This window comes from Pseudonocardia sulfidoxydans NBRC 16205 (genome assembly GCF_007989085.1).
GTDB lineage: Bacteria > Actinomycetota > Actinomycetes > Mycobacteriales > Pseudonocardiaceae > Pseudonocardia > Pseudonocardia sulfidoxydans.
The window spans coordinates 1-55593 of sequence record NZ_BJVJ01000008.1; the positions used below are offsets into that span (position 1 = coordinate 1).

Consider the following 55593-nt stretch of genomic DNA (forward strand, 5'->3'; position numbering starts at 1 on the left):
GGACGCCCCCGGACCACACGGTCCGGGGGCGTTCTGCGGTCCGGGCGCCGCAGTCCGGGTGTTGTGTGGTCCGGGGTGCACCGCCCCCCGGGATCGAGCGTGTCGTCAGCGCTGTCCGGCGGCGCTCAGCACACGTTCGCCGGCGGGTTCCGCACCGGGCGTGTCGTCAGCGCGGGCACACAGCACTGACGACACGCCCGGTTCCCGGCGACGCGCGCCGTCAGCACCCCGACCTTCGTGTGTGGGGGTCGTCGGCGAACTCGCCGCGTCGATCTACAGGCCGGCGGTGATCACTACTGTCATCTCCCGCGACCCGTGCACACTGAGCGCGTGACCGACGCAGAGCCCTCCGCCGTCGCGGAGGCCGGGGCACCCGGGCCCGTCGAACCGCCGCCGTCCGCACCGCGGCCGGCCATCGGGAACCCGGACCATCCCGCGGCGCACGGCGGCGGCCTCGCCGGGCTCGCGCTCGGGGCGTTGGGGATCGTGTTCGGCGACATCGGCACCAGCCCGCTGTACGCGATGCAGACGGTGTTCTCCATCGACGGCGGCGCCGTGAAACCGACGCCGTCGGACGTCTACGGGATCGTCTCGCTGATCTTCTGGTCGGTGACGATCGTCGTGACGATCAAGTACGTGTCGTTCATCCTGCGCGCCGACAACGACGGCGAGGGCGGGATCATGGCGCTCGCCGCGCTGGTGCGCGAGGTGACGAGGTCGCATCCGCGGCGGGCGGCGCTGGCGTTGCTGCTCGGGGTGCTGGGGGCGTCGCTGTTCTACGGCGACTCGCTGATCACCCCGGCCATCTCGGTGCTGTCGGCGGTCGAGGGCCTGGAGGTCGCCGAACCCGGGCTCGCGGAGCTGGTGCTGCCCATCGGGATCGGCATCCTGGCGCTGCTGTTCGTGGCGCAGCGCTTCGGCACGCACCGCGTCGGACGGCTGTTCGGGCCGGTCATGGTGCTGTGGTTCGTCGCCCTGGCCGTGCTGGGCGTCCCGCACATTCTCACGCACCCGACGGTGCTCGCGGGCCTGTCGCCGACCTACATCGTGTCGTTCGTCGTCGACCACCCGTTCACGGCGTTCGTCGCGATGGGCGCGGTCGTCCTGTCGATCACCGGGGCCGAGGCCCTGTACGCCGACATGGGGCATTTCGGGAAGCGGCCGATCCGGGTGTCGTGGTTCGCGGTCGTGTGGCCCGCGCTGATCCTCAACTACCTGGGTCAGGCGGCGCTGATCCTCGACGACCCGAAGGCCGTCGACAACCCGTTCTACCTGCTCGCCCCGGACTGGGCGCGGTGGCCGCTGGTCGTCCTCGCGACCTTCGCGACGGTCATCGCCTCGCAGGCCGTCATCTCCGGCGCGTTCTCGGTGTCGCGGCAGGCCGTGCGGCTCGGCTACCTGCCGACGCTCACCGTCAAGCACACGTCGACGCAGGAGAGCGGCCAGATCTACGTGCCCGCGGTGAACTGGCTGCTGTTCGCCGGGGTACTGGTGCTGATGGTGACGTTCCGGTCGTCGGACAAGCTGGCCACCGCGTACGGCCTCGCCGTCACCGGCACCCTGATGCTGACGACGACGCTCTTCCTCACCTACGCGGCCACCCATTGGCGCTGGCCGACGTGGCAGCTCGTGCTGACCGGCGTCGTGTTCGGTGGGCTGGAGCTGCTGTACTTCGCCGCCAACGTCACCAAGATCCCGCACGGCGGCTGGCTGCCGCTGCTGATCGCGGCGATCGTCGTCACCGTGATGACGACGTGGCAGCGCGGCCGCCAGATCGTCACCGGCAGGCGGATCGACCTCGACGGTCCGCTGCGCGACTTCATCCAGGAGCTGCACGACGAGCGCGTCGCCCGGGTTCCCGGCATCGCCGTGTTCCCGCACCCCACCAACCAGACGGCGCCGCTGGCGTTGCGCGCGAACGTCGCGTTCAACAAGGTGCTGCACGAGCGGGTGGTGATCGTGTCGGTGCAGTCGCTGAACGTGCCGTACGTGCCGCTGACCGAGCGGCTCACCGTCGACGACCTGGGCCATTCCGAGGACGGGATCGTGCACGTCACGGCCCGGTTCGGGTTCCAGGACGCCTCCGACATCCCGCAGCTGCTGCGCGAGTGCCGGTCGATGGCCCAGGAGCTGGACTTCGACTCCGGCACGGCCTCGTACTTCCTGTCGCGGCTGACGATCGAGCGCGGCGGGTCGGGTGAGATGGCGTCGTGGCGGACGCGGCTGTTCATCGGGTTGTCGCACAACGCGGCGACGCCGGCGGCGTTCTTCAAGCTGCCCCTGGAGCGGACCGTCGTGATGGGCTCGCGGATCGAGATCTAACCCTGTGAGCGGTAATAGTCGCTATCGCGACTATTACCGCTCACGACCCCTGATCAGGGCGGCGGCAACGTCACTCCGAAGCCCGCGACGGACAGCCTCAGCAGCACCTGCCCGGGCGCGAGCAGGTCGGCGATCTTCGCCGCGGCCAGGACCTCCAGCTCGGCGAGCCGGGCTGTGTAGGCGTCGGGGCCGGCGAGGCGGGCGCGTTGCAGCTCGATCGCGTTGTGCCACACCTTCTGCCGGGACTCGCGCAGGAACCGTCGCGACGCCCGGCGGTTGAGCGGCGTCAGGGCGCGGTCGAGCAGCCGGCGTGCGGAGCGGGCGGCCAGTTCGCCGTCCTCGGACGCCACCCGCGCGGAGAGGATGCCATCGATGCGTTCGTGGTCGCGGCGGCGCAGGTCGAGCGACGCGGGGTCGGCGAACCCCTCGTCGGGGATCACGGCGAGGAGCGCCTGCGGCAGGTCGTAGTTGACGTGCGCGTTCACCCCGAGCAGCACGTGGATCAGCGACGGCAGCGACTCGCGCGCCCCGAACGCCAGCCGCCACGGCCGCGGCGGTGCCCCGCCTGCGAGGTCGGCATCGAGCGCAGCCAGGTAGAACCCGGCGAACGCGACGTCCCACTCGTCGACCCACGCCGGGTCCTCGAACACGCCGCGGTCGACGGCCTCGCCGACGGCCAGCGTGGTGCGCCGGTAGGTGCCGAGGAAGTCGCGTTGCGCGGCGCGGCCCGGCGGCATGGCGTCGAGCCGTTCCTGCATGGTCGCGGCGACGGCCGTGATCGCGCTGCTCACGCGGGCATCGTCCTGTGCGACGCCCCCGTGGGCCAGGGATCAGCGGTGGTCCGCCACCACCGCGTCGGCGCCCCACGGCGTCACCAGGTCGTCGCGGTCGTGGAAACGTTCGGGCAGGTCGTCGACGATGTCCCAGGTCGCCGAGAGCCGTCCGAAGCCGACGAACACGCCGATCTGCACGCCCAGCTCGACGATCTCGGGCTCGGTGAAGTACGTGCGCAGGTCGTCGAAGACGGCGTCGTCGGCGGCGAGGTGGTCGGTGGCGAACAGGTCGGCGTAGCGCAGCGCGGCCTTCTCGGCGTCGGTGAGGTCGGGTGCCTCCTGCGGCTTCTCCAGCGAACAGACGAGGCCCTCGGTGACGCCGTCGGCCGCACCGGTCGCGGTGCGCAGGGCCATGCAGCTGCGGCACTGGTTGTGGAACGCGATGCGCAGCCGGGTCAGCTCGACCAGCCTCGGCGACAGCGTCGACGTCGCGGCCATGGCGCTGCGGAACGCGAGGAAGGCCTGGGCGACGTCGGGGCGCTGGGCGAGGACCCGCAGCAGGCCGAGGCCCTGCGGGTCGTCGAGGGCGGGGCCGAGCGTCGCGCGCAGGGCGGGGTCGAACTCGTGCGGGGGGATGGCATGCAGGCGGGCCACGGGACCTCTCCTCGTCGAGGGACGTCCGAGTGTCACCGGACGAGGCCGACGTAGTCAAGGTTCTAACGACGCTCAACCGAGCGGGGGTTCTCCCCACCCGGCCCGGGGGTCGGCACGATCGAGACCGGGCCGCGGAATCGGCACGATTCTCCTCATGCGGGAGCCCCCCGCCCCCATGAAGGAGACTCCCGATGACCCCCTACGGCAACGGTCCCGCCCAGTACGGTCAGCAGCCCGGCCACGGCTACCCGCCCCCGCCGCCGCGCCCGCCGGTTCCCGGTGGCCGCAGCTACGGCGAGGCACCCGGCTACCACCCGCCGCAGGGTTACGCGCCGCCGCAGGCACCGTCCCGGGCCGGTGACACCCGGCCCGGCCCGGCCCGCTCCGGTGGTTCGGGCAGGTCGATCGCGACGATCGTCGTCGTCGTGCTCACCGTGCTCGTCGTCGGTGGGGGCGCCGCGTACTGGGCGCTCGGGGGCTCGCTGCCGTTCGGTTCGGGTACGGCCGAGCCGGCTGCGGTGTCGGCGGACGGGCCCGTCGCCGGCGGGGGCGACTCCGAGGACACCGTCTTCGCCGGTGGCGCCGGCAGCACCCCGCCGGCCTGCCCGTTCACGGCGGCGCAGATCAGCTCGCTCGTCGGCCAGCAGATGAAGGACGACGGCTCGTGCCTGTTCGGTGACGGCAAGGGCGTCGCCCAGCTGAGCATCACGATGTCGAGCGCCTCGACCGGCGAGATCATGCTCGACACCCTGCGTGAGCAGGCGAGCGGGCAGTACGACGAGGTGTCGGACCGGTCCGGCGGCAAGGGGTACGTCGCGACCAAGGAGCTCGGCGGCGAGGCCGTCGCGGTCACCGGCACGGGCGGCTACACGATCACGATGAGCAGCTTCGAGCGCTTCTCGACGACCGGCTACGGCCCGGTACTGAACAAGATCGCCGACGCGCTGCCCGCCTGACACCTCGCTGACGATCGCCGGGCTGACCGCCGCACTGCCGCCGGTCCCGCCGCCCGCTGACCGACCTCCCGGGGTCGTGAGTGGCGATAGTCGCTACAGCGACTATCGCCACTCACAGGGGAGGGGCAGCGCGCAGCAGGTCGCCGAAGGTGCGGACCGGGGCCTGGCCGTCGGCCGGTGGTGGGCTCGGGGACAGGGCCGGGACCAGCACGACGCTGCGGCCGGTGAGCAGCGCGACGCGTTCCTGCTGGCCACGGACGAGGTCGGAGTCCGCGTCGGCGAAGACGGGGACCCAGCGCACCCGCCCGCCCGTACCGGTGACGACGAGGTCCTCGCCCACCGCGTCGTCGCGCCGGACCCGCTCGACCCCGCCCGTCTGCTGCGCGAGGACCTGCGCGGCACGCTCGTGGAACACCGCTGCGCGGAACGTCGCGACGAACCGTCCACCGTCGCGCAGCAACGCCTCACGCTGCGTCTGGGCGTAGGAGCGGAACTCGTTCTCGCTGGTGGTGAGGATCGTGTCGGCGACGACGGCCTCGGCGGAACCGAGCAGGTGGTCGCGGACGAGGCCGCCGATGGTCACGTGCGTCGGCACGACGACGTCGCCGACTGCCTCCGAGAGCACGCCCGCGGCCAGGTCGGCGAGCTTACGTTCGAGCCGGAACCGCAGCTCGACGATCGAGGTCGCGTCGTCGTCGCCGTCGTCCTCCATGCCCGTCGGCGCGGCCGCCGCGGCCTTCGCACCGGCCGCGGCCAGCTCGATGCTCACCCCGCCCGCCGAGACCTGCTCCACGCGGCCGAGCAGCGCGCGCAGCTGCGCGGGACGGACCGTCATGACCAGTGCGGCGACGATCGCGAACACGAGCAGCGTGAGGAGCTGCGCAACCGGGAGCAGGCCGACGAGGTAGAGCACGAACAGGGCCACGAGTACGACGAGGACGACGATGCGGCCGCGCAGCAACCGCTGCTCAGGGGTCACGTCTGGCTGGTCGGCCCCGGGCGGTCGACCGTTACCGCGCTACTTCGCGGCGCTGCCCGTCTGCCACTGCGCCCAGGACAGCTCCCAGTCGCCGTAGGTGTCGCCGAGCGGCAGCGCCGGGCCGCCGGAGTTGGTGATCTCGACGACGTCCCCGATGCCGAAGTGGTCGAAGAACCACTGGGCGTTGGCGGGGCTGAGGTTGACGCAGCCGTGGGAGACGTTGGCCCCGCCCTGCGAGCCGACCGACCAGGGCGCGGAGTGCACGAACTCGCCGTCGTCGGAGATCCGCAGGTCGAGGTCGACCTTCTCCTTGTAGTAGCCGGGCTGGCCCTCGCAGACACCGTAGGTGCAGGAGTCCATGGTGATGGTCGGCTGCTTGTCGGAGATGACGTGCGGGCCGGTGTGGGAGGGGAAGCCGGGCGAGCCGAGGCTGATCGGCATGGTGTTGACGAGCGCGCCGTTGTGGAAGATCTGCATCTGCTCGGCCTTGCCGTCGGCCTTGGCGACCCACGAGTCGTGGACGTGGATCGTCTCGCTGCGGGAGGTCTCGCCGTAGGTGCCGTTGCCGAGGTCGACGCCGAACAGGTCGGCCTTCAGGGTGATCGTGCTGCCGGCCTGCCAGTAGACCTTCGGCCGGTAGTGGACCTCGGTGTTGGACAGCCAGTACCAGTTGCCCTCCTGCGGCGGGTCGGAGACCACGGTGAGGGCCTTCTCGGCGGTGGCGTGGTCCTTGACGGCGTGGTCGAAGCGGACGACGAGGGGCTGTCCGACGCCGACGGTGGTCTGTGCGGGCGGCGGGATGAACGACGGGTACGCGGTGTGCGTCGGCGTCAGGGTGCTGACGGTGCGGTCGTCGTGGTGCCTGCTGCCGTCGGGGCCGACGGTGTCGACGCCGACGGTGTAGGTGCTGGCGTAGCCGAGGTCGCCGGTGGAAGCCCATTCGGTGCCGGTCCGCGCGAGGTCACCGGTGACGGCTTTGCCGTCGGCCTTGTCGGTCATGGTGACCGCCGCGATGGTGCCCCCGGTGACGGTGAGGTGCAGCGGGTCGCCGGGGTTGAAGGGCCCGCCGTCGGCGCTGGTGGCGACGACCGGTGCGGCCGGTGCGGGCGGGGCCACGACGCCGCCGGTGAGCCCGGACGAGAGGGCCTCGGCCTGCCGCGGCGACACGATGACCAATGCGGACAGGACGATGCACGCGAGCACCGCCACGCCCAGCGACAGCGTCAGCCCGGTCCGGACCCGGCCCGTCGGAGTCCTCACGACAGTCCCCACCCCACCCCTCCGGCCCCGTCACGAGGCCCCCTGGGTACAGACTGCCACCGACGGGTTGGGACCCGTCGGCGAGGCGGATCCCTTGCGGCGCAATGAGAACCAACGGCACGAACCACGTCGACCGGGTTCTCGTGACAACCTGGGACCGAACGGGACGAACGGGAGCGGATCATGACGGTGTCGGCGCGGGTGGCCGCGTTCTGCGAGCGGTTCGGCACGACCGTGCCGGTACTGGAGGCCCCGATGGCGGGCGCGTGTCCGCCGGAGCTGGCAGCGGCCGTCGCGAACGCGGGCGGCATGGGCGCGAACGGCGTCGTCCTCGACGGGCCGGCGAAGATCGCCGACTGGGTCGCCCGGTTCCGCGCGGCGTCCGACGGTGCGTTGCAGCTCAACATCTGGCTGCCCGACGAGTCCGTCGACGCCCCCGACCGCGTCGCGGCGGCGACCTCGTTCCTGGAGACCTACGGCACGCCCGGCCCGGACGTCGAGGGCCCCGACTTCCACGCGCAGTGCGAGGCGATGCTGGAGGCGGCGCCGACCGTCGTCTCGTCGATCATGGGTCTGTTCCCGGCCGACTACGTCGCGCGGCTGCACGAGCGGGGTATCGCCTGGTTCGCGTGCGCCACCACGCTCGACGACGCCCTCGCCGCGCAGGAGGCGGGCGCCGACGCCGTCGTTGCGCAGGGCATGGAGGCCGGCGGGCACCGCGGCACGTTCGACCCGGCCGCGGCGGAGGCGACGACGGTCGGGCTGATGGCGCTGGTCCCGCGGTTCGCCGACGCACTCGACGTGCCCGTGGTCGCGGCGGGCGGGATCGCCGACGGCCGGGGCGTCGCGGCGGCGCTGGCGCTGGGGGCGAGCGCGGTGCAGGTGGGGACGGCGCTGCTGCGCTCGCCGGAGGCGGGGATCGACGCGGAGTGGGCGAAGTCGCTCGACGGCCTCGCCCCGGAACGGACGACCCCGACCCGCGCCTACTCCGGACGGCTGGGCCGGGCGGTCGCGACGCCGTTCGTGCAGGCCTGGGCGGCCGACGACGGCCCACGTCCGGCGCCCTACCCGCAGCAGCGCAAGCTGGTCGGCCGCTTCCGCCGCGGAGAGACGGCGGGTGTCGACCGGGTGAACATGTGGGCGGGCCAGTCGGCGGGGCTGGCCCGCGCCGAACCTGCGGGTGAGATCGTGACGCGCATGTGGGACGAGGCGCGCACCATCCTCCTGTGAGTGGCGATAGTCGCTATGGCGACTATCGCCACTCACGACCCCAGCAGCTCGTCTCCCTGCGCCACGGGTGTGTAGCGTCGCTAAGAACCCCGATCGAGGAGTGCTCGTGCCCCGCTGGAACCCCGCCCACATCGCCCTGCGCGCCACCGCCGGCGCCTTCGTCCTGAACACGGGCATCGGGAAGTGGTCCGGCGACGAGAAGCAGGCCGCCGGCGTGCACGGGATGGCCAGGGGCACGTACCCGTTCCTCGACGCCGTTGCGCCGCAACCCTTCCTGAAGGGTCTCGCCGCGGGCGAGATCGCGCTCGGCGCTGCCCTGCTCGCGCCGTTCGTGCCCGCCGCCGTCGCCGGCGCGGGTCTCACCGGTTTCGCGGCGAGCCTGCTCGGGCTCTACCTGCGCACGCCCGGGATGCACACGAAACTGCGCCCGACGCAGCAGGGCACCGCCATCGCCAAGGACGTGTGGCTGCTGGGCATGGGTGCAGCGCTCCTGGCCGACGGCCTGCGCAAGAAGAACTGACCTCGCTCGGAGGGTCAGTCGCGTTCGCCGCGCATGGTGAGGACGACTCGCAGGACGTGGTCGACGGCCGCCGCGAACAGGGTGCCGCGCAGCTCGTCGCGGACGGCGAGGGTGTGCGACGCGAACTGCAGCATCGCCTCGTCGCCGAGTCGCCGGATCACGAGTGCGGCGATCTCCTCGAGGTCGAGGCCCGGGTTGTCGAGACGCACGAGCGCGAACGCGACGATCAGCTCCTCGTCGGTCACCGCCACCTCCACGGCGCCCATCATCCCGGATCCCGGGCCGCCCCCGACAGGGTTCGTGTCTCGATCGCACCGAGAACGGCGCCCACGTCGTCGGTACCGCGCCCGGACGCGACGGCCTCGTCGAACAAGCCTGGACGCAGCGCCCGCCCGCGGCGCGGACGTCGTCGGGGAGACCGCAGGAGAACTCCGGCGCGGTGGTCCCCGTGTGGACGACGGTGGGTGGCGATCAGGCCGAGGCCGGTGAACCCGACGCTCCTCACGCCGGGATCGCGATCTCGTAGCTGAGCTCGCCGGCCTCGAACGACGCGAGCCGGACGGGCCCGAGGTGCTGGGTCCGCAGCAGGCCGATGGCGGCGCGGTTGTCGTCGCGGACCGTGGCGCGGACCGTCCAGCCGGCGCGGGCCGGGACGGCGAGCGAGTGCCGGAGCAGGGCGGTGGCGACGCCGCGGCGCTGGACGTCGTCGACGACGAGCAGGGCGAGGTCGGTGGTGCGCGGGCACACCGGGTCGTCGACGAGGTTCAGCAGCCCGACGGGCCGGTCGCCCGCCCGCCCGACGACGGCGTCCCCTGCCATGAGCCAGCGTCGGTACCGGCCGAGGACGGCGTCGGGGGTGAGTCGGTGCGCGGCGGCGAAGCGTTCGGAGAGCGACCGTACGGAGCAGGCGCGGACGATCGCCTCGACGTCGGCACGGGTGGCGGGCCCGACGCTCGTCGCGAGCCGTTCTATGACAGTCGTCATAGCGGACTGTTCTACGCTCCCCCGCGGCCGTCCGGCATCATGACGCTCGTCATAGTCGACACAGCCCGGAGGACGCATGGCCAGCACCGCACGCCGCATGTGGACCCGCTTCGAGCCGGTCCACGACGTCACCTACTTCGCCCCCGAGGCCCTCGCCGCCGCCGACGCGATCGGCATGCGCGGCTTCTGGATGGGCTACGTCGCGCTGCGCGCCGCACCGCTCGGCGCCGTCGGCCCCGCGATCGCGACGGCCGCGTTCCACGGCTTCCACCCGAGCAGGCTCGAACGCGCCCTCCCGTCGGCGTGGGACGTCGCCGACCCGACCCGCGCCCTCGCGGCCCGGCTCGAGGGCGTCGACGCCGCGCTGCGCGCCGTCTGGGGTGCCGACGTCGTCGAATCCCCGCAGGTCACCGAGGCCGCCGACCTCGCCTGGGCCGCAGCCACGGCCGCCGACACCGCGGGCCGCGTCCTCGCCGCCGCCAACCAGGCACTCCCCCGCCCCGACGCCCCGCACCTCGCGCTCTGGCAGGCGACGACGACGCTGCGCGAGCACCGCGGCGACGGACACATCGCGGTGCTCGTCGCCCGCGGCATCTCCCCGCTCGCGTCGCACCTGATCAAGGTCGCCGCCGACGAGTCCGACCCCACCGCGTTGCAGCTGGGCCGCCGCTTCACCGACGACGCCTGGCAGGCCGGCCTCGACGACCTGCGCGTCGCGGGCGTCGTCGACACCGACGGGAGACTCACCGACACCGGCCGGACGCTGCACGACGACGTCGAGGCCGCCACCGACGACGCCGCCGAGGCGCCGTGGCAGACACTCGGACCGGACGCGACGGCCCGGCTCGCGGAGCTGCTGACACCGCTGGCCGCGGCGGTCGCGCGCAGCGGGATGATCCCCGAGCCGAACCCGGTGGGGATCGTCGGGCTGACCTAACCGGTCGTGAGCAGCAGGTCGAGCTCGGCCGCGACGGCGTCGAGGGCCGACTCGTCGCGGCGTGCCCGGCTGATGACGAGCGCCCCCTCGGCCGCGCTGATCACCATGAGCGCCAAACGGTCGGCGCGGCCGGCCTCGATCCCGCCGTGACGCAGGGCCTGGGCCAGCGGGTCGAGCCAGCGGGCGAAGGCGTCGCGCGCGGCCGCGGCGACGACGTCGCCGTCCCAGGCCGCGTCGGCGACGCCGGCGACGATCGGGCAGCCGCCGGTGAAGTCGGTGAGCGCCAGGACCTCACGGAACCGGTCGACGACCCCGCGGACGATCTCGGCGGGCGGTGGCGCCGGCTCGACGTCGAGGCTGGCGCGCAGCGGGCCGGCGGCGCGCTCGGCCATCCACGTCATCGCCTCGGCCACCAGCTCCTGCTTGCCTCCCGGGAAGTAGTGCTGCAGCGACCCACGCGGCGCCGCGGCGTGCGCGACGATCTCCCGCATCCCGGTGGCGCCGACGCCCCGCTCGCGGAACAGCAGTGCGGCGCTGCGCACGATGCGCTCGCGAGGACTCCGATCGACCATGACGACCGTCATGATAGGTCGCCGCGCAACGACACGACGCTCAGCTCGGGAAACACCTCGGCGAGAACGTCGAAGTCCTGGTCCCGGTGGACGAGTGTCGCGCCGGTCCGCAGCGCGACCGCGGCGATCAGGCAGTCGAGGAGCGTGCGGACGGTGCGACCGGTGGACCGGGCTGCGCGGTAGCCGGTGGCGGCGACGTGGAAGTCGACGGTGGGAGCGGCTCGTGCCGCCGCGTACGTCGCTCGCTACGAGACGACGCGCCCACCCTGCAGCACCATGACCCGGGCGGCGTCGTCGGAGACCGCGGTGACGTCGGCGAGCGGGTCACGGCGCACTACCAGCACGTCGGCCGCCTTGCCGGGCGCGAGCGTCCCGACCTCGTCGTCGATCCGCAGCAGCCGCGCGATGTTCACGGTGATCGACTGCAGCGCAGCGCGGGTCGACATCCCGACGAGCTCGACGTAGGTCGCGGGTTCGACGGCGCAGCTGCCCTGCACGAAGTGGGTGAGCCCGGCGTCGCCTCCCGCGACGATCGGCACGCCCGCCGCCACGGCCTTCGCGATGCTGGCGACGTGGTGCTCGTGAGTGCGCTTGTGCTGGTCGACGATGACCTGCGGGATGCCCATGGCCAGCCCCTGCTCGGCGAACGCCCGGTACATCGACAGCGTCGGCGAGATCGTCAGGCCGTGCTCGACGACCGACTCGAGCGCGTCGTCGGCGAGGAAGAGCGCGTGCTCGATGCTCGCGACGCCGGCGCGGGCGGCGGTGCGCACGGAGTCCTCGGACTCGGCGTGGGCGACGACGGGCACGCCCTGGCGGACGGCCTCGTCGACGAGTGCGTGGAACTCGACGTCGGTCAGGCCGCTGCGCTCGGCGGGGCACAGCGGGTTGAAGCCGGTGCCGCTGACGCCGACCTTGATCCAGTCGACGCCGTCCTTGAGCTGGGTGCGGACGACGGCCGCGGCCTCGTAGGGCCCGACGACCTGCACGGCGAGGCTGTGCGGGTAGGGCGCGTGCTCGAACAGGTGGGAGGGCTGGAAGTCGCCGAGCCCACCGGGCGCGGAGACGATCCGGCCGGCCGCGAGGACCCGCGGGCCGGGGACGTCGCCGCGGCGGATCGCGTCGCGGACCTCGACGCCGATGTTGGCGCGGCTGCCGACGTCGCGGACCGTCGTGAAGCCCTTGCGCAGCAGCACCCCGGCGTTGTGGACGGCGTCGACGGTGGCCTGCGGGACGGATTTGCGCAGCTCGATGTCGTAGGGGTCGGCGACGTCGCGGTAGATGAGATGGCAGTGCGCGTCCATCAGGCCGGGCATCGCGAACGCACCGTCGAGGTCGACGACGTCGTCGCCGGGGCGGGGGGTCACGTCGGATCCGAGCGTCTCGATGCGGCCGTCGACGATCGCGAGTGCGCCGGTGACGGGCGTCAGATCGTCGCTGGTGAGGAAGGTGCCGTTGACCAGGACCGTGCGTTGCATGCAGTTCCCTCCTTGCGATTCGTCCGACCGGCACATCTTCTGTCATGACGGCGCATTTGTATACAAGTCTGCGCGCCGATAGACCCTTGTCCGGCCATGGCGTCATGACCAGACTCGACGGTGTGGGCTCGGGGGAGCCGTTCGTCGGGCGGACGGGTGAACTCGCCACGCTGACCGGGGAGCTCGACCGGGCGCGGGCGGGCGACCCGTCCGTCGTCGTCGTGTCCGGGGCCGCCGGGATCGGAAAGACGACGCTGCTGCGCCGGCTCTCCACGGCGGGCCCGGTCGCCGCCGTCCTGCACGCCACCGGGGCGCCCGAGGAGGTCGCGCTCCCGTTCGGGATCGTCGGCCAGCTCGTCGCCGACCTCCCCGACGACGCCCGCGGCCCCCTGCTCACGACAGCCCCGCCCGCGACGACCGACCCGCTCGCCGTCGGCGCACAGCTGCTCGCCGCGCTCGGCGAGCTGCAGGCCACCGATCCCGTCCTGTTCGTCGTCGACGACGCCCAGTGGACCGACGACGCGTCCGCCCGCGCGCTGGCCTTCACCGTCCGCAGGCTGCGCCGCGACCACGTGCTCGTCGTGCTCGGGGTGCGCGACCCGGATCCGGGCCCGGCCTGGTGGGAACGCGGCACCGTCGGCGCGCAGCCACCGCGCAGGATCACCCTGGCCGGGCTGGACTCCGACGACCTCGTCGAGCTGGGCCGCACCCTCGACCGGGAGCTGACCCCGGCCGCCGCGGACCGGCTGCGCGAGCACACCGACGGCCATCCCCTGCACGCGGCGGCGCTGCTGCGCGAGCTGCCTGCCGACGTCCTGCTCGACACCTCCACCGCGCTGCCCGCGCCCCGCTCCTTCGCGACGTTGGTGCTGGTCAGAGTGGCCGCCCTCGCCCCCGCGACGCGGGAGCTCGTGCTGGCCGCGGCGGTGCTCGGCGACCACTGCCCGCTCGCCGACGCCGTCACCGCGTCCGGTGTGGACGACCCGGTCGCCGCGCTCGACGAGGCCGTCCGCGCGGGGCTGCTCGTCGAGGCCGGCCGCGACGTCGCCTTCCCGCACCAGCTCGTGCGCGCCGCCGTGTACGGCGACCTGCCCCCGGCCCGGCGGCACGCCCTGCACCGAGCGGCGGCGGAGCTCGTCGACGGGACCGCGGCGACGGCACACCGGGTCGCGGCCGCCGTCGGCGCCGATGCGGAGCTGGCCGCGGAACTGGAGGCGCAGGCCCGCGACGACACCGCCGCCCGCAGGTGGCGCGCCGCCGCCGACCATCTGCTGTCGGCCGCCGACCTCAGCCCCGACCCGGCCGCGCGGGCGGCCCGGCTCGTCGGCGGTGTCGACGCGATGCTCGCGGGCGGCGACCTCGGCCGCGCCCTGCGCTCGGAGCCCGACGTCCGCGCGCTGCCGCCCAGTGCCGCGCGCAGCCGCGTCGTCGGCAGGCTGGAAGCGATGACGGGCCGCTTCCACGACGCCCGCGTCTCCCTCGCCGACGCCCTCGACGCCGCGGGCGACGACGACACCCGCCGCGCGGCCGCCGCGGCGCACCTGTCGTTGCTGTCGCTGATCGAGGGCGACACCGACGCCGCCGCCGAACTGGCCGGCCGGGCGCTGGCCTGGGGACCCGCGGCCGAGGACGAACCGACGGCCCGGTTCGTCCGCACCGTCGCGCTGTACGCGAGCGGCGACCACGCCGCGGCCGACGCCGAGCTCGCCCGCAACGGCGACACCGCCGAGGGTGCGGCGCTGCGCGGCGTCGTCGCGCTGTGGCGGGAGGACGCGGGCACCGCTGCCGACGCGCTGGCCGCGATCGTCCGCGACGACGCCACCGGCATGTCGATGCAGGCCCGGGTGCTGGCGCTGGCCCACCTCTCCGAGGCCACGTACCGGATCGGCGACTGGGACGGCTCGGCCGCACACGGCATGCTGGCCCTGTCGCTGGCCCGCGACGCCGGTGTCCTGCTCGGCGCCGGTATCACCAACGCCCTGAGCAGCTACGTCGCCTCCGGCCGCGGTGAGTGGGACGTCGCGCGGACGCGCGTCGACACCGCACTCGGCGCGACCCGGCTGCTGCCGTGGTGGGGTGGGTACGCCTACTCGTCGACGGCCGCCGCCGTCCTCGCGCAGGCCCGGGGCGACGCCGCGGCCATGCACGCCGCCCTCGCCCCGCGGGTCGCCGACGCCGCCGTGACCGGGCCCGGCGACCGGGTGGGGGTGCTGCCGTGGCGGGCGCTGCTGGTCGAGGCGCTGATCGGGACCGGCGACCGCCGTGCCGCCGCCGCCGAGCTCGACTCCCTCACCGCCCGCGTCGCCGACCGTCCGGGATGGACGGCCGTGGAGGTCGCGCGGCTGCGTGCCGAGCTGACCGACCGCCGGTCCGACTACGAACGGGCACTCGACGTCGCCCGGGGCTCCCGCGCCGAGCTGCCGCGCGCCCGGCTGGAGACCGCGTTCGGGCGGCACCTGATCGCCGCCGGGGAGCGCCGCCCCGGTGTCGACCTGCTGCGCACCGCCCACGAGCGGCTCACCCGGCTCGGTGCCACCCCGTTCGCCGCCCGCAGTGACGACGAGCTGCGCGGCGCCGGCCTGCATCCCCCCGCGGCGGGCGGTCCGCTGTCGCTGACGCCGCAGGAGCTCGCCGTCGCCCGGCTCGTCGCGCAGGGCCGGACCAACCGCGAGGTGGGAGCGACCTTGTTCGTCACGGGCCGCACGGTCGCGTTCCACCTGTCCAACATCTACGCGAAGCTCGGGATCTCCAGCCGCCGCGAACTGGCCTCCTGTGAGTGGCAATAGTCGCTATAGCGACTATTGCCACTCACAGGGGCCCGGCCCCGGCCCCGCCCCCGGCCCGACCCCGGACTGGAAGGTCCGCTGGAAGGTCCTGACAGCCCGCTGCCCACCCTCCGGGGCCGATGCTCGACGACGCGCGCCACCTCGGGCCGGCCACGGCCCGGAGGAGGGAGGGGCCATGCGGATACAGCTGGACCTCTTCCGGAGCGGGGACGGTCGCCTCGAAGGGACCGTCCGCGCCCCGGGTGGTGGCGGCGGCCCGTTCACCGGGGTGCTCGACCTGCTCCGCGTGCTCGAGGCGATCGACCTGCCGGCGCTCGACGACGACCCGGCAGCCGCGCGTGACCGGGGGAACGACGATGGCTGACCTGCGCGACGCCGGTGCCCGACCCGCCGTCTCGGCCGAGGCCGTGAAGTACGCCCAGCTCTCCGGGGTGCTCGCCGTGGTGTTCGCGGTGCTGATGGCGCTCGCGCTGGTGTTCGTGAACCGGTCCCCCGGATTCGCCACCAGCGACCAGGCCTACGACGCCTTCTACGCGCCGGGCGGCAAGACGGTGCTGATCACCGTCGGGCTCTACCTCGTCCCGTTCGCGGGCATCGCGTTCCTCTGGCACATGATCACGGTGCGGCTGCTGGTCCGCGAGCTGGCCCCTGACGTGCCCAAGATGCCCATGTCGCTGCAGGTCCTCGCGGGTGTCCTGTTCGTCGCGCTGCTGTGGACCGGCACGGCGGCGGCCGGGGCGGTGGCGCTCGTCGTCGACATCGGGACCGGCCCGGTGCCGGGTCCCGACGTCGGCCGGGCGCTGTCGGGCATCGGGTACGCGGTCGTGTTCGTGTACGCGGTCCGCGCGGCCGGCATGTACGTCATGACCACGACGACGCTGCTCATGAAGGCCGGCCTGCTCCCACGCTGGCTCGGCTTCCTCAGCTACCTGCTCGCCCTGGCGATGTTGGTCGCCACCACGTTCAACCCCGCCGTCCTGCTGGTGCTGCCCGGGTGGGCCGTGCTCGTCGGCGTCATCGTCCTCGTCCGCGCCGGACGTCCCGGCGCCCGCGCGATTCCGGAGGCTGCCTCATGACCACCACCCCGATCGGGATCCGTGACGCGAGCGAGATTCCCGGCCCGCCGCCGAAGCCGATCATCGGCAACGCCCTCGACATCCCCGGCGACCGGACGATCCAGGCGCTGATGGACCTGACCCGCACCTACGGGCCGATCATGCGGTTGAGCACCCCGATGGGCGACCGGTACGTCGTCTCGGGCCTGGAGATGGTCGACGACCTGTGCGACGACTCGCGGTACGACAAGCTCGTCGGCACGGCGCAGAAGGAGCTGCGCAAGATGCGCCCGAGCGACGGCCTGTTCACCGCCGACACCGACGACCCGATGTGGTCGCGGGCGCACAACATCCTGCTGCCCAACTTCAGCATGCAGGCGATGCAGGGCTACCTGCCGATGATGATCGACATCGCGCTGCAGCTCATGCAGAAGTGGGAACGGCTCAACCCGGGCGAGGACGTCGACGTCACCGGCGACATGACGCGCCTGACCCTCGACACGATCGCGTTGTGCGGCTTCGGGTACCGGTTCAACTCGTTCTACCGCAACACCCAGCACCCGTTCGTCGACGCGATGATGCGCACGCTGACGGAGACCCAGCGGCGGGCCCGGCTGGTCCCGGCGCTGATCCGGTTCCGCCGCAGGGCGCAGCGTCAGCTCGTGGAGGACAACGCCTTCATGGAGCGGGAGGTCCAGCACATCCTCGACGAGCGGCGCCGTGCCGGGAACGCCGAGGAGCACGACGACCTCCTGAGCTGCATGCTCACCGGCATCGACAAGAAGACCGGCCTGACGCTGCCCGACGAGAACATCGTCGGCCAGTGCCTGACCTTCCTGGTCGCGGGCCACGAGACGACCAGCGGGCTGCTGTCGTTCACGATCGCCTACCTGCTCAAGGACCGGGACGTCGTCGTGAAGGCGCAGGCCGAGGTCGACCGGGTCCTCGGGACCGATCCGGGCGTCATGCCCAGCTTCCAGCAGATCCAGGGCCTCACCTACGTCACGCAGATCCTCAACGAGATCCTGCGGCTCTGGCCGACCGCGCCGGGGTTCACCCGCTACCCCTACGAGGACGCGGTCCTCGGCGGCTTCCGCATCCCGAAGGGCTCGTCGCTGACCGCGCTGACCCCGATGCTGCACCGCAGCACCGAGATCTGGGGCCCGGACGCCGAGGAGTTCAACCCCGACCACTTCCGCCCCGAGTTCCGCGCGACGTTGCCGCCCAACGCGTTCAAGCCGTTCGGCTCGGGACAGCGGGCCTGCATCGGACGGCAGTTCGCGATGCAGGAGGCCGTGCTCGTGCTCGGCATGCTGTTGCAGCGCTTCGACTTCGTCGACGAGCACCAGTACCAGCTCAAGATCAAGGAGGCGTTGACGCTCAAGCCCGACGGGCTGTTCATCCGGCTGCGGCCGCGACCCGACCGGACCACCGGCACGGTCGTCGTCGCGCCGCGGGCCGCGCAGGCCCCGGCGGCGAAGCCCGCGCTGCGCCTGGCACCCGTCGGCGACCGGCACGGCACCCCGCTGACCGTCCTGTTCGGGTCGAACCTCGGCACCGCCGAGGGCATCGCGACGCGTATCGCGCAGGACGGCGCCGACCGCGGTTTCGCCGTCACCCTCGGCGCGCTCGACGACCACGTCGCCGACCTGCCCTCCGAGGGTGCGCTCGTCGTCGTGTGCGCGTCGTACAACGGGCTGCCGCCCGACAACGCCGAGAAGTTCTGCGCCTGGATCCGCGACGCGGCGACCCCGTCCGACGCGGCCTCCGGGGTGGCGTTCGCGGTGTTCGGCTGCGGCAACATGGACTGGGCGTCGACCTATCAGGCCATCCCGACGATGCTCGACGAGCAGCTCGCGGCCCACGGCGGCCGGCGCGTCGTCGACCGGGGTGAGGGTGACGCCCGCTCGGACTTCGACGGCCAGTACGAGGCCTGGTACGCGACCATCTGGCCTGCTTTGACCGAGGCGCTGGGCCTTTCCGCCGACGCGGTCGGCGCCGGCACGAGCGGTCCGCGGCTCACGCTCACGATGACCAACCGCCAGACCACCAACCCGGTCGTCGTGTCCTACCGGGCGCGACCGTCGACCGTGCTGGTCAACCGCGAGCTCAACGCCGACGGCTCCGACCGGTCGACCCGCCACGTCGAGATCGCGCTCGCGCCCGGTACCGAGTACTCGACCGGTGACCACCTCGGCGTGCTGCCGCGCAACAACGTCGACCTGATCCGCCGGGTCATCGCCCGGTTCAAGCTCGACGCGGGCACCTACCTCACGATCACGCCCAACGGCGGCTCGTGGACGCACCTGCCCCTCGACGAACCCGCGCCACTGCTGGGGGTGCTGGGCAGCTGCGTCGAGCTGCAGGACGTCGCCGGGCGGTCCGACATCGCCACGCTCGCCTCCGTCGCCGCGGACCCGGCCGAGCGCGACGCCCTGCTGGCCCTCACGACGCTCGACGACGAGGGCCGCGCCCGGTACCGCAAGACGATCGCCGAGCCGCGGGTCACGGTGCTCGACCTGCTCGACGCCTACCCGAGCTGCGCCCTGGAGTTCGCGCAGTTCCTCGACATGCTGCCGCCGTTGCGGCCGCGGTACTACTCGATCTCGTCGGCACCGTCGGAGAACGGGGCCTGCCACATCACCGTCGGGGTGCTCGACGTGCCCGCCCGCGGTCGCGACGGCCGGTTCGCCGGGGTCTGCTCGACACACCTGCGTGGCAGCGAGGTCGACGGAACGCTGTTCACGTTCGTCCGCAAGCCGACCATCCCGTTCACGCCGCCGGAGAACCCGCACATCCCGATGATCATGGTCGGGGCCGGGACGGGCATGGCCCCCTTCCGCGGTTTCCTGCAGGAGCGGGCCGCGCTGAAGCGGCGCGGGGTGCCCATCGCGGAGTCACTGCTGTTCTTCGGGTGCCGCACGCCCGAGCAGGACTTCCTCTACTCCGACGAGCTGCGCGCCTTCGAACGCGACGGCGTCGTGAAGCTCTGCATGGCGTTCTCCCGGGTCGCCGACAACCGCCGCTACGTGCAGCAGGCGATCGTCGAGGAGGCGGACGAGGTGCGCAGGCTGCTCGACGAGGGCGCACACGTCTACGTCTGCGGCAACGCGAACACGATGGCCCCGGCCGTGCGGGCCGCGCTGATCGAGGTGCACGGCGGTTCCGACGGCGAGTCCTGGCTCGCCGGGATGCGCGCCGAGCAGCGGTACCTGGAGGACATCTGGGGAGAGTCGGCGGTCGGCTGAGCCGGGCGGGCCGAGCTGCCGGGAGGGCGGCACCGGCCCGCCCCACACTCCGGCCGCAACCTCACGGCTGTCCGGGGGCGGCGACACGACCGTCAGGTTGCGGCCGGGGGCGACGACGTGCCGGCGCACGTCCGGCGCCACGGCGTCAGGATGCGGCCGCGCCGTGCAGGGCGTCGCGCAACAGGCGTTCCTCCACCGCGAGGTTGTAGCGGGCGCGCGCCTCCAGGCGGGCCCGGCACTCGGGCGTCCCGTAGATCGAGTCGAGGGCGAGCAGGCCGCGGACGACGCGGTGCAGGCCGGCGAGGTCGTCGGGACCGTCGACGTGGCCGGCCGCCCACACCCGCGCGCCCACGTGGTCGGCGCGCGACCGCGACAACCCGGTGAGCAGGACGTCGGCCACGACGGCGGCGTCGGGACCGTCGTCGAGGTACGGCCGGTGCCGCAGCGGGTCGAGCGCGGCGAGGGCGTCGACGTCCGGGCCCGGCCCGGCACCGGCGAGCAGGTCGGTGAGCAGCGGCCGCGTGGCGGGCTCGATCGTCGCGACGGCCAGCGCCACCACCCCGGGGCGATCCGCCCGGTGGGCGAGCTCCCCGACCCAGAACGCCAGTTCGCGGGGCCCGCCGGCGAGGCGCGCGACGGGGCTGCGGGCTGGCGAGGCGTCCATACCGAGGATCCGTCCGGTGTGCCGACGAGGGGTGCCGCCGTTGTAGCAACCGGTGACGCGACCCGACAAGTCACCGGGGGTTCCGCCCACGAGGCCGCCGACGCAGCGTCGGAGCCGATGCCCACCGACGCCGTCGCGGCCGCGTCCCCACCACCTGTGAGTGGCGATGGTCGCTGTAGCGACCATCGCCACTCACGACTCACGCGGCGGCCGTGCTCGCCGCGGCGGCCGCCGTCAGACCGCGTCCCGCGCCTCGGCCAGCGGGATGACCACGGCCGTCGCGGTGGCCGTCGCGAGGACGGCCCCGCCGGCATCGCGCAGCTCGGCGTCCAGGTGCGCGGTCTCACCGGCGCGGCGGACGACGCGTCCCCGCCCGAGGATCCGGCCCGGCCGCGCGGGACGCAGGAAGCTCACCGACAGCTGCAGCGTCGACTGGAACTCGTCGGGTTCCAGGGTGGCGAGCAGCGCGGGGCCGACGGTGTCGTAGAGCATCGCGGCCAGGAAGGCGCCGAGGACGTTGCCGGCCGGGTTGGTGAACGCCTCCGTCGCCGTGAACGCGACCTCGATCGTCCCGGCGTCCACGTCGGCGTCGACGAACTCGAACCCGAGCGTCGCCGCGGCCTGCGGGATCGGCACCCGCCCGGCGACACCGTCCCAGAACGGTCCCGTCCGGCCGGCCGGGACGCTCACGCCGTCGGGCCCCGGCCGGCCCAGGTCCAGGCGTAGGCGGGGTCCTCGGCGGCGAGCCCGCCCTCGCCGAGCGCGAGCGGCCGGAAGGTGTCGACCATGACGGCCAGCTCGTCGAAGGACTCCGCGCCGAGCGACCGTTCGATCGCGCCGGGTTGCGGCCCGTGGCTGTGCCCGCCCGGGTGCAGCGACACCGAGCCCTGCGCGATCCCGGAGCCCTTGCGCGCCTCGTAGTTCCCGCCGCAGTAGAACATCACCTCGTCGGAGTCCACATTGGAGTGGTAGTACGGCACCGGCACCGACAGCGGGTGGTAGTCGACCTTGCGGGGCACGAAGTTGCAGATCACGAACCCGTCGCCCTCGAACACCTGGTGCACCGGCGGCGGCTGGTGCACGCGCCCGGTGATCGGCTCGAAGTCGGCGACGTCGAACGTGTACGGGTAGAGGCAGCCGTCCCAGCCGACGACGTCGAAGGGGTGCGTGGCGTACACGTAGCGGGTGCCGGTGATGCCGTCGACGCCGCGGTGGCGCACCAGCACCTCGACGTCCTCGCCCTCGACGAGCAGCGGTTCGCCGGCGCCGTGGAGATCACGTTCGCAGTAGGGCGCGTGCTCGAGGAACTGCCCGTACCGCGACAGGTACCGCCTGGGCGGCGCGATGTGCGACGACGCCTCGATCGCGTACAGCCGCAACGGTTCCGAGCCGTCGGGGAGCCAGCGGTGTGTCGTCGACCGCGGGATGACGACGTAGTGCCCGGCCGAGGCGCGCAACGTCCCGAACACGGTCTCGATCGTCGCCGACCCGGACTCGACGTAGACGCACTCGTCGCCGACGGCGTCGCGGTAGAGCGGCGACGGCTGCCCGGCGACGACGTAGGAGATGCGGACGTCGGCGTTGCCGAGCACGAGCCGTCGCCCGGTGACGGCGTCGGCGGCCTTCCAGTCGTCGCCGGTGAGGGCGTGCAGCTGCAGGTGCCGCGGCAGCAGCGGCCGGTTCTCGGTGAGCGTCTGGTCGGGTGGGTCCCACGGTGTGGCGTCGACGATCGCCGAGGGCACTGCGCGGTGGTAGAGCAGCGCGGAGTCCGACGAGAAGCCCTCCTCACCCATGAGCTCCTCGTAGTGGAGGTCGCCCTCGCTGCTGCGGTGCTGGGTGTGTCTCTTGGGCGGGACGTGACCGGCGCGCCGGTAGTACGCCATCGTGGGGTCCTCCTTCCGGGCCGGACCCCATGATGGCCCTGGTGGCCGGGTTCAGCCGAGCTGAACGACCATGTCGACCTCGACGGCGAACCCGCGCGGCAGGTTCTCGACCGCCGATCGCGGTGCGGGCGTGGGCGCCGCGCTCGCTGAACACCTCGACGAACAGGTCAGACGCCGGCGATCGCCGCCGCGCGGTCGAGCAGGTCGACGGCCGCGTCGTGCAGACGCCGTCCCGTTGTCAGGTCGGCCTTCCCGGCGAGCGCGCGGACATGGGTGCCCTCGATGACGATGGCCAGCTTGAGCCCGGCGAGCACGGTGTACCAGCCGATCGCGGAGAGGTCGCGGTCGCTGCGGGCCGCGTAGTGGGCGATGAGTTCGTCGGGACCCGGGAGGCCGCCCAGCGTCGCGATCGCATCGCCGGTGACGGGGTTCCCCCCGCCGCCGGGCCAGGTCACGAGCAGCCATCCCAGGTCGAGCAGCGGGTCGCCGATCGTGCACATCTCCCAGTCGACGATCGCCGCGACGCGGGGTGACTCGTCGTCGAGAAGGACATTGTTCAGGTGGTAGTCGCCGTGCACGATTCCGGGGCGCGAGCCCGTCGGCATGTGCGCGGTGAGCCACTCGGCGAGCGCGTCGATGTGCGGGAGCCCGGCACCGGACGGTTGACCGTACGAGGCCAGCAGGTCGAGCCAGCGCGGGACCTGGCGAGCAAGAAAGCCATCGGGCCGGCCCAGGCCACCGAGTCCGACGGCCTCGTGGTCGACGGCGGCGAGGCGGGCGAGCGCGGCCGCGGTGTCGAGCGCGGCGGCGTGTCGCGCCATGCTGCTCCCGCGGTAGAGCGCCGAGAGCGAGTCGCCCGGGTTGCTGCCGTCGACGGCTTCCATCAGGTAGAAGACGGCCCCGCCGAGGACGGCCTCGTCATCGCATCCTGCCACCAGCGACGGATGCGGCACGTCGCTGCCGGCAAGCGCGGCGAGAACGCGCATCTCGCGACGCAACGCCGTGTTGCTGCTGGTCCGGAGGTGTTCGGGCGGGCGACGCAGGACGAGGTCGCGGTCGCCCCACGCGAGCCGCAGTACGACGTTCTGCGTGCCGCCGCCGATCCGGCGGACGTCCTCGATCGGGGCGTCGGGCAGTCCGGCTGCCACACCCCAGCGCTGTACCGCGGCGACGTCGACGAGTCGCACGTCGAGCCACTCCGGCTGGACGACGGCGCTCGGCATCCCAGCACGGTAGCGGTGGACCCCGGCGAGGGCTGCGGGGCGACGCGGCGGCGTTTGCAACTCTCGACAACGCCCGGACCCGCCGCCGGGTGACACGCGTGACCCCGGCCACCACAGTGCGGGCATGACCAGTGGCGCATCGGCAAGCCAGGGCGAGACGACGACCGCGGGCCCGACCTTCGGCCTCTGGTACGACTTCCGCAACCCCGACCCCGACCGGCCGTTCAGCACCTTCTACCGCGAGATCCTCGACCAGATCTCGTGGGCCGAGCAGCGCGGTATCGACTCCGCGTGGCTGACCGAGCACCACTTCTGCGCCGACGGCTACAGCCCCTCGCCGTTCGTGCTGGCGTCGGCGATCGCGCAGCGCACGAGCCGGATGCGGATCGGCACCAACCTGATCGTCTCGCCGCTGCACAACCCCGTCCGCCTCGCCGAGGACGCCGCCACGCTGTCGCTGCTGTCGGGCGGACGGTTCGACCTCGGCGTCGGCCAGGGCTACTGGGCGCGCGAGTTCGAGGCGTTCGGACGCAAGGTCACCCACCGGCCGAGCCTGCTCGAGGAGGGTGTCGAGGTCATCCGCCGCGCCTGGTCGGGCTCCGCGGACGGCTTCTCCGGCAAGCGCTACCAGCTGCCGCCCGTCGCCGTCACGCCCGTTCCGGAGCACGCGCCGCAGCTGCTGGTCGGCGCGATGGCCGACCCTGCGATCGAACGCGCCGCGCGAATCGCCGACGGCTTCCTCAGCACCCAGAACGCTCACCAGGCGACCTACCTCGACGCGGTGGAACGCCAGGGCCGCTCACGGGCCGACGCCCGCATCTACGCAGGTCAGTGGGCCATCATCGCCGACGACCCCGAGCGGGTGTGGGCGAGCATCGGCAAGCACGCGCTCTACCAGCTCAACGAGTACATCTCCTGGGGCGCCTTCGGACCGCCGGACCAGGTCCCGCAGTTCACCGACCCCGCGCAGATCATCGAGGCGGGCGCCTACCAGCTGATGGACGCCGAGGCCGCCGTCACCGAGTACGCGACGCTGCTGCGCGACCGGCCACAGATCAAGGACGTGCACTTCTGGGCGCAGCTGCCGGGCGAGCCCGTCGACAGCGGCTCCGAACGGATCGCCTACCTCGCCGACAAGGTCGTCCCGGCTGTGCGGGAGCGGCTGCAGGCGTGACCGAACTCCTCGTCACCGAGTTCGTCGAAAGGGCCCGGCGCCACCATCCGCGGCGGTCCGTCGTCGGTTACGAGCACGGCACCGAGGTGCTGCGCTACGACTACGGGACGCTCGCCGAGCGCGTCGCCAGGCTGGCCGGGGCCCTGCAGAGGCTCGGCGTCCGGCCGGGCGACCGCGTCGCGACGCTGTGCTGGAACCACCACCGGCACCTCGAGCTCTACTCGGCCGTGCCGATGGTCGGCGCGGTCCTGCACACGCTCAACCTGCGGCTCTCGGCCGAGGAGATCGCCTACATCGTCGGCCACGCGAACGACCGGATGATCGTCGCCGACGCCGACCTCGTCCACCTCCTCGACGGCGTCCGTCCCGAGCTGGGCGTGATCGACTCCGGTGCGGCCCTCGAAGAGCTCGTCGCCGACGGGCCGGAGCTGGGGATGCCCCCGCTCCGCTCCGAGCACGACCTCGCGATCCTCTGCTACACCTCCGGGACCACGGGTCGACCCAAGGGTGTCGGCTACCCGCACCGTGGTCTCTACCTGCACACCTTCGCGGCGTGCCTGGCCGACGGGCACGCGATCTCCGCCCGCGACACCGTCCTGCACGTCGTCCCGATGTTCCACGCCAACGGCTGGGGCGTGCCGTTCGCGGCCACCATGGCGGGCGCGGCGCAGGTGCTGCCCGGCCCGCACCCGACCGTCGCAGAGCTCGCGCACATCATCGAGCGCGAGCGCGTGACCTACGTCGGGATGGCGCCGACGGTCGCTGTCGACCTGCTCGCCCACGTCTGCCGCGAGGGCAGCGACGTGTCGAGCCTGCGGGCGCTGGTGCTCGGCGGGTCGACCCCGTCGGTGGACCTGATCCGGTCATGGGAGGAGCTCGGCGTACCGGTCTTCCAGGGCTGGGGGATGACCGAGATCTCGCCGATGGCGACGTTCACCCGCGACCCCTTCCCGCCCGACGACCCCGCCGAGCGTCACCGTCGCACCCGGACCCAGGGCACGTTGCTGCCCGGGCTGCAGTGGCGCATCGTCGACGACGAGGGCCGCGAGCTGCCGTGGGACGGCGAGAGCGCGGGGGAGCTGCTGGTGCGCGGGCCGTGGGTGGTCGACGCCTACTACCTGGGTGAGGCGCCCGACCGGTTCGTCGACGGCTGGCTGCGGACCGGTGACGTGGCGACGATCGGTACCGACGGCCGGCTGCGGATCGTCGACCGGACGAAGGACCTGATCAAGAGCGGCGGCGAGTGGCTGTCGTCGGTCGCGATCGAGCAGGCGCTGCTGGCCGACCCCGACATCGCCGACGTCGCGGTCGTCGGGGTGGCGCACGAGCGCTGGCAGGAACGTCCGCTCGCGATCGCGGTGCTGCGCGAGGGCGCGACGGCCGGCGCCGACGAGTTACGGGCCCGCCTTGCGCAGCGAGTACCACGCTGGTGGCTGCCCGAGGAGATCGTGCTGGTGGCCGCGCTGCCGCGCACGAGCGTTGGAAAGACGGACAAACGACGGCTGCGCGCGCAGTTCGCCGGCACGACGACCTCGACAGGGAAGGGGTGAGGACAATGGCGTTCCTCGAGGCGGAGGACGGCAAGCGGGTCTACTACGAGCACCACGCGGGGGCCGGACGGCCCGTCGTGCTGGTGCACGGGTGGAGTGCGAACGCCCACTGCTGGGACACGGTCCTGCCCGCGCTGCTGGGCGCCGGCCATGCGGTCGTGCTCCTCGAGCACCGGGCGTGCGGTCGGTCGGACAAGGACTTCACCGACACCTCGATCGCGGCCATCGCGTCCGACGTCGTTGCTGTCGTCGACCAACTCGGGCTGCAGTCGCCGGTGCTCAACGGCTGGTCGCTCGGGGGTGCCGTCGTCACCGAGGCCGCGCACCGGCTCGGCGACCGGTTGGGCGGGCTCGTCCTCACCGGCGGCGCCACACCGCGCTACACCCAGGCCGACGGCTGGCCCTACGGCGGCACACCCGCCGACGTCGAGGGCGTCCTCGCCGGGCTCGCCGCCGACCGGGCCGCCACGTTCCGCGCCGTCGCGAACGCGGTCTGCGTCAAGGACGTGAGCGCCGACATCGTCGAGTCGGTCTGGCTGGCCTTCATGGAGACCGGCCCGAAGGCCGACGCGACGCTGCGCGACCTCGCCTCCGTCGACCAGCGCGACATCCTGCCCACGATCGGCGCTCCGGTGCTGATGCTCCACGGCAGTGACGACGGGTTCGTCTCGTTCGACGGCGCCAAGGCGGCAAAGGACCTGTTCCCGAACGCGCGGCTCGTCGAGTTCGGCGGCTGCGGACACGCCCCGTTCTGGGAGGACGGCGACACCTACCGCTCCGAGCTGCTCGCGTTCCTCGCCGGACTCTGATCCGTGGGCCGAACCTGGGTGGTGACCGGGGGGTCCCGCGGGATCGGGCGCGCGGTCGTCGACCGTGCGCTCGCCGAGGGCGACACCGTCGGAGTCCTGGCCCGCTCGGTCGACCGGGAGAGCTGGGCACCCGCGATGCGCGACCGGGTCACGCCGATGCCGGCCGACGTCGCGGACCTGGCGTCGGTCGGGGCCGCGTTCGCCGGCGTCGGGCCCATCGACGTGCTCGTCAACTCCGCCGGGGTCCACCGCGGTGGGCGCATCGAGCAGCTCGGCGACGAGGCGTGGGCGGAGGTGCTGGCGACGAACCTCACCGGCGCCTTCGCCACCTCGCGCGCGGCGCTGCCGCTGCTGGCCGACGGGGGCGCGATCGTCAACATCGGTGCGGTGGTCGGGCTGCGGGGCTATCCCGGCGACGTCGCCTACGGCTCGGCCAAGGCAGGACTGTCCGGGCTGACCCAGACGCTGGCCGTGGAGCTCGCGCCGCGCGGGGTGCGCGTCAACCTGGTGATACCGGGCTTTGTCGACACGGAGATGACGGCGGGCCTGACCGCCACCTCTCGCGCGACGATCGTCGACGGCATCCCGATGGGCCGCCCCGGGCGCGCCGACGAGATCGCCGACGTCGTGTGGGCGGTGGCGGGCGCGTCGTACATGACGGGGGCGACGATCCCCGTCGACGGCGGGCTGATGGCGTCGTTCGGCGCCCCGGCCCGGGGGCGACGGGGCCCGGCTGCTCGCTGAGCCTCTACGCCGGATAACGGGCAGCATCGAGATAGTCGGACTGGGGCGCTACCGCTGCGAGTGTGAGCGTTCAGCCAGCGGAGGGCGCTGTTCCGCCAGCCCCACTACCGGCGGCCCCGCGGGAGATCCGACGGGCCCTGCTGGTCGAGGAGGCCGGGCAGTTCGACCGGGAGTGGCGTTCGGCGATGACACGCTCGGCCGAGGCGCTGGACCTCTCAGAGGTGTTCGCAGTGCTCCAACTGTGGCGGCATGTCCTCGGTTCTGATGACGGAGGTGGGGGCGCGGTCTGCGCCGAGGTAGGACCGCGCCCCCATCGATCAGTTCTGCCGGGCCTGGTTGCTGCTGTTGATGTAGTCGATGAGCTCCACGATGTGGCTGCCGCCCCCGACTTCGCTCTGGTTCTCGGTGAGCATGCGGCCGTTGGCCTCGCGGATCGCCGGGTCGCCTCCGTCGAACTCGGCCAGCAGCTCCATCCATCGAGCTGCCAGGGCCTGGACCCGGGGCTCGCCCGGGTCGGTGCCGGCGTCCTTCTCTGCCTGCACCTTCGCGATCAAGATCGGCCACTCGCTCTCCGCCTCGGCGATCCGGTCCTCCCCCAGCTGCTCGCGCCGCCGCGACAGCGTGGCGAGCTGCTCGTCGGTGAAGTACTCGTTGAACTTCTCGTTCATCTTCGACACCTCGTCGATCAGTCCCAACAGGTCCGACGGAGCAGGAGACCCGGTACGCCGTACCCGGGTGACCAGCACGCTGAGCGTCGCCTCGAGCGTGCGCAACGCGTCGAGCTGTGCACGGACCTGGGTGACGTGGGCTTCCAAGACCCCAGCCAGCCCGGGGCCACCCTCGTCCAGGACACGCCCGATGGCATCCAGCGAGAGGCCCAGCTCGCGCAGGGCCACCACCTGGTACACCCGCTCGACGTCTGCGACCCCGTAGAGGCGGTGCCCCGAAGTCGTTCGACTTGATGGGACGACCAGGCCCAGCTCACCCCAGTAGTGCAACGTGCGCACCGTGAGGCCGGTGGTGTCGGCCAGTTCACCGACCTTCCACAACTGTGCGTGGTCCCGCATCTCCCGTGCCCCCCACTCGTCGGATCGCCACCTCGTGGCGACACACCGAACGCTAGGAACTCACGCCGCGTCAGGTTCAGGAGCGAACTCGACACGTTCAGGGCAACCAACCAGGACTCAGCCAGTTCCTTCGTACTCGCGGGCCCCCCACCCAGCCAGGTCTGGGGTGTCCTCCGCGGCAACCCCCACCCCTTCCTTGGCGATCGCGATGTCGAGCATGTCGCTGGTGAAGGGGAAGCCCTAGTCGCTGAGCTGGCGGATGACCATCTCGGCGTAGAGGTCGGCGATCTCGCCGATGTCGAGCCGCCCGTCCGGTTGGTACCACTCGTTCGGGCCGTTGATCATGTCGAGGAGTGCGAGCGTCGCGAGCCGCGGGTCGCTGCAGACGAACTCGCCGGCGCCGACGCCGTCGGTCAGGTGTCGGGTGATGCGGTGCTGATAGCCGCGCCGGTAGCCCTGCACCATCTCCAGATGCTCGGGGGAGAGGGCCCGCAGCTCGCGACCCGCCACGCGCCAGGCGTCGTGGTTGGCGCCGATGTGCAGGATGTGGGCGTGCACCAGCCTCGCGAGGCGCTCGCGGTGGGTGCCCGGCCCGTCGAGGATCGGCAGCTGTTCGGCGACCATGTCGCGGTCCACGACGAAGATCGTCTCGAGCAGCAGCTCCTCCTTGTTGCGGAAGTGGTGGTAGAGCGAGGCGGCCTGGATGCCGGCCGCCTCGGCGATCGCCCGCATGCCGACGCCGTGGTAGCCGCGCTCCTGGAACAGCCGCCCGGCCAGCGCCACGAGCTCCGCCCGGCGGGTGTTGCCGCGGGGTGCCGGGTTCTCCTCGCGCTGCAGGGTGGTCATGGCCGGTCCTTCTTCTCGGATTATCGGCGAGAAGATTCCCACCAAAAGGGGCGCGGAGGACAGTCACCCCCGTCCTACGCGCCCCGACCCGTCACGCGGGGACGGCGGCCTGCACCCCCATCTTGTGCAGCTCGGGCACGACCTTATCCGCGAACAGCTTCATGCTCGCCCGGACCTTGTCGAACGGGAGGCCCGCGAACGACGGCGCGACGTTGGGCTGGTGGTCACCGAACAGCTCCAGGCGGTGGCGGTACTTCTCGACGATCTGCTCCGGCGTACCCCAGATCTGGGTGTCGGCGTAGCCCGCGCCGGCGGCCTCCATCCCGGCCTCGCGGATCATGTCCGCGCCCTGCTGGTAGGCCTCGTAGCCCTTGGTGTCGCGCCAGTGCGAGCCCGCGAAGTCGTAGTGCTTGATGACCGACAGGAAGTAGCGGCTCAGGTACTCGCGCGCGACCGCCTCGGCCTCGGTGGCGTCCTCGTGGCAGTAGATGAAGTCCTGCGTGAGGATCGGGCCGGGCTCCTTGTGGTGGGTCTCGCGGTAGACCTCGCGATAGCGCTCCATCGCCGGAACGTGCATCTCGGCGGGGTACTGCATGAAGGTCATCATCCGCGCGCCGATCTTTGCGACCGCGGGCACCGAATCGGGTGACATCGCGACGCCGTAGAGCCGGTCGGTCCAGTCGGTGCCGGGCTCCGGGCCGGGTCGGACGGTGACCTTCGCCTGCGTGTAGTTCGGGCCCTCGTGCTCGACGTAGCCGTTCCTGAGGCCCTCGATGATCATCGGTGCGGCCTCGTCGAACATCCCGCGGGAGGCGTTCATGTCGACGCCGAAGCCCTCGTACTCCATCTTGGCCAGGCCGCGGCCCATCCCGAACACGACTCTGCCCTGCGACAGGATGTCGAGCATCGTCACCTTCTCGACGACGCGCAGCGGGTCGTTCCACGGCAGGATCACCGCCCCGGTGCCCAGCTGCACCCTGCTCGTCCGGCCGGCCAGGTAGGCCATCAGCTGCAGGTTGTCGGGGCACATCGAATAGTCGTCGAAGTGATGCTCGGCCGCCCAGACCGAATCGAACCCGTACTCCTCGGCGAGCACCCCGAGCTCGGCCTCCTGACGGAACATCTCGCCGTCGGTGAGGTTCTCGTGCCAGTTCTGGAAGACCAGCAGTACCCCGACGTCCATGTCGGTGACCCCTTCTCGCGAATGGCTTTCCGGGTCTTGCCTAACGACTGTTAGGGCTGTCACGGTAGTTGCGTCGCTCACACGCGGTCAAGGCACCAACGGAGGTGGCGTGACGTCATGCTGAGACCGATCACGGTCGACGCGACCAGGCCGATCGTCGCTCCGGGCATGCTCCGGAAGGCGCCGGACGAACCGTCGCACGAACTGCTCGCTGCACTGCGCGAGCTCGGCCGGGCGGTGCTGGAGGGGCTCGACGTCGAGGGCCTCGTCGACCGGTTCGGCACGCTGTGCGGGCGGCCCGTCGCGCTGCTCGACGCCGACCTGCGGCCGCGGACCTGGGCCGCACCGGCCGGGCTGCGGCTCACCGCGGTACCAGGTCTGCCCGACGGCGTCGGCGCCGACCTCGGCGCGCTCGGCCCCGACCGTCCCTCGGTCCTGCTGCCGGCCGACCGAGCCCGTGGCCTGACCCGTCGCCATCTCGTCGCGGCGCTCGTCGTGGAGGGTGCGATCGCGGGGTTCCTCGACGTCAGCGAGATGGGCCGGCCTCTCGGACAGGCCGACGTCCCGCTGGTCGAGCAGGCTGCGGCCGTCCTGTCGGTGCACCTGCTCGGCGAGGTCCGGGCCGCGCGGTCCGCCGCACGCACCCGGGCCGACGTGCTCGCCGACCTGCTCCACGGCTCCCGCGCGGTAAGGGACCTGCGCCGTCTCGCCGGGCACGTCGGCCTCGACCTGGGGGTGCACCGGCTGCTCGTGCGACTGCCGACGGCCCCGGACCGGTCGGCCGCCGGCTGCCTCGACGCGGTGTTGTCCGTCGTCGGCGGTCTCGTCGGCACACCGGCTCTCGGAGCGGCCGAACCCGACGCCGTCGTCGCGCTCCTGCGGCTGCCGGACGATCCCGGGCCGCCCGTGCTCCGCCGCGTCCACCGGGCCCTGGGGGGCGGAATGGACGCACTCGCCGAGCTCACCGGCCGTCGGCGGGCCGTCGTCTCAGGGGTCTGCCGAGACGTCGAGGACTACCCGGCCGCGCTCGCCGAGACCGGCGACGTCGAGGGAATCGTCGCCGCGCTGGGCGGGCACATGGAGGTCGTCCCCGTCACCGAGCTGACGACGCTGCGCCTCGTCGTCAACGGCGACCGCGCCGACGTCGCCGTCCGCTTCGCCGAGCAGTGCATCGGACCCCTGCGCCGCAGCGACGAGGACACCGGCGGCGACCTCGTCGAGACCCTGCGCAGCTACCTCGCCGCCGGGGCCCAGGTCCGCGCCACGGCGAAAGCCCTCGGCGTGCACGAGAACACCGTCCGCTACCGGCTGGGCCGCATCGAACACGTGACGGGGCTGGACATGCGCCGCTTCGACGCCCTGCTCGCCGCCCAGCTGGCGTTCCAGGTGGCGGGGCTCGCGGCCGAACCGTCGCAGCCGTCGTCACCGTTGCTGCCGAAGGAGACGCGCTGATGTGGGACTTCGAGACCGACCCGGCCTACCAGGAGCAGCTCGCCTGGGTCGACGAGTTCGTCCGCACCGAGGTGGAGCCGCTCGACCTCGTGCTGGGCGACCCCTACGACAAGTCCGACGAACGGGCCCGCCGGCTCGTTCGACCACTGCAGCAGCAGGTCCGCGATCGCGGGCTGTGGGCCGCGCACCTCGAGCCGGAGCTCGGCGGCCAGGGGTACGGGCAGGTCCGGCTCGCGCTGCTCAACGAGCTCCTCGGCAGGTCGCGCTGGGCGCCGTCGGTGTTCGGGTGCCAGGCCCCCGACTCCGGCAACGCCGAGATCCTCGCCCGCTTCGGCACACCCGAACAGCGCTCACGGTTCCTGCAGCCGCTGCTCGACGGCGAGATCTCGTCCTGCTATTCGATGACCGAGCCGCTCGCCGGCGCCGACCCGACCCTCTTCACGACGCGCGCCGTGCGTGACGGCGACGACTGGGTGATCGACGGGGAGAAGTGGTTCTCCTCCAACGCCCGGCACGCAGCCTTCATGATCGTCATGGTCGTGACCAACCCCGAGGTCGACCCACACCACGGCATGTCGATGTTCATCGTCCCCGCCGCCACGCCCGGGCTGGAGATCGTCCGCGACGCCGGCGTCGGCACCGAGTCACCCGAGCACTCGAGCCACGCCTACCTGCGCTACGACGGTGTGCGGGTCCCCGCCGACCACTTGCTCGGCGACGAGGGCGCAGCCTTCGCCATCGCCCAGACCCGGCTCGGAGGTGGACGCATCCACCACGGCATGCGCACCATCGCGCAGATGCGCCGGGCGTTCGACCTGATGCTGGAGCGCGCCGTCTCCCGAACCACCCGCAGCGGGCGGCTCGCCGACATGCAGTCCACACAGGACAAGATCGCCGAGAGCTGGATCGACATCGAGCAGTTCCGGCTGCTGTTGCTGCGGACGGCGTGGCTGATCGACCGCCACCAGGACTACCGTGCCGTCCGCAAAGACATCGCTGCCGTGAAGGTCGCGATGCCGCGCGTCTACCGCGACGTCGTTCAGCGTTCGATGCAGCTGCACGGGGCCCTGGGCATCTCCAACGAGATGCCCTTTGCGGCGATGATGGTCGACGCCCAGGTCATGGCCATCGCCGACGGTCCGACCGAGGTGCACCGCCAGACCTTGGCCCGACAGCTCTTGCGCGACGTCGCCCCCGGCGAACCCCGCTTCGGCTCGGGCCACCTGCCGACCCGGACCGAGGCCGCCCGGGCCCACATCGCCGCCCGCCTGGAGCGCGACATCGCCGCGTTCCAGTAGGCAGCACTGTCACCATCTTGTGCGCCGTCACTGGACGCGCCGACGCCCTGCACACACACCTCCGGCGCTCGTGAGTGGCAATAGTCGCGATAGCGACTATTGCCACTCACAGGGAAAGGTCAGGCGAGCTGCGGGAGGATGTCGGCGGCGACCCGGTCGAAAAGGCGACGGCCGTCGTCGGCGGTGCCGCGGATGCCGGGGACGATCACCTCGTCGACGCCCGCGCCGGTCCACCGCCCGATGGTGTCGACGATCTGCGCGACCGACCCGGACACGACCGCGTTGCCCGGGCCACTGCTCTCGCCGTCGATCTCCAGCATCGCCTGCGTCGAGCGGCGGATCTCCCGCGGGTCACGGCCGATGCGTTCGCAGTGCTCGTCGAGGACCCGCGACTTGTGCGCGAACAGCGCTGGCGTCGACCAGCAGTTCCACTCGTCGGCGTAGCGGGCGACGACGCCGAGCATCCGCTTCTCCCCGCTCGCCCCGATGAGGATCGGCGTCCGCGCGGCACCGGGCCGCGTGACGATCGGGGCGCCCGTCACCGTGTAGTGCTCGCCGGCGACGGTCGTGGAGTCCGAGCGCAGCAGCCCGGTGAGGACGGCGAGGCCCTCCTCGAAGCGGTCGATGCGCTCCCGGACCGGGCCCAGGGGCAGGCCGTAGGCGGCGTGCTCGTTGAGCTGCCAGCCTGCGCCGACGCCGAGGACGAGCCGTCCGGACGCGATGCCGTCGACGGTCGCGGCGATGTTGGCCAGCACCGCGGGATGCCGGAAGGTGATCGACGCGACCAGGCTGCCCAGTCGCACCCGGGGCACGGCGGCGCCGAGGCCGGCGAGCATGCCGAAGCACTCCAGGTTGCCGCGGTCGGAGACCTCTTCGGTGCCGGTGTTGGCCATGAAGTGGTCGGCCAGCCACACCGAGTCGAACCCGGCCGCCTCCACCTCCCCGGCCACCGCGAGCACCTCGTGCGGCGCCCACGTCGTGCCCAGCCATGCGCCGATTGCCGGCTTCGCCACGCGCACTCCTCCGTCGTCGATCTCCGGTACCCGACCCCATCCTGCGACGGCGCGCGCCGCGGGGCTCGGCCGGGGCCGCAGAGTCGGGCCCGAGGTCACTCGACGGTCTGGTACGCCCCGATGTCGGGGGCCTTGTCCTGCGGACGCGCGGCGCCGGCGATATCGGCGGGCGGCGCGCCGTCGGGCGAACCCGCGCCGGTGCCCGGCGTGCCGGGCTCGAGGCGGAGGTCCCCGGCCGGCTGGTCGACGAACTCGGGCACGCCCGTCACGTTGTCGGTGCCGACGCCCGCGGCGGCGAACAGGTTGTGGTCGGCGGTCAGCGTCGACCCCGAACGCCCCTTCACGTCCTGCTCGTTGCCCGCGAACAGGTTGTTGCGCAGGACGTTCGTGCCGCTGAGGTTCGTGTTGCCGAGGACCAGGCCGGCGTTCTCGTTGCCGACGATCGTGTTGTTGACGATCCGCACGTCGGAGAACGTGCCGTCGGACTCGGTGAAGAAGCCGATGCCGCCGCCGTTGTTGCCGGTCACGACGTTGTTGACGATGTCGATGTTGGCGAGGCGCCGGGTGTCGGAGTAGTCCTCGACGCCGAGCATGATCCCGGTCTTGCCGGGCCCGCTGGCGCCGGAGACCTTGTTGTCGGACACCACGATGTCGTACGCGGAGTCGATGTAGATGTTGGGGCCGCGGTTGTCGCTGGCGGTGTTGCCGTGGATGCGGCCGTTGCGGGACTCGTACTTCGCGTCGATGCCTTCCTCGCCGTTGCCGGTCACCGTGCAGCCGACGATCTCGAAGCCGTCGACGTTGTCCATGCTGATGGCCTCCATCTCGGCGTCGGTGCCGAGGGAGTTGTTGCCGTGGACGTTCGCGTACTGGACGGTGATCTTCGAGCCGTTGAGGAAGACGATGCCGCCGTGGCGGGAGTCGGCCACCTCGACCTTGTCGAGCACGATGTTCGACGTGTCCTCGGCGTAGATGCCGAAGCGGTCGGCCTTCTGCACCGACAGACCGGCCACCCGGACGAAGGAGCGGTCGGACAGGTCGATCCGGCCGTTGTCGCTGCCGTCGCCGCCGTTGATCTCGACGGCGCCGCCCGGCGCGGCCTCGTAGGTGATCCACTGGCCGTCGGTACCGCTGGCGGGGGCCCGGAAACCCTCGTAGGAGCCGGGCTGGATCAGCACGGTGTCGCCGGGCTTCGCCTGCGCGGCGGCATCGGCGATGGTGCGGAACTGCTTCGAACCGTCGGCGGCGACGTCGAGGGTCTTCCCGGTCCCGGTGGGGGCCGGGCCGACGCCGGAGGGCACGGCGACGGGCGCGTTGCCGGTGGGCTGCTGGGGGGACGACGGTGTCGACACCCACCACAGGATGCCCGCGACGAGGACGACGACGAGCGCGATCACGCCGGGCACGAGCCAGCGCGGGCGACGGGGCGGCGGCCCGGCGACGACCTGCGTCGCCTGCGTGGAGCCGGGCGGCGGGTTGCCCGCGGCGGGCATGGTCCGGGTGGCCTGCGGCGGCGCGATCGCCTGCGTTGCCTCGGGGCCCGCTGCAGAAGGGCCCGCTGCGGAAGGGCCCGCGGGAGAAGGGCCTGCTGCCGGAGGGACGGCGGGGATCGGCTGGGTGTCGTCGACCTGTCGCCGCGGCGTCGGTGGCAGGGACGTCATCCGCGGGCCCTCGTCGTCATGGCGGCCAGTCTTCCGGTCGGTCGGTTAACCGACGGCAAAAAGCCGTGTCCGATGCGGCCGAACGGCCCTCGACACGCGTCCAACGTGTCCGACGGGTTCGCTCCGTGTGAGGCGGCTGCGGCCACCGGTCCCCCGATCCGGACGAATGCGTCATTAGGCTGGCGGCGTGAACCCGGCTGCGCCCGTCCGGCGCGCACTCCTGGCCCTGTCGACCGTCGCCCTCGCGCTGGTCCTCGCAGGCTGCGGCGGCTCGTCGACCACCGACTGCGGCCTGAACGGCTGCACGATCTCGTTCCCGCGCAGCGGCGAGGCCGCCGTGTCGGTGCTGGGGATCGAGGCGAAGCTCCTCGGAGTGCAGAACGACGTCGCCGACATCGAGGTCGCCGGACAGCGCGTCCGCGTCCCCGTCGGCGCGGAGACCGAAGCCGCGGGCTTCACGGTCGGGGTCGAGAGCGTGACCGCGTCCGAGGTCGTCGTCCGCGTCAGGCCCTGACCGTTCAGCGGCCGGTCCAGCGCGGCTCCCGCTTCTCCAGGAACGCCGCGACACCCTCGGCCCTGTCCTCCGAGTTCTCGATCACGACGCCGGCGACGGCCGTTGCGCGCCAACCGTTCTCGTCGGGTTCGCTCACCACGGCGTCGACGGCCCGCAGCGTCGCCCGGACCGCGACCGGGGAGTTCGCGCACACCTGCCCGGCCAGCGCGAGCGCGGCGGCCTCCGCGTCGCCGTCGTCGACCAGCTCCGAGACCAGGCCCAGCTCGTGGGCGCGCCGCGCGTCCAGCGGCTGCCCCGTCAGCAACATCTGCTTGGCGACGGTCAGCGGCAGCGGCCGGTGGGTCCGGAACAGCGCACCGCAGTTGGCGACGAGCCCACGCGCCACCTCGGGCAGCGCGAACCGCGCCGACCGGCCGGCGACGACCATGTCGCAGGCCAGCACGATCTCGAACCCGCCGCCGTAGGCCGCGCCCTCGACGGCCGCCACGAGCGGCGTCGACCGGACCCGTCGCACGACGCCGTAGTTGCCGCCGCGCGGCGTCGGCTCCCCCGCGCCGGCGCCCAGATCCGTTCCGGCGCAGAACATCCCGGGCCCACCCGTGAGCACACCGCACCACAGGTCCGGGTCGTCCTCGAGCTCGTTCAGCGCAGCGTCGAGCGCCGCGGTCATCGCGGCGTCGACGGCGTTGCGCTTGGCGGGGCGTTCCATCCGGATCAGCAGGACGTGCCCGCGGCGTTCGGTCGTCACACGATGCTCGGTCGTCACCCGCCCACCCTGACAGACCGCGGACCCGTGGTGGTTCGCCGGCCAGGACCCGCTGACCAAACCCTGACGGTCAGTCGTCGGAGGCGATCGTCGCGGCGAGGGTGGCGCCCAGCTCGTAGCAGCGTTGAAGAGCCGCACTGTCTGGTGCGCCGACGACCTCGACGGTCACCGCCGCCTGCGTCCAGCCGAGCCCGCCGGTGACGGTGTCGACGGCCGCGACCGCGCCCTCGACGCCCAGGTTGCCGTGGACGTACAGCCCGTACGGGAGGCCGCGGGTGTCGTCGGCGGCGACGTAGTAGACGGTGTCGAAGAAGTGCTTGAGCGCGCCCGACATGTACCCGATGTTCGCGGGGGTGCCGATGACGATCCCGTCGGCGGCGAGCAGGTCGGAGGCGGTCGCGCCCAGCGCCGCCCGGCGCACGACCTCGACGCCGGTGATCTCCGGGTCGTTCGCGCCGCGGACGACCGCGTCGAGCAGTTCCGCAGTTGCGGGCGACGGTGTGTGGTGGACGATCAGCAGCCGCGCCATGCCCGGGATCGTGCCACCCGGTCCCCGCCCGTCGCCGAGCGCGAGTACGCGAGACCGTCCCCGATCCTGATCGGACCAGGTCGAGCCCGCTGGCCCTCATCTGCTCTCCGACGAGTCCTGAGGTGGCTCCATCGACTGGCTGGGTGCCCCTGCCCGCGGCACCACGGTGGGCTCGGCCTGTCCTTCTTCGTCGGCGGGCACCTTGTCCGCGGGCACCTCGGGGGGCCGGCGCTCTTCTGGGTCCGGGTCGACGGCCGTGTCGTCGAGACCGCAATCCTTCTCGTTGCTCATCTGCCCTCCGGCGGTGGGTCGGGACGGGCCGCTGTCGGCGCGAAACCCGGGCAGCCGTCCGTTCTGACGAAGCCGGGTCCGGCGAGCCCGACCTACTACGGACTACCGCGGTGAGACGGTTTCAACCGCACAGAGCAGCCCCCGGCGCTCGCGCTCTTCTGATGTCAGGCCTGTCGGCGCGCCAGTTCGCTCATCGCTGGGCGGCCTCCGTGTGGTGAGCGGAAACGAGGGGTACTCACGGCGCCACGGAGCAACGGAGCAACGCAGGCGGGGGTGGCGATGGCGGGACGACCGAGGTGGCGCGCTGTGGTGCTCGCTCTGTTCGCGCTCGCTGCATTGGTGGGCGCGGCCGGCTGCGGTGCCGGCCAGCACACCCAGACCGCGAACCAGGTCACGGCGTCGGGCGGAGCGGCCGGTGCAGTCGGCAGCATCGTGGTCCGCGACGCGCACTTCGCCTGGTCCGGCCCGGTCGCCGGCGGCAGCGTCTACCAGCCGGGTGAGGATGTGGCGCTGCAGGTGACCATCGTCAACGAGCGCCGCGGTGGGCCGCAGCCCGCGGACCGCCTGGTGGCGGTGAGCAGCCCGGTCGCGACGTCGGCAGAGATCGACGGTGACAGCCGAATCCAGGACGGGGACGTCGTGACCGCCGGCTACGACCAGCCGCAGGCGTCGATGATCCTTGCCGGCGAAGGGGGTGTCGACATCACGCTGATCGGGCTCACCACGCCGATCCGGGCCGGCCTGAGCTACCCCGTGGTGTTCACCTTCGAGCATGCCGGGCAGCTGCGGCTGGACGTGCCCGTGGAAAATCCCGACGTCCGCCCGGGGTACGAACGAGCGCCGTCGGGCCGGGCATGATGTCGCGGTGCGTGATCTCTCGCCGGATCCCCGGGCCGCGGACGCCGACCTACGGCTTATCCCCGTCGAGGTGGCCGGGTGAGCGAGCCGGAACCGTTCCACCAGTTGGTCGGCCATCTCGACTACCCGATGGCGATCGTGACCGCGGCCGACGGACACGAACGCAGCGGCTGCCTGGTCGGGTTTCACACCCAGTGCAGCATCGAGCCGCCCCGGTTCCTGATCTGCATCTCCCGCCGCAACCACACGTTTTCCGTGGCCGCGCGCAGCGCACATCTGGCCGTGCACTTCCTCGACCGCGCCGACTACGCGCTGTCGGTGCTGTTCGGCGAGCACACCGGCGACGAGATCGACAAGTTCGCCCGGTGCGCGTGGCGGGAGCAGCACGGGGTGCCGGTGCTCACCGACGTGGGCTCGTGGTTCATCGGCCGGGTACTCGAACGGCTCCCGCTGGGCGACCATGTCGGCCACCTGGTCACACCCGTGGACGGCCACGCCGCCGGCGAGCTGGACCAGCTGGCGTTCCAGCAGGTCAAGACCATGAAGCCGGGCCATCCCTCGTGACTCTCGCGTTGCTGACGTCGTGGGCGCCGGCGGGGCCGCTACGTCGTGCCCGTCCAGGGTCGTTTGCGTCAGCCCCAGCTGAAGTGGGTGGGGCCCGTCGGGACGCCGGGGATGGGCTCGTTGTTGCCGCCCAGGTTGATCCGGACCGCGCTCACCCAGCCCTGGCCGACGGGGGTGTCGAGCAGGACCCACCAGAAGTTGGTGTTCTCGCCCTCGGTGATCTGCTCGCCGGCGCACTGGCCGATCGCGTTGTAGTCGCCGGCGTCGACGGCGCCGAGGATGTTGTCGGGGCTGCCCTTGGTGCTGCCGCCCCGCCGGACGTTGGTGCCGTTCTTGAACACGGGTACCGGTGCCATGCTCTCCCCCTGACGTCGGTGTCGCGACCAGTCTGGACCGCGCTGCGCCGCAGCGGATCGTCCGTCCGGGGCTGATCTCTCCACTTCGGATTCATGCTCGCGCGGCTATCCTCGCCCGATGCCGGTGCCGGGGACGAAGCTCCGCGTCCCCGTGCCGCGGCGGCGCCTCGTGGCCCGGCCGCGGATCCTCGACGACGTCCGTCGGGGCGCGCGTCTGGTGCTGGTGTCGGCGCCCGCGGGTTTCGGCAAGACGACGATGCTCGCGCAGTGGCTGGGTTCGGCGCCGGCCACTAGGACGGCGTGGCTGTCGCTCGACCCGGCCGACAGCGACCTGCGACGCTTCCTCACCCACGTCGTCGCCGCGCTGCGGACCGTCGCACCCGACACCGGTGCCGCGACGCTCGCGCAGCTCGACAGCGATCGGCTCCCGACCGTCGAGACGCTGCTGGCCCCGCTGGTCGACGACCTCGACCGGCTGGCGGGCGCGACCGTGCTGGCCTTGGACGACTACCACGTCGTCGACGACCCCGCGGTGCACGCGTGCGTGACCTACCTGCTCGACCAGCTGCCGGCCGGGGTGACGCTGGCCGTCGCGACCCGCGCCGATCCGCCGCTGCCCCTGCCGCGGCTGCGGGTGCGCGACGAGCTGGTCGAGCTGCGCGCCGCCGACCTGCGTTTCACCCCGGACGAGGCGGTCGAGTTCCTGACGGGTGTGATGGGTGTCGACCTCACCGGCGCCCAGGTCGCCGCCCTCGGCGCCCGCACCGAGGGCTGGGCGGCCGGGCTGCAGCTGGCGGCGTTGACGTTGCGGGGCCAGGACGACGTCGACCGGTTCGTCGACGACTTCACCGGCAGTCACCGGTTCGTCCTCGATTACCTCGTCGAGGAGGTCCTGCGCCGGCGCAGCGACGAGGTGCGCGACTTTCTGCTGGCGACGTCGGTGTTGCAGCAGCTCACCGGCCCGCTGTGCGACGCGCTGACCGGCCGCGACGACGGCGCCGGGACGCTCGCGACCCTGGAGCGGGACAACGTGTTCGTCGTGCCGCTCGACGGCCACCGCGTCTGGTACCGCTACCACCATCTGTTCGCCGAGGCGCTGCGTGCGCGGCTGACCGCGACGGGCCCGGAGCGGGTCGCCACGCTGCACCGGGCCGCCGCCGGTTGGCACGCCGCGCACGGTGTCCTCGCCGACGCCGTCGGCCACGCCGTCGCCGGGAACGACATGGCGTTCGCCGCCGACCTCGTCGAGCTCGGCCTGCCGGAGCTGCGCCGTCGTCGGGAGGACCGGACGCTGCGCACCTGGCTACGAGCCCTGCCCGACGACGAGGTACGCGGGCGGGCGCTGCTCGCGACCACCGCGGCCTGGTCGCGGCTCTCGGTGGGCGACCTCGACGGCGTCGGCACCTGGCTCGACGCGGCCGACGCCGCGCTGGGGCGTCCGATCGCGGCGATCCCCGGCGATCCCGGCCGGGTCGCTGCCCGCGACGACGAGCTCCGCGCGCTCCCGGCGACCGTCGCGATCTACCGGGCGTCGGTGGCCCAGGCGCGCGGCGACACCGCCGGGACGGTCGCCCACGCCCGCCGCGCCCTCGGCCTCGCCGGCCCGCGCGACCACCTCGCCCGTGGCGGCGCGGCCGGGTTCCTCGGGCTCGCCGCGTGGGCCGAGGGTGACATGGCGACGGCTGTCGACACCTTCGGCGACGCGGTCGGGAGCCTCGCCGCGGCCGGCAACGTCGCCGACGAGCTGGGCGCGACCGTCGTCCTCGCCGAGATGTGGCGGTCCCGCGGCCGGCCGGTGCAGGCGCGGCGCCTCCTGGAACGGGCACTCGAACGGGCCGGCGACACCCCGCTGTCGACGACCGGCGACCTGCACGTCGCCCTCGCCGACGTGCTGCGCGAGCACGACTCGCTCGATGCCGCCGACGAGCACCTCGCGGCCGCGCGGGAGCTGGGCGAGGGGGCGTCGCTGCTGGAGAACCGGTACCGCTGGTTCACCACCGCGGCCGGGCTCGCACGGGCCCGCGGTGACCTCGACGGCGCCCTCGCGCTGCTCGACGAGGCCGCCCCGCTGCACCTGCCCGGGTTCTTCCCCGACGTGCGGCCGATCCCGTCGGTGCGGGCCAGGGTGCTCATCGCCGCGGGCCGTCTCGACGAGGCCGAGCAGGCGCTCACCGGGGTCACGCTGGACGGGCCGGCGTCCTACCTCGCCGAGTTCGACCGGCTGACGCTCGTCCGGCTGCGACTGGCACACGACACGGACGGGATCGCCGAGGCTCTCGACCGCATCGAGGACGACGCCCGCCGCGGGCAGCGCGACGGCAGCGTCGTCGAGGTCCGGATGCTGCGGGCCCTGCTCCATCAGGCCGACGGCCGGGTCGACGACGCCGTCGCCGAGCTCACCGCCGCCCTCGACGTGGGCGTCCCCGCCGGGTTCACGAGGCTGTTCCTCGACGAGGGCCCGGGACTGGCCGCGCTGCTCGCCCGCATCCCGAACCCGTTGGGCCGCAACGCCCCCACCCACGACGACGTGCTCAGCGCCCGCGAGCTCGACGTCCTGCGGCTGCTCGCCACCGACCTCACCGGACCGGAGATCGCCCGCAGCCTGTTCGTCACCGTCAACACGCTGCGCACCCACACCAAGGCCATCTTCACCAAGCTCGACGTGAACACCCGCCGGGCCGCGGTCCGGCGGGCGGGTGAGCGCGGCCTGCTCTGACTCACAGCCCCGGGTCACATCGTCATGTGATGTGGGCTCACCAGGTCGGTTCATAGCGTCTGCGACACACCGACACACCACCTACCGGGGAGCAGACATGACCGTCACCGTCACCGGCCTCACGCGGGCCGCAGGCCTCGCCACCGCGGCGTCCGGGCTGCTGTTCGGGCTCGTCCAGGTCATCCATCCCGTCGAGACGGTCGCCGCCGTCACGACCACCGGTTGGGCCGTCACCCACCACCTGACGTTGCTGATGGCCGTCCTCGGCCTCGCCGGGATCGCGGGCGTCTACCTGAGCCAGGTGCGGCGGGCCGGCATCGTCGGGCTGGTGGGGTGGCTGGCGTTCAGCGCGTTCTACCTGCTGACGACGGCCTACACGTTCGTCGAGGCGTTCGTGCTGCCCGAGCTGGCCGGTGCCGCGCCCCGCATCGTCGACGAGCTGCTCGCGATCCCGGGAGGCGGCGACACCGGTGGCCTCGGGGCGGTCGCGGCGTTCGGGCCGGTGTCGTTCGGGGCGTACCTCGTCGGCGGCGTCCTGCTGGGCATCGCGCTGTTCCGCGCTCGGGTCCTGGCCCGCTGGGCGTCGGCGCTGCTGGCCGTCGGGCCCGTCCTCACCCTGGCCGTGCCGCTGGTCCCGCACTCGCTGCTGCGGCTGGCCGCGCTCCCGGTCGCCGTCGCGCTCGTCGGGCTCGGCGTCTCGCTGTGGCAGCGCCGCCCCGAGACCGCACCGCTCGTCGACGTGCCCACTGTCCGATGAGGACGGCGTGGCCCGTCCCGGTCGCGCTGGTCGCGTTGGGCGCGATTCCGCTCGTCGCCGGCGGGCTGCGGCTGCTGCAGCTCGCCGGCGGGCCCGCGCTCGTGCCCGCCGATCCCCGGTTCGACGCCGGCCCGCTACCGGTGGTGCTGCACGTCGTCGGGGCCGCGGTGTTCGTCGTCCTCGGCGCCGCGCAGTTCGTCCCGCGCCTGCGCCGCAACGGTTGGCACCGGCGGGCCGGCCGGGTCGCCGTCGCCGCGGGGCTGGTCGTCGCCGGGTCGGCGCTGTGGCTGACGCTGTTCACGCCGCCGAAGCCCGGGACCGGTGACCTGCTGTTCGCCCTGCGGCTGGTCTTCGCCTCGGCGCAGGCCGCGTGCCTGCTGCTCGGCGTGGCTGCCGTCCGGCGTCGTGACCTGTCCGCGCACCGGGCGTGGATGGTCCGCGCCTACGCGATCGCCCTCGCGGCCGGTACCCAGGTTCTGACGATCGGTCTCGGCACCGCCGTGTTCGGCGCCGGTGTGCTGGTCACCGATCTGTCGAACGGTGCCGGGTGGGTGGTGAACCTGGCCGTCGCGGAGTGGGTCGTCCGCCGTCCGGCGCGGCTTCGGATCAGTCGATGACGGCCACCTACGAGCTCCGCGTCGCAGGTCATCTCGACGACCACTGGTCCCCGCTGCTCGGTGGCCTCGTCCTCGTCCGCCATCCCGACGGCACCTCGACCCTCACCGGGCCGATGCCCGACCAGGCCCGCCTCCACGGCGTCCTCGCCGCCGTCCGCGACATCGGGGCACCGCTGCTGTCGCTGCGGATCGTGGGCTGACCCGGGCCCAGATGCTGCGCCGAGATGCACGTCAGGGCGGTTCGCCCGCCCTCGGGTTCAAGGGGTCGTCGGGTCGTGAGTGGCGATAGTCGCGATAGCGACTATCGCCACTCACAGCGGTCAGTACTCGGTGACGCCCGCGTCCGGCGACAGCTCGTGGGCGGTGATGAACCTCGACTCGTCGGAGGCGAGGAACAGCACCGTGTCGGCGATGTCGCGCGGTTCGGCCTGGTCGAACGGCAGGATGTTGGTGAACATCCCGCCCAGCTTCGGGTGGGCCTCGAGGGCCTCGCCGATGATGCCGAGGACGTCGCCACCACCCATCGGCGTCTGCACCGCGCACGGGTGCACGCTGTTGACGCGGATGTTGTGCTCGCCCAGCTCGACCGCGAACGCCTTCGCCATCCCGCGCACCGCGAACTTGCTGGTGGTGTACGGGACGAGGAACGGCTGCACCGTGATGCCCGCGGCCGAGCTGATGATGATGACGGAGCCGCCGCCGGCGTCGACGAGGTGCGGCGCGGCGGCCATCACCGTGTTCCACGTGCCGGTGACGTTGGTGCTCTGGTGGTACTCGAACAGCTCGGGGGTGACGCGGTCCCACATGGCCGGGACGCAGATCCCAGCGTTGGCGACGACGACGTCGAGACGGCCGAGCCGGCTCACCCCGTCGTCGACGGCCGTGCGCAGCGCCGCGAGGTCACGGATGTCGAGCTGCGCGGACACGATCCGCCGGCCCAGCTTCTCGACGAGCGCGACGGTCTCGGCGAGGTCGTCGGGGGTCGACGACGGGTAGGGGACGTCCATCGGTGCGGCGAGGTCGACGGCGATGATGTCGGCGCCCTCCTCGGCCAGCCGCAGGGCGTCCGCCCGGCCCTGGCCCCGCGCCGCCCCGGTGACGAGAGCGACCTTGCCCGCGACGCGACCCGCTGCGCCGGCGGCCATCAGGCGAGACCCAGCCGCGTCCAGTACTCGCCGAAGCTGGGCGGGCACATGTCCGCGCCGCGGACGACCTTGCCGTCGACGAACTGGTGGACCATCACCATGGTGAAGTCCAGGACGTCGTCGCCCTTGCGGCGGTAGGCGCGGATCCAGGCGACCACGAGGCCCTCGGGCGTCGTGTCGGTGCGGACGACCTCGTTCTTCGCCTCGTCGAGGTTGGCGAGGATGCCGAAGCCCTCCAGGAACGAGCCCTTGGTGTAGACGGTCTGGGTGCCGTCGGGTGTGAAGCCGGCCCAGGTCATGTCGTCGGCGTAGAGGCCGACCAGCAGGCTCGCGTCGCCCTTGTCGGCGGCGGCGAACGCCTCGGTGAGGTTGTCGGCGTCGGACATCAGTCGTTCTCCTTCTTCAGGTAGCCGGCGATGATCGGGGTGGACGCCTCGACCAGCGTCATCGGCTCGACGAGCATGTGCTGGGCGCCCACGGCGATGTCGCGCAGGCAGCGACCCAGGACGCTGGGGTTGCGGATCGAGGCGGAACCGCCCCAGTTGTAGGCCCAGGTCACGATGTCCTGGGCGACCTTCTGCACCCAGGTCGCGGCCTGGCGCAGGCGGGCGCGGTGCTCGTCGGTGATGGTGCCGGCGGCCGCGGCGGCCTCGGCGTCGGCGTGGGCCTGGTAGACGTAGAGGCGGGCGGCCTGCAGCAGGGCGTCGTGCTCGACGAAGCCGCGGCGGAACATCTCCGAGTCGCCGACGACCGTCGGGTAGCCGGGGCGCTTCTTGTCGGCGGTGATCCGGGCGATCTCCTCCAGCGCGCGCTGGGCGATGCCGAGCGCGACGGGCGCGTGCCCGCCGACGCCGATGCCGAGCATGCCCAGCTTGTAGACGGCCTCGGGGCGCACCGGCTCGGTGGAGAAGGTGTCCATGGTGTGGGCCTCGGGCACGAACAGCCCGTCGACCTTGTAGTTGTCGCTGCCGGTCGCGGCCATGCCCATCACGTCCCAGCCGCCCAGGAACTCGACCTGGTCGCGCGGGACGAAGGCGATGCGGCAGACCGGCGTCTCCCCGTTCATCTCCGGGTTGCCGTCGTCACCGAGGACGACGAAGCCGGCGCCGATCCACGACGCGTGGTGCGAGCCGCTGCCGAAGCCGTAGGTGCCGGTGACCTCGTAGCCGCCGTCGACGCGCTTGCCGGTGCCGGTCGGCAGGATCATGCCGGCGGTGACGGCCTTGTCGGCGCCCGCGTACATCTCGCGCGCGCCGTCCTCGGGGAAGAACCCGACCGCGACGCCGGTGGAGAACGCGTTGGCCATGAAGGCCCAGCCGACGGAGCCGTCGGCGCGGGCGAGCTCCTCGACGACCTTCAGCGAGTTGACGATGCCCTGGCCGCCGCCGCCGTACTCGCGCGGCACGAGCACCCAGAACAGCTCGTTCTCGGCGAGGGCGTCGACGACCGGCTTGGTGATGGTGGCGCCGGCCTCCATCGTCTCGGCCTCGGCGTCGATGATCGGCTTGATGCTGCGGGCGCGGGCCACGTAGTCCACGCTGTCCTCGGCGGTCGGCGCCGGGCGGGTGAGTGTCTCCGTCATGGTGTCGGCCTCCATTGGTCGATCAGCTGCTCGCACGTCGTTGACGGGCTCACGATGCCGATCGGCGTCCGGCGGGGGACCCGGGTGACCACGTGGTCCGCCACGTGGTCGGCGTCACGATCGGGCGCGGGTCAGCCGGTGGACGCCGCCAGGGCGGCCGCGACCTGGCTGCGGTTGTCGAGCCGCAGCTTCTGCAGGATGTGCTCGACGTGCCCCTCGACAGTGCGGTGCGACAGCACGAGGGCCTCGGCGATCTGCCGATTGGTCCGGCCGGCGACCAGGTGCTGCGCGACCTCACGTTCGCGGCGCGACAGCACGGCGAGCATCCCCGTGTCGGCCGGCTCGCGGGCGGTGCCGTCGCTGAGGGCGAAGTCGAGCAGTTCGGGCACGCCCATGGCGGCGCCGCGGCGCATCGCGGCGTCGTAGGCGGCGTTGCCCAGCCCGGACCGTGCGCGCATCGCGAGGCGTTCGCGGCGGGCCATCCACTGCGCCGAGCCGTAGAGCTGCTGGCCGAACGCCCGCCACAGCACCGACGCCGCCCCGATGAGCACGGCGAACCGCTCCGCCGAGTCGGCCCCCGCCTCGGCCCAGCCCAGCAGCTCGACGGCCAGCGGCGTCCCCACGGAGTCCTCGAAGTGCCGCTTGAGCCCGAGGCTCTCGCGGGCCAGCGCGATCGCGTCGGTGTACCGCTCCTCGGTGACGGCGACCAGCCCCTGCCCGAACACCGCGTAGGACAGCATCCAGCGCTCGCCGACGCGTTCGCAGCGGGCGCGCACGTCGTCGAAGAACTCCTGGGCCTGCGCGGTGCGGCCGTCGAAGCAGTGCAGCATCCCGAGGTGCACCCGGACCGCGCACGGGAGGTCCTCACGGATGCCGGGGACGGACTCGTAGAGGGCGAGCGACCGGGTCAGCAGCTCGTCGGCCCGGACGTGGTCGCCGCTGAAGAACGCGCCGAGGCCCTGCGCGTCGAGCGCGAACGCGACGGCGACGGGGTCGTCCGGGTGCAGCGCGAGGGCCTCGGCGACGATCGGGTCGGCCGCCTCCTGGTAGCCCTGCATGGTGCGGACGAGCCCCAGCGCGCCGAGCACCGCGGCCCGCCGCTCCGGGCCGAGGTCGGGCGTCTCCAGCGCCCGGGCCAGCCACATCGCGTGCTCACGCGCCGAGAGCCCGCACGCCCACAGGAACCAGGGCGCCGACACCAGCTCGGCCGCCGTGTCCGGGGAACAGGCGAGCGCCGTCTCCAGCGCGGTGCGGACGTTGGCGAGGTTGGCGCGCAGCCGTTCGGAGATGGCGAACTGGTCGTCGGAGAACCACCGCCCGACGGACTCGGTGACCAGGCCCGCGCACCACTCGAGGTGGCGGCCGTGCAGCCGTTCGCTCTCCGCGGGCGAGAGCATGGCCTGGCCGAACTCGCGGATCGTCTCCAGCACCCGGAACCGGACGCGACCGCGCGACTCCTCGCGTTGCAGGATCGACTTGCCGACGAGGTCGTAGAGGCAGTCGAGCACCTCCGCGACGGGCAGCTCGTCGTCGGCGCACACGGCCTCGGCCGCGCGGGTGTCGAACCCGCCCGCGAAGACCGACACCCGCGCCCACAGCAGCTGCTGCTGCCGGGTGCACAGCTCGTGGCTCCAGGCCATCGCGGCCTGCAGGTTGCGGTGCCGCTCGGGCCCGCCGCGCACGCGGGTCGAGAGCAGGTCGATGCCGTCCGACAGCCGGTCGGCGAGCTCGTGCACCGACAGCACCCGCAGCCGGGCGCAGGCCAGCTCGATGGCGAGCGGCAACCCGTCGAGTCGCTCGCAGACCCGCTGCACCGCAGCACGGTTGCTGTCGTCGACGGTGAACCCGGGGACGACGTCACGTGCGCGGCTCTCGAACAGGTCGGTCGCCGGACCCCGCGTCGACAGGGGATGCAGCACGGTGATCCGCTCCCCCGGCAGGTTGAGCACCTCACGGCTCGTGGCGAGGAAGTGCACCCGGGACGTGGCGTGCAGGACGTCGTCGACGAACCGCGCGGCCGCTTCGAGGACGTGCTCGCAGTTGTCGAGCACGATCAGCAGGTGCCGGGTGCGCACGTACTCGACGAGCGCGTCGACGGCCGAGCGGTCGGGCTGGTCGCGGTGGCCGAGGCCGAGTCCGTCGAACACCGCCTGCGGCAGCAGCGCCGGGTTGCGCAGCGACGCGAGCTCGACGACGCGCACCCCGTCGGCGAACCCGCGGCGCAGCTCGACGGCCGCCTGGACCGCGAGCCGCGTCTTGCCGACGCCACCCACCCCGATCACGGTGACGACGCGGTGGCTGCCGAGCAGGTCACGCAGTTCGCGCAGCTCCGCGCGGCGGCCGACGAACTCGGTGACGAACTCGGGCACCGCCCCACCGACGACGGGCGCCGGCCCGATGCCGCCCGCGAGGAGGCGCCGTTCCTCGTTGACGCGTGTGGCCAGCGTCGTGCGGGAGCGGTCCCAGCCGATGCGCTCCCCGATCTGGCCGATAGTCAGGCCGGGCTCCTCCGACAGCAGCACCCGGATCCGGTCGGCGTAGGCGTCGGCGGCCGACCCGCGGCGCGCGCGGTGGTCCGGGGGCGGCGTGTCGAACGTCAGGGCCCTGCGGACCGTGTTGCGGGACATCCCGAGGTGCGCGGCGAGGCCCTTGACGGACATCCCCTCGGCGTGGAGCCGGTGGATCTCGCTCCACTCGTCGGCGTTCAACTGTCCCTCCGGCACTCCGCGTCGAGGCTGGTCCCAGGTTCACGACGTGCGTCCGGGGGTGTCAAGCCGGACCCCCCGATCCAGGTGCCGATCGAGCCTGAGGGGGGTCAACATGCGTCACGGTCGACGGATGCTGACCCGGCGGGCGGTCAGCTCCCGGCGGCCGCGGACGGCGGGGCTCACTCCCCGCCGCTGTAACCGTTGCGGCACAACAGGATCTCGGCGGCTCGCGCGCGGCGTTAGGCTTTCCGACCGGAACGCCCGACGACGCGACGAGGGAGGCGACGATGAGCGACGGCCCCGGCCGCCGGGACGAGGCGACCGACATCGGCGTCCTCGCGGGACGGCTGCTGTTCTCGGTGCAGGGCGAGCTCTACGCGCGCCTGCGCCGCGCGGGCTTCGACGACATCGCCCCGCGGCACGGCGCGGTCCTGGCCCACCTGCAGGTCGACGGCATCCGCGCGACCGACCTCGCCCGGCTGTCCGGGCAGCACAAGCAGGTCATCGGCAAGAGCGTCGACGAGCTCGAGGAGCTGGGGTACGTCGAACGCAGACCCGACCCGGCCGACCGGCGGGCCAAGCTGGTGGGCCCGACGGCACGCGGACGCGACCAGATGCGCACCGCCGACGCGATCATGACCGAGATCGCCGACCGGCACCGCCAGGCGCTGGGCGCGCAGGCCTACGACCGGTTCATGGCCGACCTGGGCGCGGTCGTCGACCGCCAGCGCGCCGCGCTGCGGGAGACGGTCGCCGGACCGGGCCAGGACTGACGACCGGTGCGACGCCGGTGGGGGAGCTACGCGGAGGGGTAGCATCCGACCAGCAGATCACCTGGCGATTTCGCGAGCATCGCCGTCGTGGGGGAGTCATGGGTCAGGACCGGCAGGCGATCGCCCCCATCCGGCCGGTGGAGCGCAGACCGCTCTACGAGCAGGTCAGCGACCGGCTGCGCGAGTTCATCGACGTCAACCAGCTCCAGCCGGGCGACCGGCTGATGACCGAGCGGGACCTCGCCCGCCAGCTCTCGGTCGGCCGCTCCTCGATCCGCGAGGCCATCACCGCGCTGCGGGCCCGCGGCGAGGTCGAGGTCCGCCACGGCGACGGCATCTACCTCGTCCGCCGCCCCGACGACCTCGTCCCCTCGCTCGTGGCCCAGCTCGTCGACACCCGCACCGACCACCCGGCCATCTGGGAGACGCGCCAGGCGCTCGAGACGCAGTGCGCCCGCCTCGCCGCGCACCGGGCCACCGAGACCGACCTCGAGAACCTCGCCGCCTCGCTCGACGACATGCAGCGCGAGATCGACGCCGGCGAGGCAGGGCTGGTCGGCGACCGGCGCTTCCACGTCGGGGTGGCGACGGCGTCGCACAACCCCATCCTGATCGGCCTGCTCGACAGCATGAGCCAGGCGCTCGACCGGACGTCGGCGACGTCGCTGACCCGCAGCGGGCAACCGGCCGCCTCGCTCGCCGACCACCGTCGCATCGTCGACGCGATCCGCGCGGGCGACGGCCCCTCCGCGGCCGACGCGATGCTCACCCACCTGGTGGGCACGACCGAGGCGCTGGTCATGGAGGGCGCCGTGCAGGAGCCCGGCCCCGGCCGCTGACCGGCCACGGGACCTGCCGTCGCCGATCAGCACTCGACGACGTTCACCGGGATGGTGAGTGCCAGGCCGCCACGTGACGTCTCCTTGTACTTGTCACTCATGTCCCGACCGGTTTCACGCATCGTCGTGATGACCTGGTCGAGCGAGACACGGTGGCGCCCGTCGCCCCGCAGGGCCATCCGCGCCGCGTTGACCGCCTTGCCCGCCGAGATGGCGTTGCGCTCGATGCACGGGATCTGCACGAGACCACCGATCGGGTCGCAGGTCAGCCCGAGGCTGTGTTCCATCGCGATCTCGGCCGCGTTCTCGACCTGCGCGGGGGTGCCGCCGAGCACCTCGGCGAGACCGGCCGCCGCCATCGACGCAGCCGAGCCGACCTCGCCCTGACACCCCACCTCGGCGCCCGAGATCGAGGCCAGCTCCTTGTACAGCGAACCGATCGCACCGGCCGTGAGCAGGAACCGCACCGCGGCTTCGTCCGGGTCGCACAGCCCGAGCGGGGTGTAGTGCGTGGCGTAGTGCATGACCGCGGGGATGATTCCCGCCGCGCCGTTGGTCGGTGCGGTGACGATGCGACCGCCCGCGGCGTTCTCCTCGTTCACCGCCATCGCGACCAGGTTGACCCAGTCGAGTGCGTAACCGGGGTCGCGCTGCGCGTCCTCGACCCGCAACCGCTCGTACCAGCTGCGCGCCCGCCGCGTCACGTGCAGCCCGCCGGGCAGCCGGCCGTCGGAGGTGATGCCACGACCCACGCAGTCCCACATGACGTCGCGGATCTCGAGCAGGCCCTTGCGGACCTCCTCCTCCGGGCGCATCGAGCTCTCGAACCGCAGCATCACCTGGCTGATGGACGAACCGGACTCGACGCAGCGGCCGAGGAGCTCCGCCGCCGTGCGGAACGGCCCCGCGGACCCGTCGTCGCCGCCGGACCGTTCCTCGCCCTTCTCGTGCACGAAGCCGCCGCCCACCGAGAAGTAGGTGTTCTCGCGCAGGGTCGTGCCCGCACCGTCCCGCACCGCCAGGGTCATCCCGTTGGGGTGTTCGGGAAGGACGGTGCGGGGCCGCAGCACGATGTCGTCGATCCGCTGCGGCACCTCCCGGACGCCGCCGAGCCGGATCCGGCCCGTGTCGGCGATCTCCGCGGTGCGGGTCCGCACCGTCTCTCCGGTCACGACGTCCGGGTGCAGGCCTTCCAGGCCCAGCAGGACCGCCGGGAGCGTGCCGTGCCCGGCACCGGTCGCGGCGAGGGACCCGTACAGGATCACCTCGAGCTCCGCGACCTCGTCGAGCACACCGTCGGCGGCCAGCTCCGACGCGAACCGGGCACCGGCCCGCATCGGGCCGACCGTGTGCGAGCTCGACGGGCCGATGCCGATCGAGAACAGGTCGAACACGCTGACCGTCACCGGCTCACCCCAGACCGGGGTAGAGCGGGTGCGCGCGGGCCAGCTCCCGGACCTCGGCACGCAGCCCGACGATCGCCGCGTCGTCCGCCGGGAGGCCGGCGGGCAGCAGCAGTGCACGCGCGATCACGTCGGCGACCGCGGTGAACGCCTCGGCGTCGAAACCACGGGTGGCCAGCGCGGCCGTGCCGATCCGCAGCCCCGACGTCACCATCGGCGGACGCGGGTCGAACGGGACGGCGTTGCGGTTCACCGTGATGTCGACGGCCGCGAGCCGGTCCTCGGCCTGCCGCCCGTCCATGCCGTCGGCGCCGAGGTCCACCAGCACCAGGTGCACGTCCGTACCGCCGGAGACGACGCCGATACCCGCACCGGCCACATCCGCCCCGGTCAGCCGCTCGGCAAGGATCCGCGCGCCCTCCAGGGTGCGGCGCTGACGGTCGGCGAACTCCGGGCGCGCCGCCATCGCGAACGCGGCCGCCTTGGCGGCGATGACGTGCTCCAGCGGACCGCCCTGCTGACCCGGGAAGACCGCAGAGTTGATCTTCTTGGCGAGCGCGGCGTCGTTGGTGAGGATGATGCCGCCCCGCGGACCGCCGAGGGTCTTGTGCGTCGTCGACGTCGTGACGTGCGCGTGCGGCACCGGCGACGGGTGCAGCCCCGTGGCCACGAGCCCGGCGAAGTGCGCCATGTCGACCATCAGATAGGCGCCGACCTCGTCGGCGATCTGCCGGAACCGCGCGAAGTCCAGCTGCCGCGGGTAGGCCGACCAGCCGGCGATGATCAGCCGGGGCTGGTGCTCCTTGGCCAGGCGCTCGACCTCGTCCATGTCGACCCGGAAGTCGTCCGGCGAGACCTCGTAGGCGGCGACGTCGTAGAGCAGGCCGGAGAAGTTGATCCGCATGCCGTGCGTCAGGTGCCCGCCGTGGGCCAGCGACAGCCCCAGGATCGTGTCGCCCGGCGTGATGAGCGCCTGCATCGCCGCGGCGTTCGCCTGCGCACCCGAGTGGGGCTGCACGTTGGCGAACTCGGCGCCGAACAGCGCCTTGACGCGGTCGATCGCGAGCGTCTCGATCTCGTCGACGAACTCGCAGCCGCCGTAGTAGCGACGACCCGGGTACCCCTCGGCGTACTTGTTGGTCAGCACCGAACCCTGCGCCTGCATGACCGCGAGCGGGGCGTGGTTCTCCGACGCGATCATCTCCAGCCCGTCCTGCTGACGGGACAGCTCCCGGCCGATGAGCGCGGCCACCTCCGGGTCGAGCTCGGCGAGGGACTGGTCGAGGACGCCCTCGGACATGCCCGTCACCCCTCGTTCTCGGCGCGGTACGCGGCCGCGTCGAGAACCTTGCCCAGCGAGGCGACCTCGACGGTGAACAGCCAGCCCTCGCCGTAGGGGTCCTCGCCCACGAGGGCGGGGTTGTCCTCGAGCGCCGGGTTGACGGACGCCACCGTGCCGGTCGCGGGGCTGACCAGCTCGGACACCGACTTGGTGGACTCGATCTCGCCGCAGGCGTCGCCCGCGGTCAGCGCGGTGCCGACGGCCGGGAGGTCGACGAACACGATCTCGCCGAGCGCGTCGGTCGCGATCGAGGACAGGCCCACGCGGACCTCGCCGGAGGCGGTGGCGCCCGGCTCGACGGCGATCCACTCGTGGTCGGAGGTGTAGCTCAGGTTCTCCGGGATGATGTCGGGGGAAGTCATCGGTGGTCCTCTCGGACTGAGGGCGGACGGTCAGGCGCGCTTGTAGAAGGGGAGGGCGGCGACGGTGTAGTCCTGGCTGCGGCCGCGGACGTCGACCTGCAGCTCGGTGCCCACCTCCGACAGTCCGCGGTCGACGTAGGCCAGCGCGATCGGTATGCCCAGCGTCGGGGACAGGACGCCGGAGGTGACGACACCGACGGCGGCGTCGTCCGGGCCCAGCACGGTCGCCTCCGCGCGGGCTGCGCGGCGGCCGGTGCCGGTGAGCCCGACGAGGACCTGGTCGGGCTCGTTCTCGGCGAGCGCGGCCAGCGCGTCGCGGCCGACGAACTCCTTGTCGAGGGCGACGACCCTGCGCAGCCCGGCGGAGAACGGGTTGGTCTGCGAGGTCAGCTCATGACCGTAGAGCGCCATTCCGGCTTCCAGCCGCAGGGTGTCGCGGCAGGCCAGGCCCGCGGGACGCAGGTCGTGCTGCTCCCCGGCGGCGAGCAGCGCGTTCCACAACGCCGGCGCCTGCTCGTTCGGGACGTAGAGCTCGAAACCGTCCTCACCGGTGTAGCCGGTGCGCGCGAGCAGGACGTCGATCCCGGCGACCGTCGCGGGCTCCGCCGCGTAGTAGCGCAGCCCCTCGACGACCGGGGCGACGCCGGGCTCGGCGGTGCGCAGCACGTCGGGCGAGTGCGGGCCCTGCACGGCGATCAGGGCGGTCCCGGCCGAGCGGTCGGTGACCTCGACGTCGAAACCCTTGGCGCGGGCGACCAGCTCGGCGGCGTCCTGCCCGGCGTTGGAGGCGTTGACGACGACGAGGAACCGGTCGTCGGCCAGGCGATAGACGACGAGGTCGTCGAGGACACCTCCGTCGGGCGCGCACAGCAGCGAGTACTTGGCGCGGCCGACCTTCACCGCTGACAGCTTCCCGGCCAGCGCGTGGTCGAGGGCCGCGGCGGCCTGTGGGCCGGCGAACTCCACCTCCCCCATGTGGGACAGGTCGAACAGGCCGGCCGAGTTGCGGACGGCGTGGTGCTCGGCGAGGTCGCTGTCGTAGCGGACCGGCATCCGCCAGCCGGCGAAGTCGATGAACGTCGCCCCGAGGCGCTCGTGTTCGGCGTCGAGCGGGGTGCGGACGAGGTCGTCGTTCGCGGTCATGACGTCT

General features: G+C 72.8%; 54 protein-coding genes and 2 pseudogenes (1 of these 56 only partly in view). 25 read left to right on the forward strand and 31 right to left on the reverse strand.

Features of this window, described 5'->3' with window-relative positions:
• The first annotated feature begins 330 nt into the window (after window positions 1-330).
• Window positions 331-2322, forward strand: coding sequence for a potassium transporter Kup (locus PSU4_RS06245; RefSeq protein WP_147103340.1), 1992 nt, complete (start codon window positions 331-333; stop codon window positions 2320-2322).
• A gap of 53 nt (window positions 2323-2375) precedes the next feature.
• Here the strand turns inward: PSU4_RS06245 and PSU4_RS06250 are convergent, their stop codons facing one another.
• Both PSU4_RS06250 and PSU4_RS06255 read right to left on the reverse strand, forming a co-directional pair.
• Window positions 2376-3113, reverse strand: coding sequence for a DUF5995 family protein (locus PSU4_RS06250; RefSeq protein ID WP_246114970.1), 738 nt, complete (start codon window positions 3111-3113; stop codon window positions 2376-2378).
• Between the two features lie 39 nt (window positions 3114-3152).
• Entirely contained in the window at window positions 3153-3749 is a 597-nt protein-coding gene (locus PSU4_RS06255) for a carboxymuconolactone decarboxylase family protein (RefSeq protein WP_147103343.1), read from the reverse strand.
• A gap of 191 nt (window positions 3750-3940) precedes the next feature.
• On the opposite strand from PSU4_RS06255, the gene PSU4_RS06260 reads away from it, so the two are divergent.
• A complete protein-coding gene (locus PSU4_RS06260; RefSeq protein WP_147103345.1) occupies window positions 3941-4705 on the forward strand; it encodes a hypothetical protein in 765 nt (254 codons plus the stop codon).
• Between the two features lie 112 nt (window positions 4706-4817).
• Here the strand turns inward: PSU4_RS06260 and PSU4_RS06265 are convergent, their stop codons facing one another.
• Both PSU4_RS06265 and PSU4_RS06270 read right to left on the reverse strand, forming a co-directional pair.
• Entirely contained in the window at window positions 4818-5684 is an 867-nt protein-coding gene (locus PSU4_RS06265; protein ID WP_147103347.1) for a hypothetical protein, read from the reverse strand.
• A gap of 39 nt (window positions 5685-5723) precedes the next feature.
• Window positions 5724-6944 carry a L,D-transpeptidase gene (locus PSU4_RS06270; RefSeq protein WP_147103349.1) on the reverse strand — a complete coding sequence of 407 codons (1221 nt, stop codon included), beginning with the start codon at window positions 6942-6944 and terminating at the stop codon, window positions 5724-5726.
• 183 nt (window positions 6945-7127) lie between these two features.
• On the opposite strand from PSU4_RS06270, the gene PSU4_RS06275 reads away from it, so the two are divergent.
• Both PSU4_RS06275 and PSU4_RS06280 read left to right on the forward strand, forming a co-directional pair.
• Window positions 7128-8174 (forward strand): NAD(P)H-dependent flavin oxidoreductase, encoded by a 1047-nt coding sequence (locus tag PSU4_RS06275; protein WP_186816774.1) that lies wholly within the window; start codon window positions 7128-7130, stop codon window positions 8172-8174.
• A 106-nt stretch (window positions 8175-8280) separates the two neighbouring features.
• Complete coding sequence (locus tag PSU4_RS06280; RefSeq protein WP_147103353.1) at window positions 8281-8694, forward strand: hypothetical protein; 414 nt, start codon at window positions 8281-8283, stop codon at window positions 8692-8694.
• 14 nt (window positions 8695-8708) lie between these two features.
• On the opposite strand, the gene PSU4_RS06285 is transcribed toward PSU4_RS06280, so the two are convergent.
• Window positions 8709-8939: a hypothetical protein gene (locus PSU4_RS06285; RefSeq protein WP_147103620.1), complete on the reverse strand. Its 231-nt coding sequence runs from the start codon at window positions 8937-8939 to the stop codon at window positions 8709-8711.
• A gap of 256 nt (window positions 8940-9195) precedes the next feature.
• Window positions 9196-9678, reverse strand: coding sequence for a GNAT family N-acetyltransferase (locus PSU4_RS06295; RefSeq protein ID WP_186816775.1), 483 nt, complete (start codon window positions 9676-9678; stop codon window positions 9196-9198).
• Between the two features lie 76 nt (window positions 9679-9754).
• Here PSU4_RS06295 and PSU4_RS06300 point away from each other — a divergent pair, with 76 nt between their 5' ends.
• Window positions 9755-10615: an SCO6745 family protein gene (locus tag PSU4_RS06300; RefSeq protein WP_147103357.1), complete on the forward strand. Its 861-nt coding sequence runs from the start codon at window positions 9755-9757 to the stop codon at window positions 10613-10615.
• On the opposite strand, the gene PSU4_RS06305 is transcribed toward PSU4_RS06300, so the two are convergent.
• The 3 genes and pseudogenes from PSU4_RS06305 to PSU4_RS06315 form a co-directional block, all read right to left on the reverse strand.
• Window positions 10612-11187 carry a TetR/AcrR family transcriptional regulator gene (locus PSU4_RS06305; protein WP_222596185.1) on the reverse strand — a complete coding sequence of 192 codons (576 nt, stop codon included), beginning with the start codon at window positions 11185-11187 and terminating at the stop codon, window positions 10612-10614. The two genes, PSU4_RS06300 and PSU4_RS06305, sit on opposite strands and share 4 nt — an antisense overlap.
• An 8-nt stretch (window positions 11188-11195) precedes the next feature.
• Window positions 11196-11384, reverse strand: a pseudogene (locus PSU4_RS32975) (PIN domain-containing protein); the annotation flags it as partial.
• Between the two features lie 48 nt (window positions 11385-11432).
• Window positions 11433-12665 (reverse strand): metal-dependent hydrolase family protein, encoded by a 1233-nt coding sequence (locus PSU4_RS06315; protein WP_147103360.1) that lies wholly within the window; start codon window positions 12663-12665, stop codon window positions 11433-11435.
• A 104-nt stretch (window positions 12666-12769) separates the two neighbouring features.
• Between PSU4_RS06315 and PSU4_RS06320 the strand changes: the two genes are divergently transcribed.
• From PSU4_RS06320 to PSU4_RS06335, 4 genes are all read left to right on the forward strand, one after another.
• On the forward strand, window positions 12770-15451 hold the full coding sequence (locus PSU4_RS06320; RefSeq protein ID WP_186816776.1) for a helix-turn-helix transcriptional regulator: 2682 nt from the start codon (window positions 12770-12772) through the stop codon (window positions 15449-15451).
• 175 nt (window positions 15452-15626) lie between these two features.
• The gene (locus tag PSU4_RS06325; RefSeq protein WP_147103364.1) at window positions 15627-15815 is read left to right on the forward strand and encodes a hypothetical protein; all 189 of its coding nucleotides are present in this window, start codon (window positions 15627-15629) and stop codon (window positions 15813-15815) included.
• On the forward strand, window positions 15808-16527 hold the full coding sequence (locus tag PSU4_RS06330; RefSeq protein WP_147103366.1) for a hypothetical protein: 720 nt from the start codon (window positions 15808-15810) through the stop codon (window positions 16525-16527). The genes PSU4_RS06325 and PSU4_RS06330 overlap by 8 nt, the downstream gene beginning before the upstream one ends.
• On the forward strand, window positions 16524-19754 hold the full coding sequence (locus tag PSU4_RS06335) for a bifunctional cytochrome P450/NADPH--P450 reductase (protein WP_147103368.1): 3231 nt from the start codon (window positions 16524-16526) through the stop codon (window positions 19752-19754). The genes PSU4_RS06330 and PSU4_RS06335 overlap by 4 nt, the downstream gene beginning before the upstream one ends.
• Window positions 19755-19899: 145 nt before the next feature.
• Here PSU4_RS06335 and PSU4_RS06340 read toward each other — a convergent pair whose 3' ends face one another.
• The 4 genes from PSU4_RS06340 to PSU4_RS06355 all read right to left on the reverse strand — a co-directional run bounded on the left by PSU4_RS06340 (window position 19900) and on the right by PSU4_RS06355 (window position 23524).
• A complete protein-coding gene (locus PSU4_RS06340) occupies window positions 19900-20418 on the reverse strand; it encodes a hypothetical protein (RefSeq protein WP_147103370.1) in 519 nt (172 codons plus the stop codon).
• 234 nt (window positions 20419-20652) lie between these two features.
• Complete coding sequence (locus tag PSU4_RS06345) at window positions 20653-21108, reverse strand: PaaI family thioesterase (RefSeq protein WP_147103372.1); 456 nt, start codon at window positions 21106-21108, stop codon at window positions 20653-20655.
• A complete protein-coding gene (locus PSU4_RS06350) occupies window positions 21105-22301 on the reverse strand; it encodes a homogentisate 1,2-dioxygenase (protein WP_147103374.1) in 1197 nt (398 codons plus the stop codon). The genes PSU4_RS06345 and PSU4_RS06350 overlap by 4 nt, the downstream gene beginning before the upstream one ends.
• Window positions 22302-22468: 167 nt before the next feature.
• The gene (locus tag PSU4_RS06355; RefSeq protein ID WP_147103376.1) at window positions 22469-23524 is read right to left on the reverse strand and encodes a phosphotransferase family protein; all 1056 of its coding nucleotides are present in this window, start codon (window positions 23522-23524) and stop codon (window positions 22469-22471) included.
• Between the two features lie 124 nt (window positions 23525-23648).
• Here PSU4_RS06355 and PSU4_RS06360 point away from each other — a divergent pair, with 124 nt between their 5' ends.
• The 5 genes and pseudogenes from PSU4_RS06360 to PSU4_RS32980 form a co-directional block, all read left to right on the forward strand.
• Window positions 23649-24698, forward strand: coding sequence for an LLM class flavin-dependent oxidoreductase (locus PSU4_RS06360; protein ID WP_147103377.1), 1050 nt, complete (start codon window positions 23649-23651; stop codon window positions 24696-24698).
• On the forward strand, window positions 24695-26248 hold the full coding sequence (locus PSU4_RS06365) for a long-chain-fatty-acid--CoA ligase (protein ID WP_147103379.1): 1554 nt from the start codon (window positions 24695-24697) through the stop codon (window positions 26246-26248). Before PSU4_RS06360 ends, PSU4_RS06365 begins: the two co-directional genes overlap by 4 nt.
• Before the next feature lie 5 nt (window positions 26249-26253).
• The gene (locus PSU4_RS06370) at window positions 26254-27057 is read left to right on the forward strand and encodes an alpha/beta fold hydrolase (protein WP_147103382.1); all 804 of its coding nucleotides are present in this window, start codon (window positions 26254-26256) and stop codon (window positions 27055-27057) included.
• Window positions 27058-27078: 21 nt separating this feature from the next.
• Window positions 27079-27801 carry an SDR family NAD(P)-dependent oxidoreductase gene (locus PSU4_RS06375; protein ID WP_246114971.1) on the forward strand — a complete coding sequence of 241 codons (723 nt, stop codon included), beginning with the start codon at window positions 27079-27081 and terminating at the stop codon, window positions 27799-27801.
• A 62-nt stretch (window positions 27802-27863) separates the two neighbouring features.
• Window positions 27864-28043: pseudogene (locus tag PSU4_RS32980) on the forward strand (DUF6247 family protein); the annotation flags it as partial.
• A 75-nt stretch (window positions 28044-28118) separates the two neighbouring features.
• On the opposite strand, the gene PSU4_RS06380 reads toward PSU4_RS32980, so the two are convergent.
• The 3 genes from PSU4_RS06380 to PSU4_RS06390 all read right to left on the reverse strand — a co-directional run bounded on the left by PSU4_RS06380 (window position 28119) and on the right by PSU4_RS06390 (window position 30897).
• Window positions 28119-28868, reverse strand: coding sequence for a MerR family transcriptional regulator (locus tag PSU4_RS06380; protein ID WP_147103385.1), 750 nt, complete (start codon window positions 28866-28868; stop codon window positions 28119-28121).
• Window positions 28869-29108: 240 nt separating this feature from the next.
• Entirely contained in the window at window positions 29109-29714 is a 606-nt protein-coding gene (locus tag PSU4_RS06385) for a TetR/AcrR family transcriptional regulator (protein ID WP_147103388.1), read from the reverse strand.
• A gap of 91 nt (window positions 29715-29805) precedes the next feature.
• Window positions 29806-30897 carry an LLM class flavin-dependent oxidoreductase gene (locus PSU4_RS06390; RefSeq protein WP_147103390.1) on the reverse strand — a complete coding sequence of 364 codons (1092 nt, stop codon included), beginning with the start codon at window positions 30895-30897 and terminating at the stop codon, window positions 29806-29808.
• Window positions 30898-31014: 117 nt separating this feature from the next.
• Here PSU4_RS06390 and PSU4_RS06395 point away from each other — a divergent pair, with 117 nt between their 5' ends.
• Window positions 31015-32349, forward strand: coding sequence for a PucR family transcriptional regulator (locus PSU4_RS06395; protein WP_147103393.1), 1335 nt, complete (start codon window positions 31015-31017; stop codon window positions 32347-32349).
• Window positions 32349-33647: an acyl-CoA dehydrogenase family protein gene (locus PSU4_RS06400; RefSeq protein ID WP_147103396.1), complete on the forward strand. Its 1299-nt coding sequence runs from the start codon at window positions 32349-32351 to the stop codon at window positions 33645-33647. Before PSU4_RS06395 ends, PSU4_RS06400 begins: the two co-directional genes overlap by 1 nt.
• 119 nt (window positions 33648-33766) lie before the next feature.
• Here PSU4_RS06400 and PSU4_RS06405 read toward each other — a convergent pair whose 3' ends face one another.
• Window positions 33767-34660: an LLM class flavin-dependent oxidoreductase gene (locus PSU4_RS06405; protein ID WP_147103398.1), complete on the reverse strand. Its 894-nt coding sequence runs from the start codon at window positions 34658-34660 to the stop codon at window positions 33767-33769.
• 95 nt (window positions 34661-34755) lie between these two features.
• Window positions 34756-36321 (reverse strand): right-handed parallel beta-helix repeat-containing protein, encoded by a 1566-nt coding sequence (locus tag PSU4_RS06410; RefSeq protein ID WP_147103401.1) that lies wholly within the window; start codon window positions 36319-36321, stop codon window positions 34756-34758.
• A gap of 187 nt (window positions 36322-36508) precedes the next feature.
• On the opposite strand from PSU4_RS06410, the gene PSU4_RS06415 reads away from it, so the two are divergent.
• Window positions 36509-36835 (forward strand): hypothetical protein, encoded by a 327-nt coding sequence (locus PSU4_RS06415; protein WP_147103404.1) that lies wholly within the window; start codon window positions 36509-36511, stop codon window positions 36833-36835.
• A gap of 4 nt (window positions 36836-36839) precedes the next feature.
• Here the strand turns inward: PSU4_RS06415 and PSU4_RS06420 are convergent, their stop codons facing one another.
• The 3 genes from PSU4_RS06420 to PSU4_RS06430 all read right to left on the reverse strand — a co-directional run bounded on the left by PSU4_RS06420 (window position 36840) and on the right by PSU4_RS06430 (window position 38421).
• Window positions 36840-37601 carry an enoyl-CoA hydratase-related protein gene (locus PSU4_RS06420; protein ID WP_246114972.1) on the reverse strand — a complete coding sequence of 254 codons (762 nt, stop codon included), beginning with the start codon at window positions 37599-37601 and terminating at the stop codon, window positions 36840-36842.
• Window positions 37602-37671: 70 nt separating this feature from the next.
• A complete protein-coding gene (locus PSU4_RS06425) occupies window positions 37672-38130 on the reverse strand; it encodes a flavodoxin family protein (protein WP_147103407.1) in 459 nt (152 codons plus the stop codon).
• 96 nt (window positions 38131-38226) lie between these two features.
• A complete protein-coding gene (locus PSU4_RS06430; protein WP_147103410.1) occupies window positions 38227-38421 on the reverse strand; it encodes a hypothetical protein in 195 nt (64 codons plus the stop codon).
• 306 nt (window positions 38422-38727) lie between these two features.
• Here PSU4_RS06430 and PSU4_RS06435 point away from each other — a divergent pair, with 306 nt between their 5' ends.
• Both PSU4_RS06435 and PSU4_RS06440 read left to right on the forward strand, forming a co-directional pair.
• Window positions 38728-39279, forward strand: a complete 552-nt coding sequence (locus PSU4_RS06435) for a copper chaperone PCu(A)C domain-containing protein (RefSeq protein ID WP_147103413.1) — start codon at window positions 38728-38730, stop codon at window positions 39277-39279.
• Between the two features lie 78 nt (window positions 39280-39357).
• Complete coding sequence (locus PSU4_RS06440) at window positions 39358-39843, forward strand: flavin reductase family protein (protein ID WP_147103416.1); 486 nt, start codon at window positions 39358-39360, stop codon at window positions 39841-39843.
• Between the two features lie 68 nt (window positions 39844-39911).
• Here the strand turns inward: PSU4_RS06440 and PSU4_RS06445 are convergent, their stop codons facing one another.
• Window positions 39912-40199 (reverse strand): hypothetical protein, encoded by a 288-nt coding sequence (locus tag PSU4_RS06445; protein ID WP_147103418.1) that lies wholly within the window; start codon window positions 40197-40199, stop codon window positions 39912-39914.
• A 118-nt stretch (window positions 40200-40317) separates the two neighbouring features.
• Between PSU4_RS06445 and PSU4_RS06450 the strand changes: the two genes are divergently transcribed.
• The 4 genes from PSU4_RS06450 (at window position 40318) to PSU4_RS06465 (ending at window position 44489) form a co-directional block, all read left to right on the forward strand.
• Window positions 40318-42915 (forward strand): winged helix-turn-helix domain-containing protein, encoded by a 2598-nt coding sequence (locus tag PSU4_RS06450; protein ID WP_147103421.1) that lies wholly within the window; start codon window positions 40318-40320, stop codon window positions 42913-42915.
• 97 nt (window positions 42916-43012) lie between these two features.
• Window positions 43013-43672: a hypothetical protein gene (locus tag PSU4_RS06455; protein ID WP_147103424.1), complete on the forward strand. Its 660-nt coding sequence runs from the start codon at window positions 43013-43015 to the stop codon at window positions 43670-43672.
• Complete coding sequence (locus PSU4_RS06460; protein ID WP_147103427.1) at window positions 43669-44289, forward strand: DUF2306 domain-containing protein; 621 nt, start codon at window positions 43669-43671, stop codon at window positions 44287-44289. The genes PSU4_RS06455 and PSU4_RS06460 overlap by 4 nt, the downstream gene beginning before the upstream one ends.
• On the forward strand, window positions 44286-44489 hold the full coding sequence (locus PSU4_RS06465; protein WP_147103430.1) for a DUF8691 family protein: 204 nt from the start codon (window positions 44286-44288) through the stop codon (window positions 44487-44489). Before PSU4_RS06460 ends, PSU4_RS06465 begins: the two co-directional genes overlap by 4 nt.
• A 120-nt stretch (window positions 44490-44609) precedes the next feature.
• Here PSU4_RS06465 and PSU4_RS06470 read toward each other — a convergent pair whose 3' ends face one another.
• The 4 genes from PSU4_RS06470 to PSU4_RS06485 all read right to left on the reverse strand — a co-directional run bounded on the left by PSU4_RS06470 (window position 44610) and on the right by PSU4_RS06485 (window position 49724).
• The gene (locus tag PSU4_RS06470) at window positions 44610-45434 is read right to left on the reverse strand and encodes a mycofactocin-coupled SDR family oxidoreductase (RefSeq protein ID WP_147103432.1); all 825 of its coding nucleotides are present in this window, start codon (window positions 45432-45434) and stop codon (window positions 44610-44612) included.
• Entirely contained in the window at window positions 45434-45820 is a 387-nt protein-coding gene (locus tag PSU4_RS06475; RefSeq protein WP_147103435.1) for a nuclear transport factor 2 family protein, read from the reverse strand. The genes PSU4_RS06470 and PSU4_RS06475 overlap by 1 nt, the downstream gene beginning before the upstream one ends.
• On the reverse strand, window positions 45820-47016 hold the full coding sequence (locus PSU4_RS06480; RefSeq protein WP_147103438.1) for an acyl-CoA dehydrogenase family protein: 1197 nt from the start codon (window positions 47014-47016) through the stop codon (window positions 45820-45822). The genes PSU4_RS06475 and PSU4_RS06480 overlap by 1 nt, the downstream gene beginning before the upstream one ends.
• A gap of 131 nt (window positions 47017-47147) precedes the next feature.
• Window positions 47148-49724: an ATP-binding protein gene (locus PSU4_RS06485; RefSeq protein ID WP_147103441.1), complete on the reverse strand. Its 2577-nt coding sequence runs from the start codon at window positions 49722-49724 to the stop codon at window positions 47148-47150.
• Between the two features lie 287 nt (window positions 49725-50011).
• On the opposite strand from PSU4_RS06485, the gene PSU4_RS06490 reads away from it, so the two are divergent.
• Window positions 50012-50497: a MarR family winged helix-turn-helix transcriptional regulator gene (locus tag PSU4_RS06490; protein ID WP_147103443.1), complete on the forward strand. Its 486-nt coding sequence runs from the start codon at window positions 50012-50014 to the stop codon at window positions 50495-50497.
• A gap of 98 nt (window positions 50498-50595) precedes the next feature.
• Complete coding sequence (locus tag PSU4_RS06495; RefSeq protein ID WP_147103446.1) at window positions 50596-51336, forward strand: FadR/GntR family transcriptional regulator; 741 nt, start codon at window positions 50596-50598, stop codon at window positions 51334-51336.
• 26 nt (window positions 51337-51362) lie between these two features.
• Here PSU4_RS06495 and PSU4_RS06500 read toward each other — a convergent pair whose 3' ends face one another.
• The 5 genes in view from PSU4_RS06500 to gcvP are tightly spaced (at most 30 nt apart) and all read right to left on the reverse strand, a layout consistent with a single transcriptional unit that may run on beyond the window.
• Window positions 51363-52742 (reverse strand): L-serine ammonia-lyase, encoded by a 1380-nt coding sequence (locus tag PSU4_RS06500; RefSeq protein ID WP_147103449.1) that lies wholly within the window; start codon window positions 52740-52742, stop codon window positions 51363-51365.
• 4 nt (window positions 52743-52746) lie between these two features.
• A complete protein-coding gene (gene glyA, locus PSU4_RS06505; protein WP_147103452.1) occupies window positions 52747-54039 on the reverse strand; it encodes a serine hydroxymethyltransferase in 1293 nt (430 codons plus the stop codon).
• A gap of 5 nt (window positions 54040-54044) precedes the next feature.
• Window positions 54045-54443, reverse strand: a complete 399-nt coding sequence (gene gcvH / locus PSU4_RS06510; protein ID WP_147103457.1) for a glycine cleavage system protein GcvH — start codon at window positions 54441-54443, stop codon at window positions 54045-54047.
• 30 nt (window positions 54444-54473) lie between these two features.
• A complete protein-coding gene (gene gcvT, locus PSU4_RS06515) occupies window positions 54474-55586 on the reverse strand; it encodes a glycine cleavage system aminomethyltransferase GcvT (RefSeq protein ID WP_147103460.1) in 1113 nt (370 codons plus the stop codon).
• A protein-coding gene (gene gcvP / locus PSU4_RS06520) for an aminomethyl-transferring glycine dehydrogenase (protein WP_147103463.1) crosses the window boundary here: on the reverse strand, window positions 55583-55593 show its 3' end. It continues 2833 nt past the right edge of the window; only the last 11 of its 2844 coding nucleotides appear in the window; its start codon lies beyond the right edge, outside the window — the gene reads right to left on this strand; its stop codon occupies window positions 55583-55585. Before gcvP ends, gcvT begins: the two co-directional genes overlap by 4 nt.

Excerpts from the sequence above, each read along its gene's own strand:
- PSU4_RS06260 (WP_147103345.1), top strand. The coding sequence starts at position 3,941 with ATGACCCCCTACGGCAACGGTCCCGCCCAGTACGGTCAGCAGCCCGGC.
- PSU4_RS06275 (WP_186816774.1), top strand. The coding sequence starts at position 7,128 with ATGACGGTGTCGGCGCGGGTGGCCGCGTTCTGCGAGCGGTTCGGCACG.
- PSU4_RS06295 (WP_186816775.1), bottom strand. The coding sequence starts at position 9,678 with ATGACGACTGTCATAGAACGGCTCGCGACGAGCGTCGGGCCCGCCACC.
- PSU4_RS06300 (WP_147103357.1), top strand. The coding sequence starts at position 9,755 with ATGGCCAGCACCGCACGCCGCATGTGGACCCGCTTCGAGCCGGTCCAC.
- PSU4_RS06305 (WP_222596185.1), bottom strand. The coding sequence starts at position 11,187 with ATGGTCGATCGGAGTCCTCGCGAGCGCATCGTGCGCAGCGCCGCACTG.
- PSU4_RS06315 (WP_147103360.1), bottom strand. The coding sequence starts at position 12,665 with ATGCAACGCACGGTCCTGGTCAACGGCACCTTCCTCACCAGCGACGAT.
- PSU4_RS06320 (WP_186816776.1), top strand. The coding sequence starts at position 12,770 with ATGACCAGACTCGACGGTGTGGGCTCGGGGGAGCCGTTCGTCGGGCGG.
- PSU4_RS06325 (WP_147103364.1), top strand. The coding sequence starts at position 15,627 with ATGCGGATACAGCTGGACCTCTTCCGGAGCGGGGACGGTCGCCTCGAA.
- PSU4_RS06330 (WP_147103366.1), top strand. The coding sequence starts at position 15,808 with ATGGCTGACCTGCGCGACGCCGGTGCCCGACCCGCCGTCTCGGCCGAG.
- PSU4_RS06335 (WP_147103368.1), top strand. The coding sequence starts at position 16,524 with ATGACCACCACCCCGATCGGGATCCGTGACGCGAGCGAGATTCCCGGC.
- PSU4_RS06340 (WP_147103370.1), bottom strand. The coding sequence starts at position 20,418 with ATGGACGCCTCGCCAGCCCGCAGCCCCGTCGCGCGCCTCGCCGGCGGG.
- PSU4_RS06350 (WP_147103374.1), bottom strand. The coding sequence starts at position 22,301 with ATGGCGTACTACCGGCGCGCCGGTCACGTCCCGCCCAAGAGACACACC.
- PSU4_RS06355 (WP_147103376.1), bottom strand. The coding sequence starts at position 23,524 with ATGCCGAGCGCCGTCGTCCAGCCGGAGTGGCTCGACGTGCGACTCGTC.
- PSU4_RS06360 (WP_147103377.1), top strand. The coding sequence starts at position 23,649 with ATGACCAGTGGCGCATCGGCAAGCCAGGGCGAGACGACGACCGCGGGC.
- PSU4_RS06370 (WP_147103382.1), top strand. The coding sequence starts at position 26,254 with ATGGCGTTCCTCGAGGCGGAGGACGGCAAGCGGGTCTACTACGAGCAC.
- PSU4_RS06380 (WP_147103385.1), bottom strand. The coding sequence starts at position 28,868 with ATGCGGGACCACGCACAGTTGTGGAAGGTCGGTGAACTGGCCGACACC.
- PSU4_RS06385 (WP_147103388.1), bottom strand. The coding sequence starts at position 29,714 with ATGACCACCCTGCAGCGCGAGGAGAACCCGGCACCCCGCGGCAACACC.
- PSU4_RS06390 (WP_147103390.1), bottom strand. The coding sequence starts at position 30,897 with ATGGACGTCGGGGTACTGCTGGTCTTCCAGAACTGGCACGAGAACCTC.
- PSU4_RS06395 (WP_147103393.1), top strand. The coding sequence starts at position 31,015 with ATGCTGAGACCGATCACGGTCGACGCGACCAGGCCGATCGTCGCTCCG.
- PSU4_RS06400 (WP_147103396.1), top strand. The coding sequence starts at position 32,349 with ATGTGGGACTTCGAGACCGACCCGGCCTACCAGGAGCAGCTCGCCTGG.
- PSU4_RS06410 (WP_147103401.1), bottom strand. The coding sequence starts at position 36,321 with ATGACGTCCCTGCCACCGACGCCGCGGCGACAGGTCGACGACACCCAG.
- PSU4_RS06425 (WP_147103407.1), bottom strand. The coding sequence starts at position 38,130 with ATGGCGCGGCTGCTGATCGTCCACCACACACCGTCGCCCGCAACTGCG.
- PSU4_RS06430 (WP_147103410.1), bottom strand. The coding sequence starts at position 38,421 with ATGAGCAACGAGAAGGATTGCGGTCTCGACGACACGGCCGTCGACCCG.
- PSU4_RS06445 (WP_147103418.1), bottom strand. The coding sequence starts at position 40,199 with ATGGCACCGGTACCCGTGTTCAAGAACGGCACCAACGTCCGGCGGGGC.
- PSU4_RS06450 (WP_147103421.1), top strand. The coding sequence starts at position 40,318 with ATGCCGGTGCCGGGGACGAAGCTCCGCGTCCCCGTGCCGCGGCGGCGC.
- PSU4_RS06455 (WP_147103424.1), top strand. The coding sequence starts at position 43,013 with ATGACCGTCACCGTCACCGGCCTCACGCGGGCCGCAGGCCTCGCCACC.
- PSU4_RS06460 (WP_147103427.1), top strand. The coding sequence starts at position 43,669 with ATGAGGACGGCGTGGCCCGTCCCGGTCGCGCTGGTCGCGTTGGGCGCG.
- PSU4_RS06465 (WP_147103430.1), top strand. The coding sequence starts at position 44,286 with ATGACGGCCACCTACGAGCTCCGCGTCGCAGGTCATCTCGACGACCAC.
- PSU4_RS06470 (WP_147103432.1), bottom strand. The coding sequence starts at position 45,434 with ATGGCCGCCGGCGCAGCGGGTCGCGTCGCGGGCAAGGTCGCTCTCGTC.
- PSU4_RS06475 (WP_147103435.1), bottom strand. The coding sequence starts at position 45,820 with ATGTCCGACGCCGACAACCTCACCGAGGCGTTCGCCGCCGCCGACAAG.
- PSU4_RS06480 (WP_147103438.1), bottom strand. The coding sequence starts at position 47,016 with ATGACGGAGACACTCACCCGCCCGGCGCCGACCGCCGAGGACAGCGTG.
- PSU4_RS06490 (WP_147103443.1), top strand. The coding sequence starts at position 50,012 with ATGAGCGACGGCCCCGGCCGCCGGGACGAGGCGACCGACATCGGCGTC.
- PSU4_RS06495 (WP_147103446.1), top strand. The coding sequence starts at position 50,596 with ATGGGTCAGGACCGGCAGGCGATCGCCCCCATCCGGCCGGTGGAGCGC.
- glyA (WP_147103452.1), bottom strand. The coding sequence starts at position 54,039 with ATGTCCGAGGGCGTCCTCGACCAGTCCCTCGCCGAGCTCGACCCGGAG.
- gcvH (WP_147103457.1), bottom strand. The coding sequence starts at position 54,443 with ATGACTTCCCCCGACATCATCCCGGAGAACCTGAGCTACACCTCCGAC.
- gcvT (WP_147103460.1), bottom strand. The coding sequence starts at position 55,586 with ATGACCGCGAACGACGACCTCGTCCGCACCCCGCTCGACGCCGAACAC.